The organism is Shimia fortis (assembly GCF_040225985.1).
Classification (GTDB): domain Bacteria; phylum Pseudomonadota; class Alphaproteobacteria; order Rhodobacterales; family Rhodobacteraceae; genus Shimia.
In genome coordinates this window covers 1-46382 of sequence record NZ_JBBPEU010000015.1, presented here as the reverse complement: position 1 = coordinate 46382, position 46382 = coordinate 1, and the positions used below count along the sequence as shown (strand labels likewise).

39 protein-coding genes and 1 tRNA gene are annotated in these 46382 nt (G+C 59.5%); 23 read left to right on the top strand and 17 right to left on the bottom strand.

What is annotated here, in order from left to right:
* The 9 genes from WNE31_RS17240 to WNE31_RS17200 form a co-directional block, all read left to right on the top strand.
* Positions 1 to 1748, top strand: a 1748-nt coding sequence (locus tag WNE31_RS17240; RefSeq protein ID WP_349981193.1) for an Ig-like domain-containing protein, incomplete at its 5' end; no start/stop codon positions are given.
* Positions 1749 to 2016: 268 nt separating this feature from the next.
* A tRNA-Ser gene (locus WNE31_RS17235) sits at positions 2017 to 2106 on the top strand.
* Positions 2107 to 2240: 134 nt separating this feature from the next.
* A complete protein-coding gene (locus WNE31_RS17230) occupies positions 2241 to 3440 on the top strand; it encodes a tyrosine-type recombinase/integrase (protein ID WP_349981192.1) in 1200 nt (399 codons plus the stop codon).
* Complete coding sequence (locus WNE31_RS17225; protein WP_349981191.1) at positions 3437 to 4468, top strand: hypothetical protein; 1032 nt, start codon at positions 3437 to 3439, stop codon at positions 4466 to 4468. The genes WNE31_RS17230 and WNE31_RS17225 overlap by 4 nt, the downstream gene beginning before the upstream one ends.
* Before the next feature lie 123 nt (positions 4469 to 4591).
* Positions 4592 to 4804, top strand: coding sequence for a MerR family transcriptional regulator (locus WNE31_RS17220; protein WP_349981190.1), 213 nt, complete (start codon positions 4592 to 4594; stop codon positions 4802 to 4804).
* 180 nt (positions 4805 to 4984) lie between these two features.
* Entirely contained in the window at positions 4985 to 5311 is a 327-nt protein-coding gene (locus WNE31_RS17215; protein WP_349981189.1) for a hypothetical protein, read from the top strand.
* A complete protein-coding gene (locus WNE31_RS17210; protein ID WP_349981188.1) occupies positions 5304 to 5825 on the top strand; it encodes a helix-turn-helix domain-containing protein in 522 nt (173 codons plus the stop codon). The genes WNE31_RS17215 and WNE31_RS17210 overlap by 8 nt, the downstream gene beginning before the upstream one ends.
* A gap of 26 nt (positions 5826 to 5851) precedes the next feature.
* Positions 5852 to 6370 carry a hypothetical protein gene (locus tag WNE31_RS17205; protein WP_349981187.1) on the top strand — a complete coding sequence of 173 codons (519 nt, stop codon included), beginning with the start codon at positions 5852 to 5854 and terminating at the stop codon, positions 6368 to 6370.
* A 184-nt stretch (positions 6371 to 6554) separates the two neighbouring features.
* The gene (locus WNE31_RS17200; RefSeq protein ID WP_349981186.1) at positions 6555 to 7790 is read left to right on the top strand and encodes a hypothetical protein; all 1236 of its coding nucleotides are present in this window, start codon (positions 6555 to 6557) and stop codon (positions 7788 to 7790) included.
* Between the two features lie 363 nt (positions 7791 to 8153).
* On the opposite strand, the gene speB is transcribed toward WNE31_RS17200, so the two are convergent.
* The 6 genes from speB to WNE31_RS17170 are packed head-to-tail and all read right to left on the bottom strand — an operon-like array spanning position 8154 to position 13376.
* Positions 8154 to 9122: an agmatinase gene (speB, locus tag WNE31_RS17195; RefSeq protein WP_349981185.1), complete on the bottom strand. Its 969-nt coding sequence runs from the start codon at positions 9120 to 9122 to the stop codon at positions 8154 to 8156.
* A gap of 16 nt (positions 9123 to 9138) precedes the next feature.
* The gene (locus tag WNE31_RS17190) at positions 9139 to 9870 is read right to left on the bottom strand and encodes an SDR family NAD(P)-dependent oxidoreductase (RefSeq protein ID WP_349981184.1); all 732 of its coding nucleotides are present in this window, start codon (positions 9868 to 9870) and stop codon (positions 9139 to 9141) included.
* Positions 9867 to 10634 (bottom strand): SDR family NAD(P)-dependent oxidoreductase, encoded by a 768-nt coding sequence (locus WNE31_RS17185; protein WP_349981183.1) that lies wholly within the window; start codon positions 10632 to 10634, stop codon positions 9867 to 9869. Before WNE31_RS17185 ends, WNE31_RS17190 begins: the two co-directional genes overlap by 4 nt.
* Before the next feature lie 24 nt (positions 10635 to 10658).
* Complete coding sequence (locus WNE31_RS17180; RefSeq protein WP_349981182.1) at positions 10659 to 11450, bottom strand: ABC transporter ATP-binding protein; 792 nt, start codon at positions 11448 to 11450, stop codon at positions 10659 to 10661.
* Entirely contained in the window at positions 11450 to 12259 is an 810-nt protein-coding gene (locus tag WNE31_RS17175; protein ID WP_349981181.1) for an ABC transporter permease, read from the bottom strand. The genes WNE31_RS17180 and WNE31_RS17175 overlap by 1 nt, the downstream gene beginning before the upstream one ends.
* Before the next feature lie 58 nt (positions 12260 to 12317).
* Entirely contained in the window at positions 12318 to 13376 is a 1059-nt protein-coding gene (locus WNE31_RS17170) for an ABC transporter substrate-binding protein (RefSeq protein ID WP_349981180.1), read from the bottom strand.
* On the opposite strand from WNE31_RS17170, the gene WNE31_RS17165 reads away from it, so the two are divergent.
* A complete protein-coding gene (locus WNE31_RS17165; RefSeq protein ID WP_349981179.1) occupies positions 13375 to 14148 on the top strand; it encodes a TetR/AcrR family transcriptional regulator in 774 nt (257 codons plus the stop codon). The genes WNE31_RS17170 and WNE31_RS17165 overlap by 2 nt on opposite strands.
* 42 nt (positions 14149 to 14190) lie before the next feature.
* Positions 14191 to 15042, top strand: a complete 852-nt coding sequence (locus tag WNE31_RS17160; protein ID WP_349981178.1) for a polysaccharide deacetylase family protein — start codon at positions 14191 to 14193, stop codon at positions 15040 to 15042.
* 68 nt (positions 15043 to 15110) lie between these two features.
* Here WNE31_RS17160 and WNE31_RS17155 read toward each other — a convergent pair whose 3' ends face one another.
* Together WNE31_RS17155 and WNE31_RS17150 are read right to left on the bottom strand one after the other, a co-directional pair.
* Complete coding sequence (locus WNE31_RS17155) at positions 15111 to 15281, bottom strand: DUF1328 domain-containing protein (protein ID WP_349981177.1); 171 nt, start codon at positions 15279 to 15281, stop codon at positions 15111 to 15113.
* A 174-nt stretch (positions 15282 to 15455) separates the two neighbouring features.
* Positions 15456 to 15635, bottom strand: a complete 180-nt coding sequence (locus WNE31_RS17150; RefSeq protein WP_349981176.1) for a PLDc N-terminal domain-containing protein — start codon at positions 15633 to 15635, stop codon at positions 15456 to 15458.
* Positions 15636 to 15841: 206 nt separating this feature from the next.
* Here WNE31_RS17150 and WNE31_RS17145 point away from each other — a divergent pair, with 206 nt between their 5' ends.
* A complete protein-coding gene (locus WNE31_RS17145; RefSeq protein WP_349981175.1) occupies positions 15842 to 16792 on the top strand; it encodes a mechanosensitive ion channel family protein in 951 nt (316 codons plus the stop codon).
* A gap of 151 nt (positions 16793 to 16943) precedes the next feature.
* Positions 16944 to 17597, top strand: a complete 654-nt coding sequence (locus WNE31_RS17140; protein ID WP_349981174.1) for a PRC-barrel domain-containing protein — start codon at positions 16944 to 16946, stop codon at positions 17595 to 17597.
* A gap of 59 nt (positions 17598 to 17656) precedes the next feature.
* Here the strand turns inward: WNE31_RS17140 and WNE31_RS17135 are convergent, their stop codons facing one another.
* The 4 genes from WNE31_RS17135 to WNE31_RS17120 are packed head-to-tail and all read right to left on the bottom strand — an operon-like array spanning position 17657 to position 21674.
* Positions 17657 to 19186, bottom strand: a complete 1530-nt coding sequence (locus tag WNE31_RS17135) for a phospholipase D family protein (protein WP_349981173.1) — start codon at positions 19184 to 19186, stop codon at positions 17657 to 17659.
* A gap of 10 nt (positions 19187 to 19196) precedes the next feature.
* Positions 19197 to 20951, bottom strand: a complete 1755-nt coding sequence (locus WNE31_RS17130) for a sensor histidine kinase (RefSeq protein ID WP_349981172.1) — start codon at positions 20949 to 20951, stop codon at positions 19197 to 19199.
* Positions 20951 to 21532 carry an RNA polymerase sigma factor gene (locus WNE31_RS17125; protein WP_349981171.1) on the bottom strand — a complete coding sequence of 194 codons (582 nt, stop codon included), beginning with the start codon at positions 21530 to 21532 and terminating at the stop codon, positions 20951 to 20953. The genes WNE31_RS17130 and WNE31_RS17125 overlap by 1 nt, the downstream gene beginning before the upstream one ends.
* Positions 21522 to 21674 (bottom strand): NepR family anti-sigma factor, encoded by a 153-nt coding sequence (locus WNE31_RS17120; RefSeq protein WP_349981170.1) that lies wholly within the window; start codon positions 21672 to 21674, stop codon positions 21522 to 21524. The genes WNE31_RS17125 and WNE31_RS17120 overlap by 11 nt, the downstream gene beginning before the upstream one ends.
* 105 nt (positions 21675 to 21779) lie before the next feature.
* On the opposite strand from WNE31_RS17120, the gene WNE31_RS17115 reads away from it, so the two are divergent.
* The 5 genes from WNE31_RS17115 to WNE31_RS17095 all read left to right on the top strand — a co-directional run bounded on the left by WNE31_RS17115 (position 21780) and on the right by WNE31_RS17095 (position 26048).
* On the top strand, positions 21780 to 22595 hold the full coding sequence (locus WNE31_RS17115; protein WP_349981169.1) for a response regulator: 816 nt from the start codon (positions 21780 to 21782) through the stop codon (positions 22593 to 22595).
* Between the two features lie 142 nt (positions 22596 to 22737).
* A complete protein-coding gene (locus WNE31_RS17110; RefSeq protein WP_349981168.1) occupies positions 22738 to 23199 on the top strand; it encodes a hypothetical protein in 462 nt (153 codons plus the stop codon).
* A gap of 100 nt (positions 23200 to 23299) precedes the next feature.
* Entirely contained in the window at positions 23300 to 23491 is a 192-nt protein-coding gene (locus tag WNE31_RS17105) for a hypothetical protein (protein WP_349981167.1), read from the top strand.
* A 235-nt stretch (positions 23492 to 23726) separates the two neighbouring features.
* Positions 23727 to 24746: an AraC family transcriptional regulator gene (locus WNE31_RS17100; RefSeq protein WP_349981166.1), complete on the top strand. Its 1020-nt coding sequence runs from the start codon at positions 23727 to 23729 to the stop codon at positions 24744 to 24746.
* 426 nt (positions 24747 to 25172) lie between these two features.
* On the top strand, positions 25173 to 26048 hold the full coding sequence (locus WNE31_RS17095) for a YihY/virulence factor BrkB family protein (RefSeq protein WP_349981165.1): 876 nt from the start codon (positions 25173 to 25175) through the stop codon (positions 26046 to 26048).
* On the opposite strand, the gene cls is transcribed toward WNE31_RS17095, so the two are convergent.
* Positions 26040 to 27452 (bottom strand): cardiolipin synthase, encoded by a 1413-nt coding sequence (gene cls / locus WNE31_RS17090; protein WP_349981164.1) that lies wholly within the window; start codon positions 27450 to 27452, stop codon positions 26040 to 26042. The two genes, WNE31_RS17095 and cls, sit on opposite strands and share 9 nt — an antisense overlap.
* Positions 27453 to 27626: 174 nt before the next feature.
* Here cls and WNE31_RS17085 point away from each other — a divergent pair, with 174 nt between their 5' ends.
* On the top strand, positions 27627 to 29219 hold the full coding sequence (locus WNE31_RS17085) for an AMP-binding protein (protein WP_349981163.1): 1593 nt from the start codon (positions 27627 to 27629) through the stop codon (positions 29217 to 29219).
* Positions 29220 to 29397: 178 nt separating this feature from the next.
* On the opposite strand, the gene WNE31_RS17080 is transcribed toward WNE31_RS17085, so the two are convergent.
* The 3 genes from WNE31_RS17080 to WNE31_RS17070 are packed head-to-tail and all read right to left on the bottom strand — an operon-like array spanning position 29398 to position 31743.
* Complete coding sequence (locus WNE31_RS17080; RefSeq protein ID WP_349981162.1) at positions 29398 to 30480, bottom strand: methyltetrahydrofolate cobalamin methyltransferase; 1083 nt, start codon at positions 30478 to 30480, stop codon at positions 29398 to 29400.
* A 16-nt stretch (positions 30481 to 30496) separates the two neighbouring features.
* Positions 30497 to 31420 carry a methylenetetrahydrofolate reductase gene (locus tag WNE31_RS17075; protein ID WP_349981194.1) on the bottom strand — a complete coding sequence of 308 codons (924 nt, stop codon included), beginning with the start codon at positions 31418 to 31420 and terminating at the stop codon, positions 30497 to 30499.
* A gap of 26 nt (positions 31421 to 31446) precedes the next feature.
* Positions 31447 to 31743 (bottom strand): virulence factor, encoded by a 297-nt coding sequence (locus WNE31_RS17070; RefSeq protein ID WP_349981161.1) that lies wholly within the window; start codon positions 31741 to 31743, stop codon positions 31447 to 31449.
* A 226-nt stretch (positions 31744 to 31969) separates the two neighbouring features.
* Here WNE31_RS17070 and WNE31_RS17065 point away from each other — a divergent pair, with 226 nt between their 5' ends.
* The gene (locus WNE31_RS17065) at positions 31970 to 33082 is read left to right on the top strand and encodes a Ppx/GppA phosphatase family protein (protein ID WP_349981160.1); all 1113 of its coding nucleotides are present in this window, start codon (positions 31970 to 31972) and stop codon (positions 33080 to 33082) included.
* A gap of 84 nt (positions 33083 to 33166) precedes the next feature.
* Positions 33167 to 33883, top strand: coding sequence for an RlmE family RNA methyltransferase (locus tag WNE31_RS17060; RefSeq protein WP_349981159.1), 717 nt, complete (start codon positions 33167 to 33169; stop codon positions 33881 to 33883).
* 3 nt (positions 33884 to 33886) lie between these two features.
* Here the strand turns inward: WNE31_RS17060 and WNE31_RS17055 are convergent, their stop codons facing one another.
* Positions 33887 to 34498, bottom strand: coding sequence for an MliC family protein (locus WNE31_RS17055; RefSeq protein ID WP_349981158.1), 612 nt, complete (start codon positions 34496 to 34498; stop codon positions 33887 to 33889).
* Positions 34499 to 34610: 112 nt separating this feature from the next.
* Here WNE31_RS17055 and WNE31_RS17050 point away from each other — a divergent pair, with 112 nt between their 5' ends.
* Together WNE31_RS17050 and WNE31_RS17045 are read left to right on the top strand one after the other, a co-directional pair.
* Positions 34611 to 35933, top strand: coding sequence for a ferredoxin reductase family protein (locus WNE31_RS17050; protein ID WP_349981157.1), 1323 nt, complete (start codon positions 34611 to 34613; stop codon positions 35931 to 35933).
* Positions 35934 to 36237: 304 nt separating this feature from the next.
* Positions 36238 to 46382: calcium-binding protein (locus WNE31_RS17045; protein ID WP_349981156.1), on the top strand; the 10145-nt coding region annotated here is incomplete at its 3' end.

The following is a 46382-nucleotide window of genomic DNA, read 5'->3' as shown; positions in this document are numbered from 1 at the left end:
AGGTCGTGACCGAGACCTTCACCGTGACGGCGGCAACGGCGGATGGTGAAAGCGTGGTCCAGACGGTGACGGTGACGGTGACCGGTGCGGAAGACCCGGCCGTTGCGCAGGATGATGTCTTTGCGACAACCGAGAGTGTTGACGTGAACGGCGATCTGACGGCTGACAACGGAAACGGTGAGGATACTGACACGGACGGAGATCCGCTGGTCGTGGCTGCCGTCAACGGCAACGCGGCGTCTGTCGGGAACCAGGTCCTGCTGGCCTCGGGCGCATTGCTGACCGTGAACCCGGACGGAACCTTTGCCTACGACACCAACAATGCGTTTGATACGCTGGCCGGACCGGCATCAGGAGGTGTCAATCTGGCAGCTACGGACAGCTTCACCTATAGCTTGCAGGGTGGCGGTACCGCGACGGTGACGCTCAACATTGCAGGGGAAGACAGCGATGATCTCGTGCAGGGTACGCTGCTGGCAGATGCTCTGAATGGAGGTGTCGGCAACGATACGATCCAGGGTCTGGCAGGTGACGACACCCTGATCGGTGGCGCTGGTGATGACGACATGGATGGCGGTGACGATACCGACACCGTGGTGTTCGATGGTGCCAACGACGTGGACGTGCGGCTTGGTCTTATGTACGCGACCTCTGCGGCCTTCGGGAACGATGCGCTGACCAATATCGAGAACGCGCAGACCGGGTCGGGCAACGACACCGTGATCGGCAGCCAGATCGATAACCTGCTTGTGGCTGGTGGTGGCAATGACCGCCTGTCTGGCTGGGGTGGCGACGATACCCTGATCGGTGAAGACGGCAATGACACCCTGCTGGGGGGCACCGGCAACGATACCCTGATCGGTGGCATCGGAGACGACTCTCTGGAAGGCGCCAGCGGGATCGATACGGCGGTGTTTGACACTACGTCCACTGTGGATGTGCGCCTTGGAAGTGGCACTGCCAGCTCTGCGGCTTTGGGTAATGATGCCTTGTCAGGCATCGAGAATGCCCAGACCGGATCCGGTGATGACACCCTGATCGGCAGTTCTGTTGACAACGTCCTTGATGCGGGCGATGGCAACGACCGCCTGTCCGGTTGGGGCGGGGCTGATACCCTGTTGGGTGGCCTTGGAAACGATACGCTGATCGGTGGTGGCGATGACGACAGTCTCGACGGCGGCGACGGAATCGACGAGGTCTACTTCACCGGCAGCGCCAATGTCAGCGTTCAGCTTGGCAACGGGGTCGCAACCTCGGCCGCCTTCGGCAACGATATCCTGACCGATATCGAGAACGCCCGGACCAGCGGCGGCAACGACATCGTCATCGGCAGCACCGCCGACAACGTCCTGCGCTCTGGTGCAGGGAACGACCTTGTCTCTGCCTGGGGTGGCGCCGACATGCTGTATGGTGAGGGTGGCAATGACACCCTGATCGGCGGCGGCGGATCTGACACGCTGGACGGGGGCGCTGGCTCTGACATTCTGACGGGTGGTGCAGGTGCAGACACTTTTGTGTTCAACAATATCGCTGGTCAGGATACCGTGGCGGACTTCCAAAATGATGTGGATACGCTTCAGTTCGATGAAACGATCTGGGGTGGCGGGTTGTCGATCGCCGACATGCTGACCACCTATGGTAGCGCGGCCGGAGGGGTGGCGACACTCGACTTCGGTAGCGGTATCATCGTCACGGTCAACAATGTGAACGCACTCACGGATCTCGAAGACGACGTCTTCCTGTTCTGATCCACAACGCTGGAATGAAATGGGGAAGGGCGCCTGTTGGGCGCCCTTTTTCGTTCTGGATGTGACCTGTGACTGGTTTCTGTGATTTCCGACTGACACGGGGTTGAAAACCACAGGATCGGTGACGAATATTCCCAGCTCCGGTGGCGCGCCGACGGCTGGCACAGGCAAGAGCGATTATTGGGGAATTTCGTCACCAGAGAAATCTGCCTTGACGGGGTTTTGCCTCTTGCACCTGCCGCAAAAGACACGATAAACAGCGCAGCACGGAGCGGTGGCCGAGTGGTCGAAGGCGCACGCCTGGAAAGTGTGTAGGCGGGAAACCGTCTCCAGGGTTCGAATCCCTGTCGCTCCGCCACCATCACTTTTTCTCTGATTTTCTTCACTTGCTATACATGATGCAAGTGCCTGTATTTGCGACAAATTACCTTTGTGTGAGGTTTTGTTGGCTTTTGTTCGTATTGCCTGATACGCTTTCACCGCGTGGTATGAATGGTGGTACTTTCATTGGCGGCATTGAGCGGCAAACTCACTAAGAAGCTGGTGGCGAATCTTGGACCGGGTCGGCACGGCGACGGGTCAGGACTTTATCTAGTGGTCGATCCGTCCGGGGCGCGACGCTGGATTGTGCGCGTTACGGTCAAAGGTCAGAAGAATCGAAAGGGCGCACCGCTCCGTACGGATTTCGGTTTGGGCGGCGCGGATGTGGTGACTCTGGAACAGGCGCGTGAACGTGCCTTGGCTTATCGCCGGATGGCAAAGTCAGGTCTGAACCCGCGATATAATGCTCAGCGTGAGGTGCCGACTTTCGAGGAGCTGGCGCGACAGGTGCACATCGACCGCCTGCCGACTTGGAAGAACCCAAAGCACGGCCAGCAATGGATCAACACATTGCGTGACTACGCCTTTCCCAAGATAGGCCGGATGCCTGTCGACAGCATCGGTCAGCCCGAAGTGCTGATGTGCCTTTCACCCATTTGGACCGCCAAGCATGAAACCGCGCGTCGACTGATGCAGCGTATCAAGACGGTTTTGGACGTGGCAAAGTCGTCGGGGTTTCGGGGTGGCGAAAACCCTGTCACTGCCGTGAAAGAGGCTGGAGTGCTGCCCAAGGTGAAAGCCAAGGTGGTTCACCATGACGCGATGCCGTGGCGCGACGTGCCTGCGTTTTATGCCGAACTGGAGGGGCGCACGGCTACGGCGGCGAAGGCGCTGCAATTCACCATCCTGAGTGCCTGTCGCACGTCCGAAGTCTTGGGCATTACATGGGATGAAGTCGATCTTGAGGAAAGGCTTTGGACCATTCCTGCGGAGCGGATGAAAACGGGCGACCAGCATCGTGTGCCGTTGACCGATGAAATGTTGCGGATCCTGGAGCCGATGCGGGCGATGGCGTCCGATTATGTTTTTGAGGGTCAGAAACGGCACCGGCCTTTGTCGAATATGTCGATGCTCATGCTCTTGCGGCGCATGGGGCGCGGGGATTTTACCGTACATGGATTCCGCAGCACATTCCGTGATTGGGCGGCAGAGGAAGCGGGTGCGCCTCGTGAAGTCGCAGAGGCGGCGCTAGCGCATCAGGTTGGGTCTGATGTGGAGAGGGCTTATGCGCGGTCGGATTTGTTGCAGCGGCGGCGCTCATTGTTTGATACTTGGAGCGAATTTGTTGGAAGTAGGGGTGGGAGCAGTTGAGGTTTTTTAAAGCCGTCGAACTTTCCGAATGGTGCTTCTTATCGGAGGCCATTCTGTTCATAGCATTCGGAAAGGCGCCTGAGGTCGAGTGGTTCGGTGTTCCTGTACCTGATGAGAACGGGCGTCTTGTTGGGGTTGAATCCAGATTTCATTGGCAAGGGATGCCCGATAATTTTGAGAACGATACTTTTGATTTCGATTTCTTTGATCCAGAGGATTTTTCTGCGGTCGGAATTGATATGCCGGAAAACTATATCCACGCCGCGTCTTCAATTCTTTGGGGTGAAATTCATGATGCCTATTCTGAAGTTGAGTTTCACAATAAGTACTTTGACAGATTGGATTTTGAACTTGCTGACAAAGAAGAGCAGCTGAGAAAATTTGAGAAAGCTAAGGCAGTTATTCGTGACGCCGGGCCACTTGAAGTCCTCTTCGAGAAAACCAACGCTCTATTTGAGGTTCACCTTGAAAGGGTTTGGGCGCAGCTCTTTTCGAGAATTCACTCTGGAGACATAGTTGTAGAGGCCGTCCATTTTGAACGTTGGGATGAACTTGCAGAGGCAGACCGATACGAGCTTGCTGGAGAGTTTACGAAAGTTCCGAAGGAAGCGTTTAGGGTCGCTCATGACTTTAAGCAGGATGAGGTGTTCTTTGACGGAAAGACATATGTTGCTACCCGGGTTCGTGTTGAGCAGTTACTTGATTTTGCGGGAAATCATTTTCAATTAGGTGAAACTTTGACCGCAAAGTCGTTTGGGCACCTCTTGATACTTGATTCTGACGCATCGCTAGGGAAGTTTTTGGGTTCGACTAGGCGTCCACGGGGTGCTCCGCCTGCATTGGATTGGGCTACGATGGAAGCCCAATTGGAGAAAATGCACAAGCTGGGATCTATGCCTATGAAGAAGGAGGCATGTATCCAAGAGTTGATGGAGTACGCGCACAAGAAACTGGGGCGTCGGGTAGGTCGAAGTTCTGTGCAAAGGCGCCTAAAGAACACTTTGGACAGATACTACACCCGCAAATGACCTATTGAGGCAGTTGTTTTGGGCATTTTGGGCGGGCATTTTGGGCCTGAATCGCTATCGTACCAGCAGCAAATCGAAGTGTATCCATAGTCATCGCAACCAACCCAAAGAAAGGGATTGCCGATGGCAGATATCTTCGATCAAGACCGCGTCTTTTTTCCCGAAGACCCCGAGCTTCGTGTTCTGGGCAGCGTGGAAAAACTGGCGCAATGGCGGCACCGCAATCGCGGGCCAGCCTTTATGCGTATCGGGCGGCGCATCGCCTATCATGGCACCGACCTGAACGCCTATCTCAACGCCCAGCGCGTCGACCCGAACGGGGAGGCCGTACAATGAAAAACCCCAACTCCGCACGCGGGGCCGGGGCCTTTCGTGTGACATCAAATGCCACGGTGGTACGTGCAACAGATGACACACACGGCATCGGTTATGCAAGCCCGTCTGAAACCCGCTTTTATTGGGATCGAAACAGCAATTCGGTTCAGCCGTTTGCGCTGCATCAGGGGAGGGTTCGGTATGAATGACCTCTGGTATAGCAACCGAACCCAAGTTTACTGGACCTGCCGCGCTTTGGTGCAGGGTCGAACCATCAGCACGCTTGATGAAATCGGAGAGGTGCGCGGCTGGCGGCTTGGCGCAATCATTCACACTCTGAGAAGCAAGTACGGTTGGCCTATCTTGACCGACTATCGCGGGCCGGAGCGGGTAGGGCACTATACTCTGTCCAAGTCATGCGATGTGCTGATGTTGGACTATCCCAGGTCGGCAAAAGACGTGCGGGCCGAAGCGAAGGCGGTGCAGATCGAATCCGATGATGCCGCAACCGGTGCCGCCAATGGCTAGGCGTGGCAGCAAGAAATCAGGGGAGGGGCAATACGCCCCTCTCTTTTACGCGCTACTCAAAAGCGATGCGTGGCGCGATTTGTCTGGCGCGGCGGTCAAGATCTATCTGGAACTGCATACGCGCTACAACGGCAGCAACAATGGCGCTCTGCGCCTCTCCTATGCCGAAGCAGCGGAGATCCTGCACATGGGCAAGGCAACCGTTCAGAGGGCGTTTCATGACCTCAGGGACAAGGGGTTGGTGGTGCTGGAAAAGGAAGGGAACTGGTATCATCGGCAGGCCCATGAATGGCGCATCACGACCAAGGGCGTTCAAACGGCGCGCGGGAAAGAACCACCGACACATGACTGGCGACAGTATCGGCGCGGAAATCCAGAACGCGGTTCTGATATGAAACAACGAGAGGGGTCTGTGGTTCCGTTTGAAAACCCATCGGACAAATCACGTTCCAAACTGAAACCCGTCACGGCAGTTCGAGAGGGTCGGCACGGTTCTGGAACGGAACACTTATAGTAACCACTCAATGCAGAGAAAGAGGTATGGCAAAAGAACTTGAAAAGTCGGAGTCGGGGAATGGAGATCTTCGTAGTTTTCCAAAGGTCTCCCGGAACGAAAATGGGGCGTTTGACATCGCAGTCGGATCGTCTGACACGATCCCAGCCTTGTTGGGGATGAAGACGCCTGATGCCGCCAATGTAGTTTTTTGCAGCGCTTTGGAGGCACTTGGCACAGGAGTTGACGATGCTGGCGGGATGGCGTCGGCCATGTTCGCCGAATTGGAGCCACGCGATGCAATCGAGGCAATGTTGGTGGTCCAGATTACGACGACGCATGTGGCTATGACCAAAGCCGCAGGAAAAATGACACATCAGACCATGACAAGACAGCGTGAGAGCCATGAACGGGCGATGGTTCGCTTGGGGCGACTATTCACGACGCAAATGGATGCGCTTAAAAAATACCGGAGAAAGGCGCAACAGGTGGTCAGGGTGGAGCGCGTGACGGTCAACGAGGGCGGTCAGGCGATTGTGGGGGATGTGACTGCGTCAAAGGGCTAGTAAGAGGCACCCCCTTTTTTTGTCGTTGATATTTCGCACGCAGGTGAGGGGCGGGTTTCCAGAACGCTAGCTAGCAACTTTTTGCATACCCCCCCTAACAATTTTTACAGCCTTGAATGGTGTGATCTAGGAAATCTCTGTGTCATCTTGTACCATTAAAAACGACCTTTGAAGAGTTGCGCCCATGAAGATTTTCTTTCTCGATGTTTACGAAAAACCACACGATGAGAAGACGAGGGTTGAAGGTTTTTGGGAACTAGCAGCGCGAGAGTTTGGTGCTTCATTGGCGAGGTTCCCACTCTTTACCAGCGACATGGATAATGTGGCATACTGCAAGCGAGTTATTGAGGCGCTTGAAGAGTCAGAAGCCGTTGTTGGTCTTACCAATAAGGAGTTGATTACTACTTTTGGCGATGGCTACGGCTTTTTTAGTAAGCTCATAGAAAAGATCAAAGAGGGAACGCCATTTTTGCTCCAATCGATCCGTGATTGGGAGCGTTACTTCAGCCCGCGTGGTGGAGGTCAATTGGAGCATTACCAATATGTAAGAGAACTATACAAACACATTGAAGTATTCCCAACGCCTACAAAGGTTTTTTCTACAGACAGGCACAAAGACGATTGGAGCGACTCTAGCGTTTGGTTTCGAGCCGGTGATAGTTGCTTTTTGAACTCGGAACTGTTGGGCGGAAGGGAAGAGGCTTTGCTATCACAGGCAAATTTGCTTGAGTATGGTCGGGGGTGTTTTCCTCTAATTGAAACAGGGCTTCTTCACTATTTTGTTGGACCAGGAGATTTTCTCGAACAAAGACCCGTTGGAGAAAAAAACGTGGTTGCGGTTGAACGCCACTTTCAAAAACAAAATGGGCTGGTTTTTTCCGGTGACTTTGCACAAGACCGCCGCAGACTCTCAGGAGGTTGGCAGAGTGGCTTTGATGAAAACGAGGAAATGGTACGATCTGTTTTGAAGTACATAGCAAAGAGGGCGGATACCGCTGAAAACAGGTCTCAAGAAGCATATCGGGTGTTTTCGGATCTAGAGCGTCAACTTAGCCTTTTGGTGCACAAAGCGCTGAACGCTTACTCGAACCGCCTCGCGCTTCTTAGCTACATAGAACAAGACGTGATTGACGAATTACCTCTGCGGGACGGCGTGCCTGATACGTCATATTTAACTTACCTAAATCTGGTTAATTTGTTATTGAAGAATTGGGCGCGCTTCCTGCCACTATTTCATCCACAATCCAAGACTTTGGTGAAGAAATCACTGCAAGGGGTAAACTATGGTATTCGCAGATACGTAGCGCACCCACACCGCGCAGAGTTTGAAGGGTATGCATTTAGGAAAGAAGATATTCAGAAACTTAAAGTAGCTCGCAAGATGGTTGTTGAGGCACTTTCTAAATGTCGTGATTACTAAAATGTGGTGGCGGTGCGTAGATGCTAACTTGGTTGGCATAGCCACAGGCGTAAATGGTTTCTTGGTTCCATTACACTTTCTAGCAAAACCAATATTGAAACAACGCGCTAAAAACCAACCGTCTTGCCAAATTGGCAGTCTTAGGTGGTATAATTTGTGGTATTATCGAAAAGAAATAAATTTTTATTTATTTAAAGTAGATACTTAAAAAAAAGGTTTGGAAGACTGTCGCTCCGCCACAATCACTCTATTTGTATTGAAGTTTGATTGAGTTAGTTCGCGCCTCGGCCACAACACCGTTACTGCGCGGCGTAGTTTCCTTGCCGCGCCGCCTGAAGTCAGGGCTTTACATATTCCGGGCCTCTAACTGTGCGCTGCCAGGTTCAGCGCGAGGTTGCAGAGAATCTCGAACATGATGGACACGCCAAGGAAAGCGGTGCCGCCGGACGAGTCGAAGGGGGGCGAGACCTCGACAAGGTCGGCACCCACGATGTTCACCCCGTGCAGCAGACGCGCGACCTGAAGCGCCTGATAAGAATTGGGGCCGCCGACCTCGGGCGTTCCGGTGCCGGGGGCGAAGGCGGGGTCGACGAAATCAATGTCATAAGACACGTAAGTCGGGGCGGTGCCTGCAATCTCGCGCGCCTCATTCATCACGTCCTCGACGCCGCGGGCGTGGAATTCTTCGATGGCGATTACCCGCACCCCGACCGCATCGGCAAAATCACGGTCCTCGCTGTCATAGGTGGTGCCGCGAATGCCGATCTGGACCACGCGTTTGGGATCCAGAAGCTCTTCCTCGATGGCGCGCCGGAAAGGCGTGCCGTGGGTGTATTGCGTGCCGCCGAAATAGTCCTTGAACAGGTCGGTGTGGCTGTCGAAATGGATCATACCCAGAGGTGTGTCTTTGCCAAGAGCGCGCAGGATGGGCAGGGAACATAAATGATCGCCGCCCCCTGTCAGCGGCACGATTCCCGCCGCCGTGACCTGTTCGTAAAATGCGGTGATCCGCGCCATGCTGTCGGTCAGATCGGCGGGGTTCGGGCCGACATCGCCCAGATCGGCGCAGTTCACCATCTCGAACGGGCGCACGCCGGTGGCGCCATTCTGGGCCCGGATCATAGTCGACATGTCGCGCAGCTGGCGCGGGCCATGGCGGGGCCCGGGTCGGTTGGTGGTGCCGCTGTCCCATGGCGTGCCGATCAGCCCCACCTGCACTTCGCCAAGGCGCGCATCGTCCAGCCCCACATGGGGCAGGCGCATGAAGGTTGGCACCCCGGCAAAACGGGGAACGTCAAAGCCGGAAACCGGATGGAAAAAGGGATCGCTCATGGTGTTTGTTCCTGTGTTACAGCATCACGCTTCCGCCGTTCACGCCAAAGCATTGTCCGGTGATGAAACCACTTTTGGGGCCGGCAAGGTAGGCCACCATTTCGGCAATTTCCCGGGGCTGGCCGAAACGGGCAAGCGGGGTGTCGAGGTCTTTGGCAATGGCCTCGGGACTCATGTTTTCGGGGCTAGTCATGTCGGTTTCGGTCGAACCGGGCGCCACCGCGTTGACAAGGATATCGGGCGCAAGTTCACGGGCCAGCGTGCGGGTCATGGTGATAATGGCGCCCTTCGAGGCGGTATAGGCCAGCATGTTTTCACGCCCCAACAGCCCCAGATCGCTGGCGATATTGACGATCCGCCCGGTGTTTGCGCGGCGCACAAAAGCACGGGCCGCCAAAAAGCTGCCCCGCAGGTTGACGGCGATCACGCGATCAAAGGCGTCGGCGTCCGTGTTGGCCAGTGGGCTCTCGGCAAGAATACCTGCGTTGTTGACCAGAATATCCGGCGTCCCCAACACCGCGCAGGCCGTATCGAAAAAGCCGTCGACGGCCTGCTCATCGGCCACGTCGGCCGACATCGCCAGCCCCCGTGTCCGGGCATTGATCAGGTCCAGCGTGGTATCGGCCTCTGGGTCGTTATAGTGGCAAAACGCCACCTTGGCGCCCTGATCTGCCAGCGCGGCGCAGATCGCGCGGCCAATGCCCCGCGACCCACCGGTGACAAAAGCGGTTTTGCCCTTCAATGTCATGACATCACCTCGCCGCGGTCCACGTTGATCGCCTGACCGGTGATATTTGCGCCGCCCTCGCTGGCCAGAAATAGGTAAGTCGCAACCATGTCGGCGGGCTCCATCAAGCCGCCGACAGCTTGCGCCGATATGATCTCTTGCAGCAGGGCCTCTTCGGTCTGTCCGCTGGTTTCGGCCAGTTCGCGCAGGGAATTCATGGCCGGTCCGGTTTTGACCCAGCCGGGACAGACCGCGTTCACACGAATGCCGCGCGGCCCCAGTTCCTGCGCCCATGTCCGCATCAGCCCGACATTGGCATGTTTTGTGGCCACATAGGCGGAAAAGCCGCCCACGGCGGTCTTGGCCCAGATCGAGGCGGTGATGATAATCCGTCCGCCTTCGGCAATCCGGTTGATCAGCGTATCGGTAACGTTCTGGGTGCCCGTGATGTTGATGCCTACGATCTTTTCAAAGGTAGCGTTCCCGTCCGGATGCGCGCCGTTCAGTGGGGTAGGGCGTTCCAGCCCCGCATTGTTGACAAGGACATCCAGTTTTTTCACCGGCGCCAGTGCCCGTGTCACCGCTGCAGCGTCGGAAATATCGCATTTGATCGCCTGCACCTTGCCCGGCATCTCTTTGGCTGCGTCAAAGATCGCGTCGGTCGAGGACAGTATTGTCAGATCGGCACCCGCTGCGGCAAAACCTTTTGCCACTGCGTATCCGATGCCGCTGCTGGCGCCGGTGACCAGAACGGATTTGCCCGTGAAATCGAATGACAGCGTCATGGCCGCCCTCCTGTTGGTGGTGTTTTACACATCCCTGTGACCTTCCTCGCGCATCAGGCGCATCAGGTGTTCTTCAAGGTCACTATAGCCGTCCAGCCGGATGATATGTTCCTTGTCGGCAATCCTTGCGCCTTGTTTGAAGGCGGGAACGATTTCTTCCTTGAGGCGCCCGGGGTGGCTGGACAGGAAAATGATCTTGTCCGCCAAAAAGATCGCTTCTTCCAGATCGTGGGTCACGATGACCATGGTTGTGTTGGTCTTTTCGGCAACATCAATCATCAGTTCCTGCATCAGCCAGCGGGTCTCGGCATCGAGCGCGCCAAAGGGTTCGTCCATCAACAGAACCTCGGGGTCATTGGCCAATGTGCGGGCAATCGCGACGCGCTGGCGCATCCCGCCCGACAGTTGCGAGGGGTAGGCATCGGCAAATTTGGACAGGCCCACGAGGTTCAGAAAATGGTCGGCGCGGCCGCGTCGTTCCTGCGCGGGCACATTGTTCACCTTCATGCCGAACTCTACATTCTTGCGCACCGAGAGCCAGTCAAAAGACGTATAGGCCTGAAACACCATGCCCCGATCCCGGCCCGGTCCGTCTACTGTCCGCCCGCCAATCACGATTTCGCCTTCGGTTGCGGTTTCCAACCCGGCAATCATGCGCAGGATGGTGGATTTGCCGCAGCCCGACGGCCCCAGCAAGACGCAGATCGAGTTCTTCTCGACTGCAAAGGATACGTCCCGCACCGCCTGAAGCGTTTTGCCCTGTCCAAGGTCAAAGGTTTTGGAGACGTGTGTGATATCAACCAGGGTGCCGGTCATCAGCGTTTCTCCTTGAGATAGGGGAAGAGGGCGCGGTGCAGCGCGGCAAAGAGAAGGTCAAACAACAGGCCAAGCGCGCCGATCACGATAATGCCTGCAAGAATTTCATCGGTTTTGAGGAAACGGCGCGCCCGCATCATCATGGCCCCGATGCCGGTGGTCGAAGCAACGATCTCGGCGATCACCAGATAGGTCCAGGCCATCGCCAGCATCTGGCGCATCGCGACAACGATATCCGGCAGAGCGGCGGGAAAAACCACTTTCAGCACAACTACCCACCGGTTCGCGCCCAGCGTGAGCGCGGTCTCGATCAGTTCCTTTCGCACGTTCTTGGTGTGGTCCATGATCAGCGTGACCAGAAAGAAGATGACCCCAATGAACAACAGGGCCAGCTTGGGCGCCTCGCCAGTGCCGAACCACATCAGCAGGATCGGGATGAACGACGGCGCGGGAAGATAGCGCCAGGCCGACACAAAGGGCGCAAAGATCGCCTCGACCGAAGGGAAGGTGCCCATCATCACGCCAAGCGGCACAGCGACGACGCAGGCCATGCCAAAAGCCACAAGCACTCGCGTGATCGAGACCAGAATATCGCTGGCAAAGTCGCGCTCGGCAAACAGTTCATAGGTCGCGCCGAAGACTTTCTGGGGCGAGGGCACAAGCAGCTCGTTCACCATGCCGGTCTCGGACGCGATGGTCCATATGGCAAAGAAAAGGGCCCAGATCCCGAAGGCGGATAACAATCTCTGGCGGCGGCTGACAGGCGCGCGCACTTCCAGAAAACGCTTGGAACGTGTCGAGGATGGCACCGGGGTTTCTCCTGAAACAAAAGGGCAGGAGCACCACGCGGCGCTCCTGCTTTCGGGGTTAGTTGGCGGTCAGTGTCTGGCGGTAACCGGCCTTTACCAGGTCGCCCATAAGGCTGCAGTCGATCCCGGCTGCGGCATCGACGGTTTTGTCCATCAGGCCAAGTTTCACCCACCAATCATTGGTCAGGGCCACCGAGTCTGCCATCGACCCGTTGGCCATGCCAAAGGGCGGTTCCCCGTCCAGCACACCACACAGACGCGCCGATTCATCAAAGTCGAGCATGTAGATACCGCCTTCAAAGCTTTTGCCGTCCGTGCCGATCACATAACCGATGTCTTCTTCCGGCCATTGCAGGAACTTGGCCAGCGCCTTGTTCGTGGCTTCGACATTCTGGTTCCAGTGCCCCAGACCGTCCCAGCGCGCCTTGAGCACATCCAGCGCCACATCGCGTTTCTCGGCGATGAAGTTCTTGTTCATATACAGTGCGTCCATAAAGATCCCTGTCTTCAGGACCTCCGGGTCGGCTGTGTGCACGGCGCTTTTCGAACCGGGGCTGGCCTCGAGCACTTTGGAAATCCACGGCTCGTACATATAGGCCGCCGCCAGATCACCCGAGAGCATGGGGCCGACGGCCTCGTCCGCGTTCAGGTTGACCCAGTCGACCTGATCGGGCGTAACGCCCAGCGAGTCCAGCCAGATCCCCATCAGCAGGTGCCCGATATAGGCCTGCGGCGCGGCGACTTTCTTGCCCGGCAGATCGGCAGCTTCGATGCCGGGTGCGAGAATGACATGATCCACACCGTAAGACGGGTTCAGGAAGGCCACATTCACCACATCGGTGCCACGGTCCACAGTCAGCGGGGTATAGTCGGCTGTGCAGCCATAGACATCCAGTTGACCTGCTGCCAGGGCCGAATGTCCGCCCAGCGGATCCTCGAAAATGGTGATCTTGAGATCGTGGCCCGGGATCAGGTTGTTCTGGCGGGCCACTTCCAGCATCGCATATCCGGGCCAGGAGACACAGACACCCACCCGCACCGTATCGGCAGAGGCTGCTGCCCCTCCGAGACCCAGCGCCAAGGTGGCAACTGAGGCAATTTTCGTAAGAGAACGCATGGCAATTCCTCGCTTTGGTTTCGGTTTTTCGTTCAGTTCATATTCAAAAACCGTATCCACTAAAAAACTTAATGCAACTAATTTTTTTAGTGGACTAACTTGCAGGGAAATTGGTTTAATGGGAGAGAGGCAGCAGAATGCAAAGGAATTTTCCGTGGGTCTGAGAGAGCGCCAAAAACAGGAACGCCAGGAAAAAATCGTCGAGGTGGCGAAGGAACTCTATTTAAAACAAGGGTTTGAGGGCACCACGATCGAGGCCATTGCCGAAGCGGCGGGGGTGTCCGGCGTGACGGTGCACAAATATTATGGCACCAAGGCAGGCATCCTTCTGGCGCTCATCGCGCAGAGTGATGCCCAGTTGATTGCCCGTCTTACAAACGAACTTGCACAAGAAATGGGCGATTTGATCGAAGTGACGGCAAAGTTTGCCGCGATCATCGTAGATCACGCCATGCAGAACCTCGAAAAAGAGATCTGGCGTCAGGTGATTTCTGCTGTGACGCTGAATGCCGGATCGCCTCTCAGCAAAACCTATTTCGAGCTGGATCAGGAACTGGCGCAGGTTCTGGTGCGCAAGATCGAGGCCATGCAAGAGGGCGGGGCGCTGCCCGACATGGTGAACGCAAGGGATCTCGGCAAGGCGCTATTTCATCTCCAGAACGCCCGTTTCATCCAGTTCATCAGTTCGGATGACCTGACAAGCGCGGATATTGACCACAGGCTGCGCCGCGATTTGCGCGCCCTGTTGTCGTTCTACCCCGCGACGTCCTGACTCTCTGCCGCCGTGCAGGGACTGACTCAAAGAAGGAACATCATGTTTTTACACCCGATAGACTGGCCCGAGGGCAAAAAATGCGCTGCTGCCATCACCTTTGACATTGATGCGGATTCGCTGATCCGGGATGCGTGCCGCGATGATGCGGAGCTGCGGTTGCAACCGATCTCGATGGGGCGCTACGGGCCGACAGTGGCGGTGCCGCGCATCCTTGACACCTATCGCCGTTTTGGCCTGACCCAGACCTTCTTTATGCCCGGCTGGGTGATGGAGAATTACCCAGAAACCGTCGAGGCGATTTTGAAAGACGGTCATGAAATCGGCCACCATTCCTGGCGCCACGAAGACCCGATGGGCCATTCCGACGCCGAGGAGGCGGAATTGTTCGAACGCGCGCTTGAGGTGCATGTCCGGCTGACGGGCCGGAAACCACGAGGTTATCGCGCGCCGGTCTACAGCATCACGCCTGCCATGGTGGACCGGCTGATCTCGCATGACTTTCTCTATGACAGTTCGATGATGGCGGATGAGTTGCCCTATCTTGTGCAAACCCCCAAAGGCAGCCTGATCGAGGTGCCGCCGCATTGGGGCACTGATGACTGGCCGCCCTTCGCGCATTTCGCCGAGATCGACTATCTCATGCCGGTGCGTGGGCCCCGCGAAGGCATCGCACCGTTTTTCGAAGAATTTGAAGCGATGTACGAGGCGGGCGGGTTCTGGATGCCGGTGCTGCATCCGTTCCTGACCGGGCGTCTGGCGCGCTGGCGCGAGATGGAACGCCACCTTGAGGCTATTCTCGACAGGGGGGACGTTTGGTTTGCACCGCTGGAACAAATTGCGACATACGCGCGCGAGAATGCAGACAAGCTGCGGACCGAGAAGATCGGCTAGGGAATATTCAACCCAAACGAAAAGCGGCGCCCAAACCGGCGCCGCAGTCTGTCAGTATGCTGCGAAGGTCACCGCGCGCCGCCACGCGCAAGGCGCATCACCACGGCCACCACAAACAGGATCAAGAACAGGAAGAACAGAATTTGTGCCACCCCGGCCGAGGCGCTGGCGATTCCGCCAAATCCCATTACGCCGGCAATCAGCGCAACCACAAAGAATACAAGTGCCCAATAAAGCATGTCGTCTCCTTTCAACAAATCAGTCTGCACCGCAGGTGTCCGCGGCCTTCTGTTACACCAACGCGTCAGGTGGGATTTGGTTCCCTTCAACATAAGAACAGCACGTTAATTACTCGAAAAATAACGCCCCTCCAAATGAGGGGCGTTATTGGGGCAGCACTGCTGAGGCAGCCTTTACCGCGCGCGCGGTCCCGCAATCAGCCAGATGATAAAGCCCACAACAGGAAGAAGAAGCACAAGAAGCGTCCAAAGCACCTTTTTCCCGGTCGAGGCCGCAGAGCCCACGATCGACACGATGGCCCAGATGTCCAAGGCCAGGATAATCAGCCCCCCAAGTCCGCTTACTTCCAGCATCATTTTCTCCTTTCCAGGTTTTGATGGGCATGGTGCAGCCATGCATTTTGCATATCCAACGCGGGTGAGGGCACTTTGGTTCCCATGAACCTGCGCCACGTTGCATGTTGGAACTTCGGGCGGGTTACCGCGTTGACCCATGACATGTGTCCGCTCCCGCCTGCGCGCGCGAACGCGGACCACCCACAACGCCGAATGAGGAGTCCATGGAACAGACCGAAAGCCTTTACCAATCCTTTAAATCTTGGATTGCCACCCTGACCGAAACCGAGATCTACGCAGGGCAGTCGTTGTCAGATATCCTGACGCTCGACATGCTGGTGCAGCTTCTGGGCAATGTCCTAGCGGCCATCGTTCTCTTGTTGCTTGGCTTTGCGCTGTCTGGGCTGATCGGGCGCCGCATCCGCAGGTTGGGGGAAGAGCATGAAACTATGGATACGACCCTGTTCACCTTCCTTGGGAATATCGCGCGTTATACGGTTTTGGCTTTTACCTGTTTGCTTATTCTCAACACCTTCGGAATTCGGACCACCTCGATCGTTGCTGTAATCGGGGCCGCCGGGATCGCCATCGGCCTTGCATTGCAGGGCACGCTGTCCAATGTCGCCGCGGGTGTCATGATTATCCTGTTCCGACCGCTCAAGATCGGGGATTTCGTGACCGTCAATGGCGTGACCGGTACGGTCAAAGAGATCACGCTGAACTATACCGAAATCGCCGACCTTGGAAACGTGCAGGTCATCGTGCCGAACTCGGACGTGTGGGGCAACACCATCAGCAACTATTCGGTCTATGACACGCGCAGGGCGGAATGGTCCTTTGGCGTGGGGTATGGCGTGAACCTTGGTAAGGCAGAGCGTGTGATCCGCGAAACTATCATGGCGGATCGCCGCTCTTTGAAAGACCCCGAGCCATTTATCCAGGTCAACGCCCTTGGCGAGTCATCTGTTGATTTCCTCGTGCGTGTCTGGTGTCCGGCCGAAGAGTATTTCCAGTATCAGGCCGACATGAAGCGCAAGGTGAAAGAGGCGCTTGACCGCGAAGAGATCGACATTCCGTTTCCGACCCGCACGCTGGTTCACCAACCTCCGACGCTGGCGCTGGTGAATACCGATGATGAATCTGGGCACGACCAGACCCCGCAACAGGCAAGCTGAACCGCACGGGTCAGGGCGCACCCCTTGTCTGTGGCCCGCGCAAAAAAAATTCATCAAAATTTGGAACGGTCGGCGCGGCCATGCGTTGATTATCCAGAGCGGCCGCAGAAGACGCGGTCAATGCATGAACCAAACAAAGAAGGAGATCGTTATGCGTAAACTTCTTGCAACCACATCGCTCTCACTGGTGTTTGCCGGTGCGGCGTTTGCCCAATCCGCGACCACACAGGGCACTACCACCACCGGCGCCGAGGCGCAGTCCGAAAACTTCCTGACGGAAACCGCAAATGACGTCACCGAGGCGGGCAAGGACGCGCAGCAGTATCTCAAGAAGAAATCTTCGCAGGCTGGCAAAGCCATCGAGGAAACCTGGGACAAGACCAAGGCCGTGACTGCCGAGGCCTATGATGCCACCAAGGACGCCGCCGATGACGTCGCCGACAATGTGAGCGACGCCTATGCCGAAGTGACCGAAGAGATGGAGGCCATTGTGGCCGACGCCACGGACGAGGATTTGGTGATCGTGTCGCCTGAAGGCGTGGCGGCCTCGGAACTGGCGGGGCAGCCGGTCTATGATATCAACAACAACCGCATCGGCGAGGTTGCCCGTGTGGAAACCGGCAAGGCCGGCAAGGTCAAGGCCGCAACCATCGAGATCGGGGGCTTCCTCGGGATCGGGGAAACCGAAGTTGCGGTCGATGTGCTTGAAATGGGCTTCCTGCGTGCAGAGGACGCGGACCTCCGTGTCTACGTCACCGCGACCGAGCAAGAGCTTGAACAGCGCGCCGAGCTGCAAAACAGCTGATACGCTGACAGGATAGCAACCGGAAAGGGGCCGCGCGATGCGGCCCCTTTTTTGTCGGGTCAGACCATTTCGTCGGGCACGCCCGGCATGGCCATAGCGGTATCTTCCGCCGCGCGTAGATCATAGGGCACGAGGAAACCGTTGCGCTCTGCCGGGGGCTTCTTGGCGTTTTCGGCCACGACCTTTCGAAGTCGCGCGAAACTGTCTTCCAAGCTCGCCTGCGTGCCGGTTTGGGACTGGTCCAGCCAGTGGTCCACACAGCGTTGGCGTACCTTGCGCACCTCGTCCGAGTCCGTCAGGTCCACGCCCAGTTCCGTGTCCCATTTCATCGACCGGCCATTGAGATTGGCCGAGGACACGATGGCCGACCTGTCATCAAACACGGAAACCTTTGCATGGACATAAACCACCGGCGCACCCTGCAAAGTGGCTCGGTCCGGTCTGTCCTTGTCCGGTTGTGCGGTGCGGGGTTGGGCGGGGCTTGCGACCACAAGCCGGGGACCGAACGCCTTTCTGAGGATACGGATACATTTCGCCTGAAGGTAATCGCCCACGCGCCCGTCAAGACCGGGCGTCTTGCGGAAGGCCACGGTGTCCGGCGCCCCCGGCAGGATCAGAACCAGCCGAAGGTCTGGGGCCTCGCGGGCGCGGCGCGCCAACGCCCGGGCGAGGGCGGTTTCGCGAAAGTACTGGGTTTCGAGATAGATCAGGTGTTGCGCGGATGTGATCGCGCGCAAGTGTGCGTCGTAGATTTCGGTTATGACGGGGCGGGGGGAAAAAGCCCAAAGGTCCGGTGGCCGGCGCGCCGAGGACATGGTTCGCACAAGCGGCGAAACTTGCGCCGAGGGGGGATGCTTGCCCGCAGTCACTGCGGTGAACTCTTCAAGATGCGCCCGCGCCGCCCGCGCCAGAGACTCATCTTCAATCAAAAGTTGAACGTCATGCCACGTGTCTTCCGGCTGGCGGTCGTGGGCTTTGCAATCGAACCGGCGTTCGTCAAGGTCGAGACCACCGATATAGGTCCAGCGATCGTCGATCACTGCGACTTTCTGGTGATGCGAGGCGGGAAAGGATCCCGGGAGTCGCGGGTCGCGCAGCGACAGGGCATAGCGCACCCCGGGAAGTTCCGAGAAGGTGGTTTTTCCTGCCGGATCGGTCGCCAGCGCATAGCGTTTGCGCAATCGCCCTTTGCGCCACATCACCAACGGGGCGGTCAGGATGGCGGGCGCGGCGCCAATGCGGGCCGGGTGCAGTTCGGGCCGGATGACAAGGCGCCCCGCGTCGCGTGCGGCGATTTCGGGAATGGCACAGAGCAGACGCACGCTGCGCCAGGTGCGGCGGTGCAGGTCGGTCGCGACCAGCGGATCGAAATCGGACAGGAACAGGGTGATATCGACGCCGCGGTTCAGCGTGTCGACAAGAAGATCGAACCAAGTCTCGCCAATCTGTTGTGCTTCGGTGCTGCGCAGCCGGGTCAACGGGTCAAAGACCCGAAACCCCATGGTTACGGAGTGACGCGCTGCAAGCAGCCTGCGCTCGAACGCCGGATAGGCTTCTTGCGCCGTTATCAGGGTTTCGACGTATTTCACGTGGGTACTCTTACCCCGTTGCCGGTGGTGCGCCATCGCTTTGTGGGTCTTCTTCGACAAAATCTGCGATCTCAAAGGTCAAAAGGACCCGGAAAACCCCGTCTTCGTCGCGCATCGTATCGAGCTGCCCTTCCAGCTGTTGAGTGAAGGCGCGCACAAGGCGATCCCCAAGGCCGGTGGACTCTGGCTGTTCTGCCGTCACCTCGGTCGGGCCAATGGAATTCGCCACCTCGAGCGTTGCCATCTTTTCGTCTGTCAGGGTCAGGCGCACAGACAGCCATGCGGTTTCACCCGCGCCAGCGCCCATGTATTTCATAGCATTCGTGGCCAGTTCACTCAGGGCGAGGCTTAGCGGTACAGCCTGATCGGGATAGAGCACGACCTGATCATAGCTTTGATGGATTTCAGGCTTTTCACGCGCCACAAGGGCCGAATCGACAAGGTTGTTGACGACGGTGGCCAGCAATTCGTCGGCGCGGATGCGTTCTTCGCTGGTGGTTTCATAGAGCTTCTGGTGCACATGAGCGATCCGCATCACCCGTTGCTGAATTTCGACCAGTCCGGTTTTTTCCGCCTCTGATCTGGTCTTGCGTATCTTGAGGTTCAGGATGGAGGCCACAAGTTGCAGGTTGTTCTTCACGCGGTGATGCACCTCTTTCAACAACACCGATTTCTGGTGCAGCGAGTTCACAAGGTCGGCTTCGTCCCGAAGGATGCTTTCGGCCATATCCTGCCATGTTTCATCCATCTCGATGATTTCCGACGGCGTGGCCAGTTTTCGCGATACCCCGCCGATCTGGCGTGTCTTGCGAAAGGCCTGCATCCTCAGCCGCAAATCCCGAATAGGGGACAAAACCATGACCTGTACCGACAGGAAGGCGACCAACAGGCCGGCCATCCACATGCCAAGGGGGATCATGAGAGACGTTGAAATTTCCTGCTGCCCTTCCAACAGGAGACCGCGGTCATGTTCCCAGCTGCTGAGCGCATAAATCTCGCCCTGAATGATCGGCACGGCGGCAAAAACCCGTTTGGCTCCCTCGGAATTGGTGCCGACAAAGACCGTTTTGCCAATTCTGGCTAGGTTTTGCAGCGCGTTATTGGCCGGCAACCGGCGCGCTACATCCTCAAGGCCGCGGCTCGAGGCAAGAACCTCGCCATCCGCGTTGAAGGCGATAAGATCAATGAAGTTTTCGTTGGCGGGATTGTCTTGGGGCAGGCTGAGCATCGCGTGTTTCAAGACAATCGCCACAAGCCCGTCAAAGGCCCCATCGGAAAGAATGGGCACCGAGATCACGACCGCCGGGTCCTTGTTGATCGCAGACCGGCGCACGAAGGACGCGCGCGGCGAGGGGTCATCGCGCATGGCCTGAAAAACACGGTGGTCTGACATGTCAGTCTGTTGGGGCGACGTCGCGCAACTGATCCTGCCGTCGGCGTCAATAACCCCGATAAAGGCGATCACGTGCGAAGTCTCCAGGAACCGTGACAGGCGCGCGGCGCAAGAGGCCGGATCGCCGCCAGAGGTTGGCGAAATTGCCGCCAGCGCTTGTGCGGCCCCGAACGCCATCGTGGCATAGGCGGCCTCGCGGTCGGCAGCCTCCGAGGTCATGGCCAGAAGCGTGGCATACTGGCGTTCTTCGGCATCTTTCAGAAGCTGCCGGTTCTGCTCGATCGAAATCATCCCGACCGGCAACATGGCGACTGCCAGAAGCACGGCAATTCTGAACGTCAGCGACCGGGTGGCCGTCTTGATCCAGTTCATCACACTGCCGTTTTCCGGGGAAGAATACTGTCTGAGACAACGGCAACCGTGGCCTGGTCTGTCAATTCGAGGGGCTCGTCTTCGGACAGAGACATCAGTTCGATCAGCCGGGCACGGGCGCGATTGACGCGGCTCTTGACCGTTCCGACCTTCACGCCGCAGGTTTCTGCGGCCTCTTCATAGCTCATCCCCGAGGCCCCGACGAGGACCAGGGCCTCGCGTTGTTCGTCGGTCAGTTCGGCAAAGGCCTTTTCAAAATCAGCCAGCGCCAGGCGCCCGTCATGGTGGGGCTTGACCGCAAGCGTGGCCGCCATCGCGCCGTCGACATCGGCCACTTCGTGCTTGGCCTTGCGCCGCTGCGAATAAAAGGTGTTGCGCAGGATCGTGAACAGCCACGCCCGCAGGTTTGTGCCGTTCTGAAACTTGTCAAAGTTTTTCCACGCCTTCACGATGCTGTCATGCACCAGGTCATCCGCCGAGGCCCGGTTGCGGGTCAGGCTCATCGCGAAGGCGCGCATACTTGGAAGGTGTTCGAGAATCTCGTCCCTCGAATCGGCCGCGGCCGTAGAGCTATTTGTCATTTGCTTGTTCCCGTTCCTTGAGCTGCTTGAGCAGGTCCACAAACCGATCGGGCACGGGTTCTTCGGTGTCCTTTTGAAAAACCTTTCTCAGGTTTTCGTCGATCTGTTCCTCAAGGCTGGATTTTCCTGTTTCGCCAACCATAGTGGGTTTCCTGTTTCTACCGGTAACTTTTTTACGCGTTTCTTGGAACCAAACGCAGTCCGGCGCGTTTGGTTCCAAGAAAAGTGACAATGAGGTCAAAAAAACATGTCTTCGAATGCACAGCCGGATTATCTGTCGGTCAAGGTCGCCCAACTGCTTCCCTACCTGCGTCGCTATGCGCGCGCCCTGACCGGAAGCCAGAACACCGGCGACACCTATGCTGCGGCCACGATCGAGGCGCTGATTGCCGACCAATCGGTGTTTGAAATGGGGTTCAGCGACAAGGTCGCGCTGTTCCGCGCATTTCACGCCGTATGGACAAGTGCCGGTGCCCCGGTTCAGGAAGAAGGGGAACTTGGCGCGGATGCGCAGGCCCAGAAACGCCTTGGCAAATTGACCGCCAATTCGCGCGAGGCGCTTTTGCTGCACACGATCGAGGAATTCCCTGTGTTCGAAGTCGCCCAAGTGATGGCGATTGATCAGCGCGAGGCACAGGCCCTTATAGAAACCGCCCGCCGCGAAATGGCACACAGCCTGTCTGGACGCGTTCTGATTATTGAGGATGAATCCATCATCGCGATGGATCTTGAAGATATCGTGTCCGAGATGGGCCACGCCATTACCGGGGTTGCGCGCACGCACAAGGGGGCGGTTCAGCTATTCGCGCGCGAGAAACCGGACCTTGTCCTGTCGGACATCCAACTTGCCGATGGATCGTCTGGTATTGATGCGGTCAATGATATTCTCAAAGATGCAGGGGACATGCCGGTTGTGTTCATCACGGCCTTTCCCGAGCGGTTGCTGACAGGTGAACGTCCCGAACCGGCCTTCGTGATCACCAAACCCTATTCCGAGGATCAGGTGCGGTCTGCGGTCAGTCAGGCGATGTTCTTCAGCAGCACAGAAACCCTGTCTGCCTGAAGCGAAATCTTAAAAAGGCACAAACGGCTTCAACCCACGGGTTGGGGTCGTTTTTCATTTCAAGTCAGGTGTTTGTCGGAACCTTCGGCTGCTTCTCTGGTTGTCTTTGCAAGGACTCACCAACGGGGACGAGGAGGACCAAATGCTGTTCAAGACATTTCTCGGAGCAATCGGTGCATTGGGCGTGTCGCTGGCCGCGCTGCCGTTTCCATCCGTAAACGACACCATGCCGGGAAACCGCATGCCCGATCAGAGGGATCTAATATCACTCGGGACGTTCAGCCTCGCGAGTGCCCGGGTTGATGAATTGCTGGATGCGCAGGTCGTAACAACCTCGCGACAGCCTGTGGGATGCATCGGATCGCTCGACATGGACGGAAATGGCGCGGTGAATGGGGCTGTGGTGTGGCTGCCACCGCAGACGATGCTGACGCAGGCCCGACCGGTCCATCTTCCTGCAGCCGTTCTTACGGTTGCGGCCCCTCCGGACGAAGACCTGATACTTGTTTCGGCGATCAATGAGGATGCGCTGCACCGTTTGCCCACCTATCCGGCGGGTACACAGCAAGTCACGGATTGCACGGGGTTTTTTGCATGGTTCTAAACAGGTCAAACGCAGCGACGTGCGGGATTTTATTGGTTGTCACGGAACCGTAAGTCGCCTGAGGCGTTGATCTTATGAAACGGACATAAGGAGTTTTACCATGACCGACCAAACAAACAGTGGATCGCAATCCAATGCAGTGCTGGCCTTCGTGTTGGGCGGTGTCGTCGTGGCCCTGGGGGTGCTGGGTTGGGTCGTTCTTGGCGGCAGTCTTCCTGGTGACGAGCCGGATATCAGCATCACCGTTCCGGGGGTCGGCTCGGTGGAAGGGGAAGTCACCGAAAGCCAGTAAATCCTTTCAAACCTGCCTAGAAATGGCCCTTCAGTCCTTTCCCCGGACCTGTCCCGGACCGGGCCATTTCCTACCTTGGGGTCGGCACATGCCGGCCCCCTTTTTTGTGGTCTGCCCGCGATTTGGGCATGCGCCCCGTGCGTGCACAAAATGACGCAGTGCAGCATTGCGGGTCTATTGGAACACTGCAAAACTCTGCTAGAATGTGCCCATTCTAACGCAGGTTTTTTTCATAATGGGCACCTATATTCGCGCATCCGCCCTGTCCGGGCTTGACGATATCGCCTTGCGGCGAGGTCTGGATCTCGACGCGCTTCTGGAAAAGCACGATATCGACCCGGCAGTCTTTACGGCGCATGAGGCCGAAGTCGATTTTGAATCCGCCTGCGCGTTGCTGGAAGACTGCGCGCAGAAGTGGGACATGCCGGATTTGGGCGTGCACCTGTCGCGTTACCACGCGCTTGAAACGCTGGGCGTGGTCGCGCTGGTGACGCGCATGGAAACCTCTGTGCGCACCGCCGTTCGCGAGATCATCCGCAACCTTTACCTGCACACCAATGGCGTGGTCGTGGCACTGAACGAACCCGAAGGCGAGGGGCCTGCCGAGATGATCTGGGCCTTGCGTGGCAGCCGGGGCGACAAGCGCCAGTTCCGCGAAAGTGGCCTGTGTAATTCGCGCACGATTCTGGAATGTATCGTGGGGCACAAAGTTAAATTCTACGAGGCATGCGTTGTGCATGCGGCGCCCACAGGCCGCGACAGTCTCGCGCTCGAACTGGGCTGTCCGGTGCGCTACGGAACCGAGATAAACCGCCTCGTTTTTGATGCCAGGGTCTTGGACGAACCGTTAAAGCGTACCGATGTGGCCTTTCATCCGATCATCCGGCGCTACCTTGCCGAGATCAGCGCCGAGAAGGGCCAGAGTTTCTCGGATCGTGTCCGGTTGGAAGTGTTCCGGCAATTGTCGCTGGGATTGGTCTCGCAGGATCGGGTCGCGGCGGCTCTGCGCCTGCAGCCGCGCACCTTGCAGCGGCGCCTCAAGGCGGAAAACACCAGCTTCCGCGATATTCTGGACGAGGAACGCCGGAAACGGGCACTTGCGCTGGTGCAGCAAACCGACCTTCCGCTCTCCGAGGTGGCGCTGGCCGTGGCCTATTCGGACCAGACGGCATTCAATCAGGCGTTCAAACGGTGGTTTGACAGGTCTCCTCTCAAGGTAAGGCGCGGGGTGCCGCTCTTGCCGGGATCGGCCTGAGATTCGATACGGGCGCAACCGGCCATAGGGCTTTGCCAGCTGCGCCCGCACCCCGATCCGATCATGAGACCGGTCGGTACGTCGCCCCCACAAAGGCCACCCGAGACTGGGAAGGGGGCCCTTCAGGCAAACGTGTCCTTTCCGCGCGGTGCGCGGGAAATTTCTGTGACGCTGGCCGGAAACCGGCCAGCGCCGGCCTTGGTTTTCTGTGAGTGGCACCCGGTCGGCCCAAGGCGTAAGCCGGTCGGGTTTTGGCAGGAGGTGTCTTGGGTCTCATCACCTCTTCGATACTGATATGAGGGGTCCGACCCGGATTTACTTTGCAGCCGCGGCCTGTTTCTTTTGAATTTGCGACAGGGTCGAGTTTCGCAAAGGACCGGGGTCTAAACGGTTGACCACAGGGCCGGATCGCGCCCTTATGCAGGGATGGAAAACCTTGCGGACAGGCTGTTTCCCTTTTTTCAGGCGCTCAAGGACGCGCCGGGCCGGTTCTTTGGCAAAGACGGGCTGAAACGCGCCAGCTATGTCGCGTTTTCCATGATCCTTGCCATCTTCCCGTTCTGTATCCTGGTCCTGTCCGTGGCCGTTCTGTTTTCGACGAACCAGATCACCCAGAACTATGGCAGCCTTGAAGACCTGTTGAATGTGGTCTTCGGCAGCTGGCCCGATGAAATCGCCCGTCCGATCGAAACCGAAGTGCGTGCCGTTCTTCAAAACTCGGGCCGGTCCACGGTGACGGTGGGGGCGCTGTTGACGCTGTTGCTGGCTTCAAACGGGTTCGAGGCCGTACGCGAGGTTTTGTCAGAAGCCTACCGCGAAGATGACCCGCGTCCGATCTGGAAAAAGCGGCTGGTTGCCGTGGCCTTTGCCATGGGTGGGGCAGTGTTCGTTACGGTGTCGGGCGTTCTGGGCGTGCTGGTGCCGGTCTATCTGGCCTATGTGTCCGACGCTCTGCCGGTGCTGCATCTGGACCTTGTCACCAGCGAGATCATGGCCCGTCTGGTCACGGTGGGGTTCCTGTTTTTCGGGTTGATCGCCATGCATAAATGGCTGCCGGGCCTGCGCTGGCCGGTGCGTTCGGTTCTGCCCGGGGTGCTGCTGACCATGGTGCTCTGGGCCGTCTGTGCCAGCGGGTTTGACTATTACATCCGCACCTTTTCGAACTACAGCATGACCTATGCCGGTCTGGCCGGGGTGATGACGGCGCTGATCTTCATGTACCTGATGTCGGCGGTTCTGGTCTTTGGTGCCGAATACAACGCGCGGCTTGACGAATTACGTGGCGGGCATCCGTCAGAGTAACGGCGCAAACAGACGGGCCACCGGCGCCCCGAGGCGGATCCAGAGCGGCTGATCGGGCAGGGATGTCTCAAGCAGGTAGGATTGCGCAAAATCCGCTTCCAGCATGAGCGCCACATCCCGCGCCGCGCGTACGTCAAAGAACATCGCTGTTGTCTCGAAATTCAAACGACATGACCGGTTATCAAGGTTGATCGTCCCTACCGAGGCGATGCTTTCATCCACAAGCAGCACCTTCTGGTGCGTGAACCCGTCATCATGGATGTAGAACTTGACCCCCGCTTCGCGCAATTCGTCGAAATAGTCGAAAGCGGCCAGATAAGTGGACCAATGGTCCGGCTTGCCCGGCACGAGGATACGCACGTCGATGCCTTGCATGGCCGCGATTTTGAGCGCGGACTGGATATCGGCATCAGGCACGAAATAGGGCGACGCGATCCAGATTCGTTTGCGAGCGGCGCGGATGGCGGCGCAGAAATAGAGGTTGCCCGTTTCCATCTCGTCCGCGGGGCCGGGGGCCAGCAACAGCGCGTCCATGTTTTCCTCGGCGCGCGGAGCTTCCCAGAACAGGTCATCCAAAAGGCTGCTTTCCGTGGCCCAGTGCCAGTCTTCGCAAAATACAAGCTGAAGCTGCGATACAATCGGCCCGCGCAGGCGGCAATGGGTGTCGCGCCAGTGCCCCATCTCGGGGTGATGGCCCATATATTCGTTGGCCACGTTCAACCCGCCGGTGAACCCGACGATCCCGTCCACGATCACGGTTTTGCGGTGGTTGCGGAAATTGACCTGCAACCGGTTGGTGGGTCCGCGCAAGGCGTTGGTGTCAAGGATGTTTACCCCTGCATTGGTCAGGGTCTCGACATAATCTCGGGACAGTTTGTTGCTGCCAACCGAGTCATAAAGAAACAGCACCCGGACCCCGCGCGCGCTGGCCGCCATCAACCGTGCGTGCAGGGCGCGCCCCAGATCATCATCGCGCACGATGTAGAATTGTACCAGCACATAGGTTTGCGCGGCGTCTATTGCCTCGAAAATCGCGTCGAATGTTTCTTCGCCGTCGACCAACAGGTCCATGGCGTTGCCCGACACGATGGGCGAGGCGGCCAGCCGCTCGAACGTTTCATAGCCGACATTGTCATCATCCCCGACAATTGGATGGGTCGCGCGGAACGCTTCGATCCCTTCGACCACCCGTTCGGATTCGCGCCGCTTGATGACATAACCAGCGAATTTCTTGTGCCCGAGGAACAGGTAGAAAAAGATCCCCAGATAGGGCGCGGCCAGCAGGAATACGACCCAGGCCACCGACCCTTGCGGCGTACGGGCATTCTGTACCGCGCGAAAGGCAAAGTAGATCGCCACGGATTCGAGCAGAACAAATAGAATGACGGGCAGGGTGGCGTACATGCGGCCCTCCGAAAGTCTGGCGCAGAATTTCAATCAGCCTAGCGTCATCTGCGTTTTGGGGAAAGCGCCGTTGCGTGACTTGGCCCCGTGTGGCGTCTTTGGGGGATTGCACCGGCAAGGCGGGCGGCTATTGTCGGCGACACAGAGGCGGAAATGGTTTGGGAGGACCACGCGGTGAAGGACACAATCGGCAGCTATTTCGACGCAAAAGCAACGGATTACGCAGAGAACCTGTTCCTGATGGTGCCCGCCGATGCGGCGCGAAACTATCACTCCGGCGGCTTTGGTATCACCTATGGCGCTGCACGCGATCTGGTGCACCGCTGGCAGGACCAGTTGCGTGCTGCGGGCTATGGGCATCGGCACCGTGTGGCCGTTCTGTTGGGAAACCGCCCCGAAATGATGCTGTTGAAACTGGCGCTGAACGGGCTTGGGATCAGCTGGGTACCGGTCAATCCCGATTACCGCCCGTCCGAGCTGGCCTATCTTCTGGAAGACAGCGCCGCTGATCTGGCCATTGTGGCGCCGGAATATCTGGTGCTGATGCAGGACGGGATTGCCGAGACCACACAGGCGGTGGCTCATGTGTTGCTAGACGACGATCTTGTCGTCCTGCCGCCAGCGCCGCGTGCCGCGTCGGATGATGCGGTGGACGGCGATACAGAGGCCAGCCTGATCTATACTTCGGGCACCACGGGGCGCCCCAAAGGCTGTATCATCAGCCACGCCTACGAACTTGACATGGGGCGTTGGTATGCGTCGCGTGGCGGTTTGCTGGCCTTTCGCGAGGGGCAGGAGCGACTGTATAATCCACTTCCACTGTTCCATGTAAATGCCGGAATTATATCGTTTTATTGCATGATCGAAATCGGAGGATGCCAGATCATCCCGGAACGGTTCCGCGCCAATTCGTGGTGGCGCGAACTGGCCGAGACCGGCGCGACGGTGGCGCATTACCTTGGTATTGTCATTCCCGCACTTATGAACCTGCCCAAGGGCGATTGGGACGACAAGCACTGTCTGCGGTTTGCAGTGGGTGCCGGGGTTGAGCCCACCCTGCATGAGCCCTTTGAAAAACGGTTCGGCTTTCCGCTGATCGAGGTCTGGGGCATGACCGAGATGTGCCGCATCCTTGCTGCCAACACCGAACCCCGTCATATCGACACGCGCGCCTTCGGGCGGCCCGGGCCGGGGCTTGAGGTGCGGGTGGTGGATGAACATGACCGCGAAGTGCCGCGCGGCACGGCGGGCGAAATGGTGCTGCGCCACAGCGCCGAAACCCCGCGCAGGGGGGCGTTTTCGGGCTATCTGAACCTCCCGGAAGCAACCGAAGAGGCCTGGCGCGGCGGTTGGTTCCACACTGGTGACACGGTGATGATGGACGAAAGCGACATGCTCTTTTTCGTGGATCGCAAGAAGAACATCATCCGACGGTCCGGTGAAAACATCGCCGCCGCCGAGATCGAGGCCTGCCTGCAGGATCACCCGGCGGTGGATCGTGTCGCTGTACTGGCCGTGCCGGACGCGCTGCGTGACGAAGAGGTTCTGGCCTGCGTATCCCTCACCGATGCCAGTGTCGCCGCCGAAGACCTGTTCGATTGGTGTTTTGCGCGGCTGACCTATTACAAGGCGCCGGGCTGGATCCGGTTTGTTGAAAACATTCCGGTCACGGGCACCCAGAAAATCCAGAAACACGCGATGTTTGCCGAAGGCGAAGACCCAACCCACGGCGCGGCGGATTTCCGGTCACGCAAGAAACGCGGGTAGCCCAGAGATTTTCTGACGAGTCCTTTCTATCGATTGTTGGCAACCGCGCAGGACTGAGCAGGACAATTGAGTGGTCGCCAACCCGTCACGGTCGCGCCAAAACCGATCAAAAGAGAAGGGGCATACCGGTCATGTGCCCGATATGCCCCCCTAATTCCTTGAAGTTCCGTGAACCGGATCACGCGCGACGGCGACGGCCCCCTGCGCGGCCCCCGCGGCCACGGCCTTCCTGACCGGGTTTGGCGGGTTGTTTGTTGAACGCGATCCACGCCGCACCGCCTTCGTCGTTGTTGGTCAGGAAGTTGGCGGCACGGATGGCCTCCATTTCCTTGCCTGCACGCGGTTTGGTGCTGCCAAGGCCGAACATCTGGCAAAAGGTTTCGTCGTCCATGTCTGCGGGCAGGATGATGCCTGCGGCCTCGACCTCGGCCTTTTTCTCGGCCAGTTTCTTGGGGCCGACGGGCAGGGCGACCGGGTTCATGATTGCCGAGGTCATGCCTGTGGCCATCGCCATGGGCAGGAAGGCGTTGTTGATGCCGTGACGGTTGGGCAGGCCGAACGAGATATTCGACGCACCGCAAGTGGTGTTTACGCCCAGTTCGTTGCGCAGGCGGCGGTTCAGTTCGAACACCTGCAGGCCCGCCGTGCCCATCGCGCCAATCGGCATCACCAGCGGGTCCACGACGATGTCATGGGCGGGAATGCCGAAATCGGCCGCACGTTCGACGATTTTTTTGGCCACGGCAAAACGCACTTCGGGGTCTTCCGAAATGCCGGTGTCGTCATTCGAGATCGCCACCACCGGCACGTTGTACTTCTTGACCAGCGGCAGAACGACCTCAAGGCGCTCTTCCTCGCCGGTGACCGAATTCAGCAGCGGACGGCCCTCTGCGACTTCGAGACCGGCCTCAAGCGCGCCGGGCACGGACGAGTCGATGCAGAGCGGGCAGTCGGTTACGGCCTGTACACGTTTCACCAATTCGCGCATCAGATCAGGTTCGACAAAGTTATTGTCGGCATAGCGCGGGTCTTCGGCCATCTTGTTCGAGAACACCGCGCCCGAGTTGATGTCCAGCACGGTCGCCCCGGCGGCAACCTGCGCCAGAGCGTCGGACTCGACACGGGAAAAATCACCGCGCTCAAGTTCTTCGTTCAGGATCTTGCGGCCCGTCGGGTTGATGCGTTCGCCAATCACGGTGAACGGCTGGTCAAACCCCATGATCGTGGTTTTTGTTTTAGATTCAATGATAGTACGGGTCATACTTGATCCTGTTGGTTTAAGCTTTTGCAGGGACGGTCGAAGCGCCGCCGTTGTCGATGGCCCAGGTGGCATTGGTCTTGATGCCGCCCAGCGGGAAGAAGTGCACCTTCTCGATGTTGAAGTCGGGGTTGGCGGCCTTGTGTGCGGCCAGGTCGTTGATCACCTCGTGCGGTTCATAGGGCAAGAGCAGCTTGGAGACATCCATTGCGCGTTTCTGCAGCACCTTGAGGGACGGGCCCACGCCGCAGGCGATGGCGAACTTGATCATCGTTTGCAGCTTGGCCGGACCGGCGATGCCGATATGCACCGGAATGTCGATGCCGGCCTCTTTCAACCCGTCGGCCCAGGCGATGATCGGCTTGGCGTCAAAGCAGAACTGTGTCGCCAGTGCCATTTGCGCATCCGTGGTTTCCGAGAATTTCTGTTTCCAGCGCAGCGCATCGTCCACGTTCTTGTGCGACTCGTCGGGATCAATGTCCTTGTTGCCCTCGGGATGGCCCGCGACGTGCAGGTTGGTAAAGCTCGCCTTGTCAAACAGGCCGGTTTCCAAAAGCTGCATCGAGCAGTGATAATCGCCATGCGGGGTGTCCACGCCCCCGGCCAGCAACAGCGCCTGTTTCACGTCCGCTTCGCCCTGGTACATGGCGATCCAGTTTTCCAGCGTGGCCTTGTCCTTGATGATGCGCGCCGGGAAATGCGGCATCACGGGATAGCCTTCGGCATTCAGTCGTTTGGCCGTGGCGACCATGTCTTCGATCGGGGTGCCTTCGATATGGGCGATGTAAACGCGTGTGCCCTCGGGCAGAAGCGTACGGAAATCCTCGACCTTGGCCGCGGTGCGCGGCATGACTTCGATCGAATAGCCTTTCAGAAAGGCTTCGACCTCGGGGCGGACGGTTTTGACGTCATCCGTTTTTTTCTTGAAGTTCAACAGTGCCATCACGGCCTCCCATAGCGCGTTGCGGGTCATGCCCGGCCTTCATTGGCGATCAGGGCTTTGAGGCGCTCCTGATCGAATTCCGCCTCGAGGCGGGCCGCTTCCGCTTTGGCCACGTCTGCGGGGTCGCCCTCGACCGGGTAGGGATCAGCCTTGCGCCATTCCGCCAGATAAGCATCGGCATCCTTGGCGCCGATTTTCATCGCGGCCCGGTCGATTGCCTGTTCAAAGCGTTCGGCCAGTTGCACCTTGGCGCCACGGCGGCCTTTGCCAACAATGACCTGGGCAGGGATGTCGCGCCAGTAAACGATGGTAACGTCGGGCATGTCTGATTCCTCGGTTTCGGTCTTTTTTCAATAAGTCACGCTTGGGAGGCGCTGATGTACGTTTTCGACAGAACACCTGCGTTCCGCGACCTCGACACATGTAACCGCAGGGCGCGCGGCAATCATTGGAAAATTCCTAATGATGATGATGAGCCACCCACAGGGGATTGCGCGGGGCCATTTCCCGACATAGGTTGAAGGTAACTCGAAATGGAGGGCGTGAGTCATGGCGCCCAAGCGTCCCAAAGGTGCGGGCGCGTTCCCGAAACCGGTTGAGAGCCCCGCGCCGAAACCGCCCGATCCGAGTGAGCTTTATGCTGCACTCGATCTGGGTACGAACAGTTGTCGCATGCTGATTGCCCAACCCAAGGGCAACCAGTTTCATGTGGTCGATAGCTTTTCCAAATCCGTGCAACTGGGCGCGGGTCTGGAAAGCACGGGCCGTCTGTCGCGTGGGTCCATGCGGCGTACGGTGCAGGCCCTGCGCATCTGTCAGCAGAAACTGAAACGGCACCGTGTGAAACGGATGCGACTGGTCGCGACCGAGGCTTGCCGACGCGCGCGTAACGCGAAGGATTTCATCCATCAGGTGCGGCGGGAAACCGGCCTTCAGCTGGAAATCATCAAGCCCGAGGAAGAGGCGCGGCTGGCGGTGATTTCCTGCGCGCCGCTGGTCAGCACCAAGACCGAACAATTGCTGGTGGTGGATATCGGGGGCGGCTCGACCGAGCTGGTCTGGATCGACCTCACGCAGGTGCCCAAAGTGGACCGGCCCAATGCGATCATGCGGCTGCACACCGGGTTTCATGCGGGCGACAGCCTGTTTCCGGCGGCCAAGGTGGTGGACTGGATCTCGGTGCCGTTGGGGGTGGCAACGCTGCGCGACCAGTTCAGCGATGTCGAAGATGATGGCGCGCGGTTCGCGCTGATGAGCTGGTTCTTCGAGGAAAACCTCGCCGAATTCGCCCCCTACAAGGATGTGCCCCCGCGCGAGGGGTTCCAGATCGTGGGCACCTCGGGCACGGTGACGACGGTGGCGGCCAGCCATCTGGGCCTGCGCCGCTATGACCGCACCAAGGTCGACGGGTTGCGCATGACCAGCGACCAGATCGACAAGGTGATCCGCGGCTATCTGGACCTTGGGCCTGCGGGGCGGCGACGCGATCCACGGATCGGGCAGGACCGGCAGGCGTTGATCATGTCGGGCTCGGCCATTTTGCAGGCGCTGTTGCGGTGCTGGCCTACGGACCGTCTCTCCGTGGCGGATCGTGGACTGCGCGAAGGGTTGCTTTATGCGCAGATGAGCGCAGACGGAGTGCTTGAAGGCGGCCCGTTCTAACGGGTAAAAAGAAAACTCTTCCAGAAGAATTTTCCGGTTGCAAAATTTTCCAGAAAATTTTGCGCGGGGCGAAGGATTGAAGTGATGGCAAAGACACCAACCGGCAAGAACACATCGGGGCGCGGACAGCGGGACCTCAAGGTCAAGGTAAAGACCGCACGGGGCCGCAAGCTCAGCTCGACGCGCTGGTTGCAGCGGCAGTTGAACGACCCTTATGTGAAACGCGCGCAGGCCGAGGGCTATCGCGGGCGGGCGGCCTTCAAGATCATGGAACTGGACGACAAATTCCGGTTCCTTGTGCCGGGGGCGCGAGTCGTGGATCTGGGCTGTGCACCGGGCGGCTGGTGTCAGGTTGCGGTAAAGCGCGTCAATGCACTGGGCGAGAAGCCGGGCAAGAAGGTCGGCACCATCCTTGGTGTCGACCTGCAAGAGGTCGAACCGATCGCGGGTTGTGAAATTCACCAACTGGATTTCATGGAGGACGACGCAGACCTCAAGGTCAAAGAATGGCTGGGCGGGCAGGCCGACGTGGTTATGTCTGACATGGCAGCAGCCAGTTCCGGTCACAAGCAGACCGATCACCTGCGGATCATGGCCCTGTGCGAAGCAGCGGCCTATTTTGCGTTTGACGTGCTGGACGAGGGCGGCACCTTTGTGGCCAAGGTTCTGGCCGGTGGGGCCGAGGGCGACCTGCAAAAACTGCTCAAGCAGAAATTCACCAAGGTTGCCAATATCAAGCCGCCCGCCAGCCGGTCGGATAGTTCCGAAAAATTCGTCGTCGCCACGGGGTTCCGTGGCTAGGCATCATTCCTCGCGTACAAGCGTGCATTGATAGGTGGTGCCGTCCGGGTCGGGGTCGCGATAGGTGGCCGCATCGCCCTTGATCCAGATCGAACGCCCGAAACTGCCTTCGTATTTCGATCCCGACGCCGTCCGCACAAGGTTGCCGGTGTCGATGCTGTCGCCGCGCTCGAACCGGACTGAAGGCAGCTCGGTGTCATAGAACATGGTCACGACCTCGTTGGCTGGGTTGCCGTCACAGGCCCAGAAGGCCGTGGCGCGTGGGGGGTGCAACATCCATTGCGTCACCAGTTCGTTGTTGCGACTTTGATAGGCAAAGGTCACACAGTCGGTCAGGTCAGCGGCCTTCCAGCATTCATCGCGCCCCTTGACCCAGCCGCGCTGCGTGGCGCGCAAGAGGTCTTCGGCCTCGGCGGCCCCGGCATCCAGACCTCGCGCAGCCGCAAGCGCGGCACTGTAGCTGTCAGCCACCTGCCGGTCGAGCCGCGCAAGTTCAGCGTTTTCACAGACCAGTTTCTCGGCCGAACTTTCGGCCTTGGCACAATCAAAGGAAGGCCCGTCCTCGGCAAAGGCGGGCGCGGCGGTCAAGAGAAGTACGACAATCAGGCGGGTCATGGGTGGGGCTCCGGAAAAGGGCTGGTTGGTGAAAGGATGCATCGGGTCTGCCACGAGTCAACGTTTGTATCGACCCGGCGCGGAAAGCTGCCGCATTGTGTTGACCTTTGGAATGGGTCACAAAACAGGTGTGAAGCTGATTGTCCTGAGCCTTGCCTATCTGGCTGTCGTGACCCTGCCGCTGGTCCTGTCATGGACCACCGGCGGCCCGCCGCGCCCGTTTTTGCAGGAACTGGGATCGGGTTTGGGCATACTTGCCTTTGCCATGATCCTTGTGGAATTCGTGCTGTCGGGGCGGTTCAAGACGGTGTCGAATTCGGTAGGCATGGACATCACCATGCGCCTGCACCAGGTCATGGCGCGTCTGGCGCTGGGGTTTGCAGTGCTGCACCCGTTGTTCTATTCCGGTGCCCCAGCAGGCGGGCCGCGCCCGTGGGATCCGACTCGGCAGTTGGTGCTGACCACCGATTTTTCCGCGTTGGTGACGGGGATCCTTGCCTATGCTCTGCTGCCGACGCTGGTGGCGCTGGCGGTGTTCCGGCCGCAACTGGATTTCAAATACGAGGTCTGGCGCGTGATGCACGGGGTCGGGGCGCTGGTGATCGCGCTTTTGCTGTTGCATCACACCGTCTATGCGGGGCGCTATGGCGGGCATCCGGTGATGGTCTGGCTCTGGCTGGGTCTGACTGGGGTGGCGGTGGCGTCGCTGTTGCATGTTTACCTGCTGATGCCGCTCTGGCATCGGCGGCACCGCTGGAAAGTCACGGGGCTGCGCCGTCTGACGCCACATCAATGGGAGCTGACCCTGACACCGGATGGCCACAAGGGGTTGCGCTATGAGGCAGGACAATTCGCCTGGATCAAGCTGGGGCGCAGTGCGTTTTCACTGGCAGACAACCCGTTTTCCATTGCCTCGGCCCCGGCAGAGGGCGCAGGGTTGCGGTTCATGATCAAGGAACTTGGCGATTTCACCGGATCGCTGGATCAGGTAACGGTCGGGACCAAGGCCCATGTCGACGGGCCCTATGGCACCTTGTCCGTGGCCGGGCGGGCCGAGCCGGGCATCGCGCTGATCGGCGGCGGAATCGGTGTGGCGCCGCTGCTGGGCATCTTGCGGCAGATGCAGCATGAAGGCGACCCGCGCGCAGTCAGGGTGCTGTACGGAAACCGCGAAGTGCGCCAGATCGCCTGTAAGGACGCGTTGGACAGGGTGGATACCCGCTATGTTCTGTCCGAGCCGCCCGAAAACTGGACCGGAGAGACCGGCATGATTGACCCCGCGCTTCTGGATCGCAGCTTTAGCGATGCGGAGTTTTCCACGTGGCTTTTCGTGATGTGCGGACCAAAGGAAATGATGGATGGCGTCGAAGACCACCTGATCCGGCGCGGCACGCCAGCGCACCGGATTCTCTCAGAAAGGTTTGACTATGACTGATCCCGTCCTGCCGCGTGCGCCGCGCAAACGGTTGGCTGTGATGCTGCGCCTTGTAGCGGTCGGAGTGTGCCTTGCGGCCTTGATGTTTGCCCTGCGCTGATCTGTCCTGATGGTAGGTAAACTAGTTTGAGATTTTGCGTCAAAGAGCGGGCGGCGCGGGTTGACACAACCAGAGTTTTTGGAAAGTCTGGTCACGACAACGCGCAACATTTTTTCACATGAACGCATGTAGGTCGTAATGACTACCGGTTACGACCATTGGACAGCCTCGCGTGCTGGCCCTCTGCGATAAACGGAGCCCCCCATGGCAAACATCACCGGCACCACCGACTCGGATATCCTGAACGGCACTTCAACGGCAGACAGCATCTCGGGCGGGGCCGGGGATGACCAGCTGAACGGGCAGGCCGGGGCGGATACTCTTCTGGGTGAGGCAGGCGATGACCTGCTGTCGGGCGGCAGCGACAATGACAGCCTGAACGGCGGCGACGGCGCGGATACGCTGTCGGGCGGGGCGGGGCAGGACACCCTGACCGGCGGCACCGGCACGGATGTGTTCCGCGACCGGGCCGAGGCGCTGGACACCGACGTGATCACGGATTTCTCGGTCGAGGATGTGCTGCGGGTTTCGGGCAGCTTCCTGTTTGACGACAGCTTCCAGAGCACCGGCGCGGGAGGCAACACGCTGCTGGAGATCAACACCGACGTGACGCCGGGCTTTGATATTTCGGTGACCCTGAACGGTACCTTCTCGGGGGGGTATTTCGCCGCGCTTGCCGGGCCGGATGGCAGCGACATCGTCTATATTGCCGCCCCCGGTGGCACCGCGACGGTCGGGAATGACAGCCTTGACGGCTCGGCGGCGGCCGACACGCTGGATGGCGGGGCGGGCAATGACCGCCTGATCGGAGCCGGTCAGCATGATGATCTGTCGGGCGGGGATGGCAACGATTCCATCTATGCGGGTTTTGGCAATGACACCCTGTCGGGCGATGCGGGCAATGACTGGCTTGTCGGGGACGCGGGCAATGACAATCTGTCGGGGGTCTCGGGCCGCAACTCACTTTATGGTGGTTCTGGCGATGACGTGCTGGACACGGGAACGGACTCAGGCAACTTTGCCGATGGTGGCAGCGGGTCAGACACCCTGACCTCGCAAGGCGGGTCCGACACGCTGCGTGGCGGGTCGGATGACGACACGCTCGACGGGAACGGAGGCGCGGATCACCTGTATGGCGATGCGGGCGCGGACCTTTTGTCGGGGCATACCGGCAATGACTATCTTGATGGCGGTTCGGGCAACGATACGCTCTCTGGCGGGGAGAATAACGACACGCTTCAGGGCGGGCAGGATCAGGACTCGTTGCGCGGCAATGAGGGCGCTGATGACCTATATGGTGGCTCGGGGCGTGATACGCTTTGGGGGGACGCCGGGAACGACTGGCTGTCCGGCGGCGCGGGCACTGACCGGCTGGATGGCGGTGCAAACGATGACGTCCTGTATGGCGACGGGGAAGAGGACACCCTGTTCGGCCAGGCCGGAGATGACACGCTGGATGGGGGCCTTGATGCTGACAGCCTGTCCGGCGGCGATGGTGCCGACAGATTGAGCGGTGGTCAGGACAGTGACACCCTGACCGGTGGCAGCGGTGCGGACGTGTTTGTCGACCGGGCCGAGTATCTGGACGGCGACCGGATTACGGATTTCGAGATCACCACCGCGGTGGACGAAGGCGATGCGATTACCGTCACAGGCCGCCGGTTTGATGACGGACATGTCACGGTCAGCATGTCGGGTGGCAACACGATTCTGACCATGGACACTGATCGCGATGGCGTTGCCGATACGGTGGTGACCCTGTCCGGCGTGATCAATGCCGATTTCCTGACCTGGACTGATGGCAGCAACACCACCATCCGCGCCTATCCGACGGCGGGTCTGGGTGGTTCGGGCGCGCCTGTTCGCGGCACGATTGTCGATGATGCAGGCGCCGCGGCCGTGACGGCAGGCGGTGCAGGCGTGATCCTTGGCAACGCCGGGAACGATACGCTGACCGGCGATCTCGGCACGCGCTCGATCATGGCAGGCCTTGGCAATGACGAGGTGCAGGGCGGCGATGCGGGCGAGACCATTTCAGGCGACCACGGCGCCGACACCCTGTCGGGCAATGCCGGCAGTGATGTCATCTTTGGCGGCGACGGCGGTGACAGCATTCTTGGCGGAACCGGTCAGGACACGCTCTATGGTGATCGCGGCAACGATACGATTGATGGCGGGGCTTCGGACGACACCCTGTATGGCAACGATGGGGCGGACAGCATCCTTGGCGACAGCGGGGCCGATTACATCCTCGGGGATGATGGCAACGATACCATCGAGGGCGGCACAGGGGCCGATTACCTTTATGGCGGCAACGATCAGGACCTTATTCGTGGTGGCGATCTGAACGACCAGCTGTATGGCGCGGGCGGCAATGACACGCTATATGGCGATGCGGGCGCCGATTATGTCTCTGGCGGCTCGGATGACGACGTTCTTCACGGGGGCACCGGCGCGGATACGCTGACCGGCAGCGGCGGTGACGACCACCTGATGGGCGACGCGGATGCGGACCGGCTGGATGGCGGCGCGGGCAACGACCAGTTGGAAGGCGGCGATGGCAATGACACGCTGAGCGGCGGTACCGAGGTCGATACCCTGACCGGCGGCGCGGGTGACGATCTGTTCGAAGGGCAAAGCTATCACCTGAACGGGGACATCATCACCGACTTTGCTGCGGGCGACAGGGTACGCGTCACCAACGCAAGCTTCTTCAGCGCCGATGTCACCGTTACCGTGTCTGGCGGCAACACCAGTTTTGCCATCGACACGGACCAGAACCTGAGCGATGACCTGTTCTTCACGCTGCAGGGCGTGTACACGCCCGCCGATTTCCAACTGATCACGGCGGCGAACTTTACCGAGATTTTCCTGCCGTCGCTGAATGGCGGCGTCTGGACCGGCACCGAGGGCGCCGATACGCATGTGGCCTCGGTCGGCAATGACAGCCTTGAGGGGCTGGGCGGCAATGACCAGCTGACCGCGCTGGATGGCAACGACATCGTGAATGCCGGGGACGGCGATGACGATGTGTTCGCAGGCGCGGGCAATGACCAGGTCGACGGTGGCAACGGTAGTGATTTCCTGCGCGGGGATGCGGGGTCGGACACGCTTTTGGGCGGGGCCGATCAGGACGAAATCTATGGCGATGCCGGCAATGACCTTGTGGCCGGGGGTGACGGGCGCGACACCGTGCATGGCGGCGATGGCGACGATGTGCTGGGCGGTGATGCTGGTAATGACACGGTTTACGGCGAAGACGGGTTCGATACGCTGACCGGCGGCGACGGAGACGATTATCTGACCGGCGGGCGCGGCAATGACGACCTCAGCGGCGATGCGGGCCGCGACTATGTGTATGGCGGCGAAGATCAGGACACGCTGTCCGGCGGCGCCGACGATGACCAGGTCTATGGCGGTTCGGGCAATGACGTGGTGCGCGGGGATGGCGGCAACGACTATGTCAGCGCCGGATCGGGCGACGACATTCTGGAAGGCGGTGCCGACGATGACACGCTCAGCGGCGCATCGGGCAGCGATCTGCTGGACGGCGGCACCGGCAATGACAACCTGTCGGGCGGCACAGAAAGCGACACGCTGGTGGGTGGCGACGGCGATGATACGCTGTCTGGTGATACTGACACGGATACGATGACTGGCGGGGCCGGAGCGGACCAGTTCCGCGGGCGCAGTTATGACCTTGAAGGTGACCGTATCGAGGACTTTACCGCCGGAGAGGATCGTGTCTTCGTCACCAATGTCCGCTTCACCGATGTCGATATTTCCACGACGGAATTCAACGGAGACACCTTGCTGCGCGTTGATACCGATGGCGATGGCACCGTTGACCTGTCGATCACGCTGGCAGGCACCGGATATGCGGGCACATGGCTGGCGCAATCCGATCCGGTCTGGGTTGGCAGCGGCACGGAAATCCGGCTTGAGGCCGACAGCGGCGCGGGCAACCCGGCGGGCACGGTGGATGACGACGATATCATCGGAACCTCCGGCGCGGACCTGCTGGAAGGGCAGGGTGGCAATGACAGCCTATCTGGCGCGGCGGGCGCTGATTTCCTTGGCGGTGGCGCGGGCGACGACCTTCTTTATGGCGGTGCAGGTGACGACACCCTGTCCGGCGGCGACGACGCAGACGGACTGACCGGCGGCATCGGCAACGATGTTCTGAACGGCGAAGACGGCAATGACAGGGCCTATGGCGACGAAGGCAGCGACACGCTGACCGGCGGCGAGGGCCGGGATACGCTGGATGGCGGCACAGGCAATGACAGTCTGCGCGGCGATGCCGGTGCAGACACGCTTCACGGTGGGAATGGAGACGACACCCTGTCCGGCGATGCGGATGACGACTATCTCACGGGGGGTGACGGTCAGGACCTGATGTTCGGCGGGTCCGAGCGCGACTATCTTTATGGCGGGGCGGGTGAAGACACGCTGCATGGTGGCACGGATTCCGACCAGCTTTATGGCGGGGGCGAGGCGGATTCCCTTCTGGGTGAAGGGGGTGATGACTATATGTCCGGTGGCTCTGGCAATGACCATCTGGACGGGGGCGCCGACAATGACTGGCTGAACGGTGACAGCGGCGAAGACACGCTTCTGGGCGGTGCTGGCGCGGATTCGCTTTATGGCGGGACCGAAGCCGACAGTCTGGATGGCGGCGCCGAGGATGACACGCTGGACGGTGGTACGGGGGCTGACACGCTGACCGGCGGGGTTGGCGATGATTTGTTCAGCGGGCGCGTCTATGACCTTGACGGAGACACCCTGACCGATTTCGTGCTGGGCGACCGGATCCGTGTGCGGAACGAGATTTTCAACGAAACCAACCTGACGATCAGCGATGACGGGCTGAACACCACCCTGCAGATCGACAGTGATGGCGATGGCAACCCGAATGCCACGCTGACGCTGAACGGGGTCTATACCGAAACCTTTGCCACGATCAGCACGGCCAGTTTCACCGAAATTTTGCTGGTGGATGGCACCGGCGGCGTGATCGACGGCACCAGCAATGCCGACAATCTGAGCGGATCGAACGGGCCGGACATCATATCCGGATTTGAAGGCAACGACGAAATCATCGCTCTGGATGGCAATGACGCCATCACCGGCGACGAAGGCAACGACACGATCAATGCGGGCGCCGGCGATGACGTGGCCAGCGGTGGCGACGATAACGACACCATTACCGGCGGCGACGGCAATGACGCCTTGAGCGGTGATGCGGGTAACGATCGTGTATTGGGCGATGGCGGTGACGACACCCTGACGGGCGGCGCCGGACGCGACACCATCGAAGGTGGTGAAGGGCACGACAGCATTGATGGCAATGACGACGACGACACGCTGCAGGGCGAGGCCGGAAACGACACCCTGAACGGCGGGCAGGGCGATGATTACCTGACCGGGGGCGACGGAACCGACCTGTTGTCGGGCGAAGCCGGTGATGACTATCTCTATGCTGGCAATGGTGACGACACGCTGTTTGGCGGCGACGGCCGGGACCAGCTTTATGGCGGCAGCGGCAATAACATCCTGTCCGGGGAGGGTGGAAATGACCATCTTTCCGGCAGCAGCGGCAATGATGACCTGTCCGGCGGCGAGGGCAATGATACTGTCGCGGGCGACAGCGGAGATGACACCGTGCGCGGGGGTGTCGGCGATGACCGCCTGAACGGCGGTACCGAAAACGACCTTCTCGACGGGGGTGACGGCAACGACGTGCTTGGCGGGGATGGTGGCATTGACACGCTGACAGGCGGTGCGGGGCGCGATCAGTTTGCAGGTCGGTATTGGTTCCTTGACGGCGACCTGATCACCGACTTCACCCTGGAAGACCGGATCGTCGTGCATAACGCGCGGTTCACGGATGTGGACATTTTCACCACGACGACGCTGGATGGAAACACCGTGCTGTCGGTTGATCTGGATGGAGACGGCGACACCACCAGTTCACAGGACTTCTCGATCACACTGCAAGGCACATTTGCAGGCACATGGGCGGCAACCGAAGGTACCACCTCCAGCAGCGAGACGGATATCGTTCTGGTCGCGCCGGCAACGGGGCCATCTGCCCCGACCACGACCGACCCGGACGAAATCGCAGGCACCGAAGCAGCGGATACCCTGTCGGGCGGCGTCGGGGATGATACCCTGATCGGTCTGGCGGGTGATGATAGCCTCAGCGGTGGCACCGAGAACGATTTCGTGTTTGGCGGACGTGGCAATGACACGCTAAGCGGGGATGACGGCAACGATCTCCTGACCGGCGACGAGGGCGACGACAGCATCGACGGCGGCTTTGGCAACGACCGCCTGAACGGCGACGAAGGTCTGGACACGCTGATTGGCGGGTTCGGGCGCGATACGCTGGACGGTGGTGACAACAATGACAGCCTGTCCGGCGGCGAAGGCAACGACACACTGCATGCCGGCGCGGGCAATGACACGCTGGATGGCGGGATCGAGGATGATTACCTGACCGGCGGCGCTGGCAATGACCTGATGGATGGCGGCAACGGCGCCGACTATGTCTATGGTGACGTGGGTGAGGATACGCTGAACGGCGGTCTCGACAATGACCAGCTTTATGGCGCCAATGACAACGATACGCTGCGCGGGGATCAGGGGAACGACTATCTCTCGGGCGGCAGCGGGGACGATGACCTCGGCGGCGGTGCGGACCACGACATTCTGACGGGCGATTCCGGCAACGATACCCTGCGGGGGCATTCGGGGAATGATACACTCAATGGGGCTGCAGATGATGACGTTCTCTACGGAGGAGATGGCGACGATATTCTGAGCGGCAACAGCGGAACCGACACGCTGACCGGCGGCGACGGGAATGACGGGTTCTCAGGGCGCAGTTATGACCTGAATAGCGACACGATCACCGATTTCTCGCTGGGCGACCGGATTACCGTCACCAATGAACGGTTCACGGATGATGATATCCAGACCACTTTTGACGGCACCAATACCCTGTTGCAGGTCGATGTGGACAGCAATGGCGACTTCACCGGCAGCGCCGATTTCTCGATGGTGCTGGAAGGGGCGATCACCGGAAGTTTCGTCGCGCTTTACGAGGCGACACAGTCTTCTACGACGGACATTTACCTGGTCAACGGGGCCTTCGGCACACCGTCGGTCAATCCTGATTTCCTGGGCGGTACGCCGGGGGATGACACGATTGACGGGGGTGTCGGGGATGACACGATCCTTGGGCTGGACGGCGATGACAGCCTGCTTGGCAGCACTGAAAATGACCAGATTTATGGTGGGCGCGGCAACGACACGATTGGTCTCGGCGATGGCGATGATCTGGCCACGGGCGATGCCGGAAACGATCTTGTCACCGGCGGCTTTGGCAATGACACGGTCTATGGCGACGCGGGCAATGACACCCTGACCGGCGCGGAAGGGTATGACAGGCTCTATGGTGGCGAGGGCAATGACAGCCTATCCGGCGGCACCCTGAACGACACGCTGGAGGGCGGCGCGGGCGATGACGTGCTCGAAGGGGGCGAGGCAGACGATTACCTGACCGGCGGCACCGGCGGCGATACACTGCGCGGCGATGCGGGGCGCGATTACCTTTACGGTGGCGAGGATAACGACAGCCTCGAAGGCGGGGCCGACAATGACCAAATCTACGGCGCCACGGGCAATGACACGTTGCGTGGCGGGCTTGGCGATGACTACATGGACGGCTCTGCCGGAACGGACTATGCCATCTATGCCGGAAATTCATCAGAGTATACGATCACGGTCGGGTCGACCTCGTCACGCTCGGTCACCATCGCACATACCGGTGGCACCACGCTGAACGGCACCGACACGCTGGCCCGTGTCGAACGCGTGATCTTTGACGACACGACACTTGTGCTGTTCAACGATGCGCCGACGCAGCTTGGCTCGATTGACTCGCAGATCTGGCGTGAGGGGCTGTCTTATTCGCTGGATGCTTCGGGCCTGTTCGAGGATGTGGACGGAGTCACCTATTCTGCGGCCATGCAGGACGGCTCGGCCCTGCCGTCCTGGCTCGGGTTCGATCCGGCGACTCAAACCTTCTCGGGCGAAACCACCGGCGTAACGCCGGGCTGGTTCTACGTGACAATGACGGCGACGGACGGATTGGGCGATGCCAGCGACCTTGATTTCTATATCCGGGTCCAGTCGAGCACTTTGAACGGCAACTCGGGCAACAACACCCTGACCGGTGGCGACGACTTCGACAAAATCTTCGGCTTTGAAGGGGATGACACGCTTCAGGCCCGCGCTGGGGACGATATCCTTGATGGCGGGGCTGGCAATGACCGTCTGGACGGAGGTGCCGGTGACGACACCCTGACGGGCGGCACGGGCGAAGATGTCTTCGTTCTTGGCGCGGGCATGGGCCACGACCGGATCGAGGATTTTGAACTGGGCCGCGACCGGCTTGACGCCTCTGCGGTGACTGTTGCGGGACAGTCAGACGACGGATCGGGCAATCGTGTTGTAACGCTGGATGACGGGTCGACCGTGACCCTGGTCGGCGTGCCCTTGGGCGGCAGCCCGACACCGGTTGTTTCGCTCAGCGGGTCCGAGGTCGAGGATGCAACCCTGAGCACCACCGTGACCGGTGTGATCGACATCTTTGGTCAGCTTCCGGCCTCGACCAGCTATCAGTGGCTGCGCGACGGAGTGGCCATCAGCGGTGCGACAGAAGACAGCTATGATCTGGGCGATGACGACGTCGGCGCGCGGATTTCGGTGCGCGTCACTGTCGAGGGTGAAAGCGCGACGAGCGCCGAAACCGCGACCATCGTCAACCTGAACGATGTCCCGACTGGAGGCGTATCTGTGCAGGGCACCGCCCGCGAAGACCAGACCCTGACCGCAAACACATCGGGCCTGGCCGATGCGGATGGCCTTGGCGCGCTGTCTTATCAATGGCTGCGCGATGGGGCTGCGATCTCGGGCGCAACGGATTCGACCTATCAACTGACCCAGACCGATGTCGGGTCAGCAATCAGTGTGCGCGTGTCCTATACGGATGCGCAGGGTACGGCGGAACAGGTGGTCAGCACGGCCAGCGCCGCCGTTGAAAACGTCAACGACGCCCCGTCCGGGCGCGTGACGCTTTCGGGTGTGGCGCGCGAGGACCAGTTGCTGACCGCCAACACCTCGGCCCTGTCGGACGAAGACGGCCTTGGCGCGTTTTCCTATCAGTGGCTGCGCGATGGTGTCGCGATCACCGGAGCGACCGCGGCCAGCTATCGTCTGGGACAGGTCGATGTGGGCACACAGGTCAATGTCCGCATCTCCTACACTGACGGGCAGGGCACGTCCGAACAGGTTCTGAGCGGTCGCACACCGGCGGTCCGCAATGTGAACGATGCCCCGGCAGGGGGTGTCCGCATCACCGGAACGGCCCGCGAGGATCAGATACTTATGGTCGACACCGGTTCGTTGTCGGATGAAGACGGGCTTGGCGCATTGTCCTATCAATGGTTGCGCAATGGCGTGGCCATCACCGGCGCCACGGATACCAGCCTGGCCCTGACGCAGGCGGATGTGGGCGCAGCCATCACCGTGCGCGTGTCCTATACGGACGGGCAGGGCACGGCAGAGCAGGTGCTCAGTGCGGCCACCCCGGCGGTCGGCAACGTGAATGATGCCCCGACCGGCGCCCTGACCCTGAGTGGCGAAGCGGTCTCGGGCAACACGCTGACGGCGAATCCCGGCGCCATTCGCGATGAGGATGGTCTGGGCGCTTTCAGCTATCAGTGGCTGCGCGACGACATCGCCATCGGCGGGGCCACCGGCGCGCAATATGTGCTGGGTGATCTGGACGTGGGTGCGCGCATCTCGGTGCAGCTGCTTTATACCGATGGGCAGGGCACCGCCGAAACCGTCAACGGACCGACCTCGGCCGTGGTGCTGTCGGGCGCGCTGAACCTGACGGGCACGCAGGGCAATGATGTGCTGAACGGGGCGGGCGGGGATGACACCCTGACCGGTCTTGCAGGCAATGACACGCTGCGGGGCAATGACGGCAACGATATCCTGAATGGCGGCGACGGTGTGGATGTTCTGGTTGGCGGCGACGGCGATGACCGTCTGACGGGCGGCACCAGCGTGGATGACCTGCGCGACGTGATCTATGGCGGCAACGGCAACGACACGATTGATGGCGGTTACGGAAATGACGAGTTGCGTGGCGATGCCGGCAACGACACGATTGCGGGCGGCTTTGGCGCGGATACCGTCATTGGCGGGGGCGGCAACGATACCCTGACCGGTTCGGCCTTTGGCGACATGATCTTTGGCGGCGATGGCGACGA

Excerpts from the sequence above, each read along its gene's own strand:
- WNE31_RS17230 (WP_349981192.1), top strand. The coding sequence starts at position 2,241 with ATGGTGGTACTTTCATTGGCGGCATTGAGCGGCAAACTCACTAAGAAG.
- WNE31_RS17220 (WP_349981190.1), top strand. The coding sequence starts at position 4,592 with ATGGCAGATATCTTCGATCAAGACCGCGTCTTTTTTCCCGAAGACCCC.
- WNE31_RS17215 (WP_349981189.1), top strand. The coding sequence starts at position 4,985 with ATGAATGACCTCTGGTATAGCAACCGAACCCAAGTTTACTGGACCTGC.
- WNE31_RS17210 (WP_349981188.1), top strand. The coding sequence starts at position 5,304 with ATGGCTAGGCGTGGCAGCAAGAAATCAGGGGAGGGGCAATACGCCCCT.
- WNE31_RS17205 (WP_349981187.1), top strand. The coding sequence starts at position 5,852 with ATGGCAAAAGAACTTGAAAAGTCGGAGTCGGGGAATGGAGATCTTCGT.
- WNE31_RS17200 (WP_349981186.1), top strand. The coding sequence starts at position 6,555 with ATGAAGATTTTCTTTCTCGATGTTTACGAAAAACCACACGATGAGAAG.
- speB (WP_349981185.1), bottom strand. The coding sequence starts at position 9,122 with ATGAGCGATCCCTTTTTCCATCCGGTTTCCGGCTTTGACGTTCCCCGT.
- WNE31_RS17190 (WP_349981184.1), bottom strand. The coding sequence starts at position 9,870 with ATGACATTGAAGGGCAAAACCGCTTTTGTCACCGGTGGGTCGCGGGGC.
- WNE31_RS17185 (WP_349981183.1), bottom strand. The coding sequence starts at position 10,634 with ATGACGCTGTCATTCGATTTCACGGGCAAATCCGTTCTGGTCACCGGC.
- WNE31_RS17180 (WP_349981182.1), bottom strand. The coding sequence starts at position 11,450 with ATGACCGGCACCCTGGTTGATATCACACACGTCTCCAAAACCTTTGAC.
- WNE31_RS17165 (WP_349981179.1), top strand. The coding sequence starts at position 13,375 with ATGGCAATTCCTCGCTTTGGTTTCGGTTTTTCGTTCAGTTCATATTCA.
- WNE31_RS17170 (WP_349981180.1), bottom strand. The coding sequence starts at position 13,376 with ATGCGTTCTCTTACGAAAATTGCCTCAGTTGCCACCTTGGCGCTGGGT.
- WNE31_RS17160 (WP_349981178.1), top strand. The coding sequence starts at position 14,191 with ATGTTTTTACACCCGATAGACTGGCCCGAGGGCAAAAAATGCGCTGCT.
- WNE31_RS17155 (WP_349981177.1), bottom strand. The coding sequence starts at position 15,281 with ATGCTTTATTGGGCACTTGTATTCTTTGTGGTTGCGCTGATTGCCGGC.
- WNE31_RS17150 (WP_349981176.1), bottom strand. The coding sequence starts at position 15,635 with ATGCTGGAAGTAAGCGGACTTGGGGGGCTGATTATCCTGGCCTTGGAC.
- WNE31_RS17145 (WP_349981175.1), top strand. The coding sequence starts at position 15,842 with ATGGAACAGACCGAAAGCCTTTACCAATCCTTTAAATCTTGGATTGCC.
- WNE31_RS17140 (WP_349981174.1), top strand. The coding sequence starts at position 16,944 with ATGCGTAAACTTCTTGCAACCACATCGCTCTCACTGGTGTTTGCCGGT.
- WNE31_RS17130 (WP_349981172.1), bottom strand. The coding sequence starts at position 20,951 with ATGAACTGGATCAAGACGGCCACCCGGTCGCTGACGTTCAGAATTGCC.
- WNE31_RS17125 (WP_349981171.1), bottom strand. The coding sequence starts at position 21,532 with ATGACAAATAGCTCTACGGCCGCGGCCGATTCGAGGGACGAGATTCTC.
- WNE31_RS17120 (WP_349981170.1), bottom strand. The coding sequence starts at position 21,674 with ATGGTTGGCGAAACAGGAAAATCCAGCCTTGAGGAACAGATCGACGAA.
- WNE31_RS17115 (WP_349981169.1), top strand. The coding sequence starts at position 21,780 with ATGTCTTCGAATGCACAGCCGGATTATCTGTCGGTCAAGGTCGCCCAA.
- WNE31_RS17110 (WP_349981168.1), top strand. The coding sequence starts at position 22,738 with ATGCTGTTCAAGACATTTCTCGGAGCAATCGGTGCATTGGGCGTGTCG.
- WNE31_RS17105 (WP_349981167.1), top strand. The coding sequence starts at position 23,300 with ATGACCGACCAAACAAACAGTGGATCGCAATCCAATGCAGTGCTGGCC.
- WNE31_RS17100 (WP_349981166.1), top strand. The coding sequence starts at position 23,727 with ATGGGCACCTATATTCGCGCATCCGCCCTGTCCGGGCTTGACGATATC.
- WNE31_RS17095 (WP_349981165.1), top strand. The coding sequence starts at position 25,173 with ATGGAAAACCTTGCGGACAGGCTGTTTCCCTTTTTTCAGGCGCTCAAG.
- cls (WP_349981164.1), bottom strand. The coding sequence starts at position 27,452 with ATGTACGCCACCCTGCCCGTCATTCTATTTGTTCTGCTCGAATCCGTG.
- WNE31_RS17080 (WP_349981162.1), bottom strand. The coding sequence starts at position 30,480 with ATGACCCGTACTATCATTGAATCTAAAACAAAAACCACGATCATGGGG.
- WNE31_RS17075 (WP_349981194.1), bottom strand. The coding sequence starts at position 31,420 with ATGGCACTGTTGAACTTCAAGAAAAAAACGGATGACGTCAAAACCGTC.
- WNE31_RS17070 (WP_349981161.1), bottom strand. The coding sequence starts at position 31,743 with ATGCCCGACGTTACCATCGTTTACTGGCGCGACATCCCTGCCCAGGTC.
- WNE31_RS17065 (WP_349981160.1), top strand. The coding sequence starts at position 31,970 with ATGGCGCCCAAGCGTCCCAAAGGTGCGGGCGCGTTCCCGAAACCGGTT.
- WNE31_RS17060 (WP_349981159.1), top strand. The coding sequence starts at position 33,167 with ATGGCAAAGACACCAACCGGCAAGAACACATCGGGGCGCGGACAGCGG.
- WNE31_RS17055 (WP_349981158.1), bottom strand. The coding sequence starts at position 34,498 with ATGACCCGCCTGATTGTCGTACTTCTCTTGACCGCCGCGCCCGCCTTT.
- WNE31_RS17050 (WP_349981157.1), top strand. The coding sequence starts at position 34,611 with ATGGGTCACAAAACAGGTGTGAAGCTGATTGTCCTGAGCCTTGCCTAT.